Source organism: Micromonospora sp. NPDC049366 (assembly GCF_044466625.1).
Taxonomy (GTDB): domain Bacteria; phylum Actinomycetota; class Actinomycetes; order Mycobacteriales; family Micromonosporaceae; genus Micromonospora.
The window spans coordinates 25,296-81,954 of record NZ_JBITMV010000008.1; the positions used below are offsets into that span (position 1 = coordinate 25,296).

At 73.7% G+C, this 56,659-nt stretch carries 48 protein-coding genes and 2 pseudogenes (1 of these 50 running past the window's edge); 26 read left to right on the forward strand and 24 right to left on the reverse strand.

Annotated elements, in window-relative coordinates; all coding sequences use genetic code 11:
* Positions 1-149: 149 nt before the first annotated feature.
* Positions 150-278: a hypothetical protein gene (locus ACIBTV_RS13370; protein ID WP_269456570.1), complete on the reverse strand. Its 129-nt coding sequence runs from the start codon at positions 276-278 to the stop codon at positions 150-152.
* Between the two features lie 187 nt (positions 279-465).
* On the opposite strand from ACIBTV_RS13370, the gene ACIBTV_RS13375 reads away from it, so the two are divergent.
* A complete protein-coding gene (locus ACIBTV_RS13375) occupies positions 466-2,001 on the forward strand; it encodes a phospholipase D family protein (protein ID WP_396704494.1) in 1,536 nt (511 codons plus the stop codon).
* Here the strand turns inward: ACIBTV_RS13375 and ACIBTV_RS13380 are convergent.
* Positions 1,972-2,706 (reverse strand): hypothetical protein, encoded by a 735-nt coding sequence (locus ACIBTV_RS13380; protein WP_396704496.1) that lies wholly within the window; start codon positions 2,704-2,706, stop codon positions 1,972-1,974. The two genes, ACIBTV_RS13375 and ACIBTV_RS13380, sit on opposite strands and share 30 nt — an antisense overlap.
* Before the next feature lie 390 nt (positions 2,707-3,096).
* Between ACIBTV_RS13380 and ACIBTV_RS13385 the strand changes: the two genes are divergently transcribed.
* Positions 3,097-3,918 carry a SigB/SigF/SigG family RNA polymerase sigma factor gene (locus tag ACIBTV_RS13385; RefSeq protein ID WP_396704498.1) on the forward strand — a complete coding sequence of 274 codons (822 nt, stop codon included), beginning with the start codon at positions 3,097-3,099 and terminating at the stop codon, positions 3,916-3,918.
* 216 nt (positions 3,919-4,134) lie between these two features.
* The gene (gene hrpB / locus ACIBTV_RS13390; RefSeq protein WP_396704500.1) at positions 4,135-6,699 is read left to right on the forward strand and encodes an ATP-dependent helicase HrpB; all 2,565 of its coding nucleotides are present in this window, start codon (positions 4,135-4,137) and stop codon (positions 6,697-6,699) included.
* 4 nt (positions 6,700-6,703) lie between these two features.
* On the opposite strand, the gene ACIBTV_RS13395 is transcribed toward hrpB, so the two are convergent.
* The gene (locus tag ACIBTV_RS13395; protein ID WP_396704502.1) at positions 6,704-7,429 is read right to left on the reverse strand and encodes a PP2C family protein-serine/threonine phosphatase; all 726 of its coding nucleotides are present in this window, start codon (positions 7,427-7,429) and stop codon (positions 6,704-6,706) included.
* A gap of 251 nt (positions 7,430-7,680) precedes the next feature.
* Between ACIBTV_RS13395 and ACIBTV_RS13400 the strand changes: the two genes are divergently transcribed.
* Together ACIBTV_RS13400 and ACIBTV_RS13405 are read left to right on the forward strand one after the other, a co-directional pair.
* Positions 7,681-10,293, forward strand: a complete 2,613-nt coding sequence (locus ACIBTV_RS13400; protein ID WP_396704504.1) for a glycoside hydrolase family 9 protein — start codon at positions 7,681-7,683, stop codon at positions 10,291-10,293.
* A gap of 150 nt (positions 10,294-10,443) precedes the next feature.
* Complete coding sequence (locus ACIBTV_RS13405; protein ID WP_396704506.1) at positions 10,444-10,977, forward strand: GNAT family N-acetyltransferase; 534 nt, start codon at positions 10,444-10,446, stop codon at positions 10,975-10,977.
* Positions 10,978-11,020: 43 nt separating this feature from the next.
* Here the strand turns inward: ACIBTV_RS13405 and ACIBTV_RS13410 are convergent, their stop codons facing one another.
* The 6 genes from ACIBTV_RS13410 to ACIBTV_RS13435 form a co-directional block, all read right to left on the reverse strand.
* Positions 11,021-11,278 (reverse strand): UBP-type zinc finger domain-containing protein, encoded by a 258-nt coding sequence (locus tag ACIBTV_RS13410; protein ID WP_396704508.1) that lies wholly within the window; start codon positions 11,276-11,278, stop codon positions 11,021-11,023.
* Positions 11,275-12,843, reverse strand: a complete 1,569-nt coding sequence (locus ACIBTV_RS13415) for a Na+/H+ antiporter (RefSeq protein ID WP_396704510.1) — start codon at positions 12,841-12,843, stop codon at positions 11,275-11,277. Before ACIBTV_RS13415 ends, ACIBTV_RS13410 begins: the two co-directional genes overlap by 4 nt.
* A 37-nt stretch (positions 12,844-12,880) precedes the next feature.
* Complete coding sequence (locus ACIBTV_RS13420) at positions 12,881-13,846, reverse strand: TIGR03885 family FMN-dependent LLM class oxidoreductase (protein WP_396704512.1); 966 nt, start codon at positions 13,844-13,846, stop codon at positions 12,881-12,883.
* A gap of 42 nt (positions 13,847-13,888) precedes the next feature.
* A complete protein-coding gene (locus ACIBTV_RS13425; RefSeq protein ID WP_396704514.1) occupies positions 13,889-15,307 on the reverse strand; it encodes an NADP-dependent succinic semialdehyde dehydrogenase in 1,419 nt (472 codons plus the stop codon).
* 12 nt (positions 15,308-15,319) lie between these two features.
* Positions 15,320-15,583 (reverse strand): DUF6343 family protein, encoded by a 264-nt coding sequence (locus ACIBTV_RS13430; protein ID WP_396704516.1) that lies wholly within the window; start codon positions 15,581-15,583, stop codon positions 15,320-15,322.
* Between the two features lie 193 nt (positions 15,584-15,776).
* On the reverse strand, positions 15,777-16,646 hold the full coding sequence (locus ACIBTV_RS13435) for an LLM class F420-dependent oxidoreductase (protein WP_396704518.1): 870 nt from the start codon (positions 16,644-16,646) through the stop codon (positions 15,777-15,779).
* Positions 16,647-16,873: 227 nt separating this feature from the next.
* Between ACIBTV_RS13435 and ACIBTV_RS13440 the strand changes: the two genes are divergently transcribed.
* The gene (locus tag ACIBTV_RS13440; protein ID WP_396704520.1) at positions 16,874-17,725 is read left to right on the forward strand and encodes a GDSL-type esterase/lipase family protein; all 852 of its coding nucleotides are present in this window, start codon (positions 16,874-16,876) and stop codon (positions 17,723-17,725) included.
* Positions 17,726-17,867: 142 nt separating this feature from the next.
* On the opposite strand, the gene ACIBTV_RS13445 is transcribed toward ACIBTV_RS13440, so the two are convergent.
* The 3 genes from ACIBTV_RS13445 to ACIBTV_RS13455 all read right to left on the reverse strand — a co-directional run bounded on the left by ACIBTV_RS13445 (position 17,868) and on the right by ACIBTV_RS13455 (position 19,789).
* On the reverse strand, positions 17,868-18,629 hold the full coding sequence (locus ACIBTV_RS13445) for an EcsC family protein (protein WP_396704522.1): 762 nt from the start codon (positions 18,627-18,629) through the stop codon (positions 17,868-17,870).
* A gap of 48 nt (positions 18,630-18,677) precedes the next feature.
* Positions 18,678-18,821, reverse strand: coding sequence for a hypothetical protein (locus ACIBTV_RS13450; RefSeq protein WP_172836416.1), 144 nt, complete (start codon positions 18,819-18,821; stop codon positions 18,678-18,680).
* 101 nt (positions 18,822-18,922) lie between these two features.
* Positions 18,923-19,789: a peptidase M23 gene (locus tag ACIBTV_RS13455; RefSeq protein WP_396704524.1), complete on the reverse strand. Its 867-nt coding sequence runs from the start codon at positions 19,787-19,789 to the stop codon at positions 18,923-18,925.
* A gap of 423 nt (positions 19,790-20,212) precedes the next feature.
* On the opposite strand from ACIBTV_RS13455, the gene ACIBTV_RS13460 reads away from it, so the two are divergent.
* The 3 genes from ACIBTV_RS13460 (at position 20,213) to ACIBTV_RS13470 (ending at position 22,343) form a co-directional block, all read left to right on the forward strand.
* On the forward strand, positions 20,213-21,133 hold the full coding sequence (locus tag ACIBTV_RS13460) for a proteasome assembly chaperone family protein (RefSeq protein WP_396704526.1): 921 nt from the start codon (positions 20,213-20,215) through the stop codon (positions 21,131-21,133).
* An 84-nt stretch (positions 21,134-21,217) separates the two neighbouring features.
* Entirely contained in the window at positions 21,218-22,015 is a 798-nt protein-coding gene (locus ACIBTV_RS13465; RefSeq protein WP_396704528.1) for an exodeoxyribonuclease III, read from the forward strand.
* A gap of 28 nt (positions 22,016-22,043) precedes the next feature.
* On the forward strand, positions 22,044-22,343 hold the full coding sequence (locus ACIBTV_RS13470; RefSeq protein WP_396704530.1) for an antibiotic biosynthesis monooxygenase family protein: 300 nt from the start codon (positions 22,044-22,046) through the stop codon (positions 22,341-22,343).
* A 148-nt stretch (positions 22,344-22,491) separates the two neighbouring features.
* Here the strand turns inward: ACIBTV_RS13470 and ACIBTV_RS13475 are convergent, their stop codons facing one another.
* Positions 22,492-23,193, reverse strand: coding sequence for a class F sortase (locus ACIBTV_RS13475; protein WP_396704907.1), 702 nt, complete (start codon positions 23,191-23,193; stop codon positions 22,492-22,494).
* A gap of 98 nt (positions 23,194-23,291) precedes the next feature.
* Positions 23,292-24,032, reverse strand: coding sequence for a hypothetical protein (locus tag ACIBTV_RS13480; RefSeq protein ID WP_396704532.1), 741 nt, complete (start codon positions 24,030-24,032; stop codon positions 23,292-23,294).
* A gap of 134 nt (positions 24,033-24,166) precedes the next feature.
* On the opposite strand from ACIBTV_RS13480, the gene trmB reads away from it, so the two are divergent.
* Both trmB and ACIBTV_RS13490 read left to right on the forward strand, forming a co-directional pair.
* The gene (gene trmB / locus ACIBTV_RS13485) at positions 24,167-24,883 is read left to right on the forward strand and encodes a tRNA (guanosine(46)-N7)-methyltransferase TrmB (RefSeq protein ID WP_396704534.1); all 717 of its coding nucleotides are present in this window, start codon (positions 24,167-24,169) and stop codon (positions 24,881-24,883) included.
* A 126-nt stretch (positions 24,884-25,009) separates the two neighbouring features.
* Positions 25,010-27,514 (forward strand): DEAD/DEAH box helicase, encoded by a 2,505-nt coding sequence (locus tag ACIBTV_RS13490; RefSeq protein WP_396704536.1) that lies wholly within the window; start codon positions 25,010-25,012, stop codon positions 27,512-27,514.
* 61 nt (positions 27,515-27,575) lie between these two features.
* On the opposite strand, the gene ACIBTV_RS13495 is transcribed toward ACIBTV_RS13490, so the two are convergent.
* From ACIBTV_RS13495 to ACIBTV_RS13505, 3 genes are all read right to left on the reverse strand, one after another.
* Positions 27,576-28,214: a hypothetical protein gene (locus tag ACIBTV_RS13495; protein ID WP_396704538.1), complete on the reverse strand. Its 639-nt coding sequence runs from the start codon at positions 28,212-28,214 to the stop codon at positions 27,576-27,578.
* The gene (locus ACIBTV_RS13500) at positions 28,211-28,756 is read right to left on the reverse strand and encodes a SigE family RNA polymerase sigma factor (protein ID WP_396704540.1); all 546 of its coding nucleotides are present in this window, start codon (positions 28,754-28,756) and stop codon (positions 28,211-28,213) included. The genes ACIBTV_RS13495 and ACIBTV_RS13500 overlap by 4 nt, the downstream gene beginning before the upstream one ends.
* 97 nt (positions 28,757-28,853) lie before the next feature.
* Complete coding sequence (locus tag ACIBTV_RS13505; protein ID WP_396704543.1) at positions 28,854-29,162, reverse strand: hypothetical protein; 309 nt, start codon at positions 29,160-29,162, stop codon at positions 28,854-28,856.
* Positions 29,163-29,548: 386 nt separating this feature from the next.
* Between ACIBTV_RS13505 and ACIBTV_RS13510 the strand changes: the two genes are divergently transcribed.
* On the forward strand, positions 29,549-30,193 hold the full coding sequence (locus ACIBTV_RS13510; RefSeq protein ID WP_396704545.1) for a hypothetical protein: 645 nt from the start codon (positions 29,549-29,551) through the stop codon (positions 30,191-30,193).
* A 509-nt stretch (positions 30,194-30,702) separates the two neighbouring features.
* Positions 30,703-31,668: a hypothetical protein gene (locus ACIBTV_RS13515; RefSeq protein WP_396704547.1), complete on the forward strand. Its 966-nt coding sequence runs from the start codon at positions 30,703-30,705 to the stop codon at positions 31,666-31,668.
* 130 nt (positions 31,669-31,798) lie between these two features.
* Here ACIBTV_RS13515 and ACIBTV_RS13520 read toward each other — a convergent pair whose 3' ends face one another.
* From ACIBTV_RS13520 to ACIBTV_RS13535, 4 genes and pseudogenes are all read right to left on the reverse strand, one after another.
* Positions 31,799-32,743 carry an ABC transporter substrate-binding protein gene (locus ACIBTV_RS13520; RefSeq protein ID WP_396704549.1) on the reverse strand — a complete coding sequence of 315 codons (945 nt, stop codon included), beginning with the start codon at positions 32,741-32,743 and terminating at the stop codon, positions 31,799-31,801.
* A 206-nt stretch (positions 32,744-32,949) separates the two neighbouring features.
* A pseudogene (locus ACIBTV_RS13525) lies at positions 32,950-33,714 on the reverse strand (ABC transporter ATP-binding protein); the annotation flags it as partial.
* A gap of 43 nt (positions 33,715-33,757) precedes the next feature.
* A complete protein-coding gene (locus ACIBTV_RS13530) occupies positions 33,758-34,885 on the reverse strand; it encodes a FecCD family ABC transporter permease (RefSeq protein ID WP_396704551.1) in 1,128 nt (375 codons plus the stop codon).
* A 76-nt stretch (positions 34,886-34,961) separates the two neighbouring features.
* Positions 34,962-36,011, reverse strand: a complete 1,050-nt coding sequence (locus ACIBTV_RS13535) for a FecCD family ABC transporter permease (RefSeq protein ID WP_396704553.1) — start codon at positions 36,009-36,011, stop codon at positions 34,962-34,964.
* 155 nt (positions 36,012-36,166) lie between these two features.
* Here ACIBTV_RS13535 and ACIBTV_RS13540 point away from each other — a divergent pair, with 155 nt between their 5' ends.
* Positions 36,167-36,526: a YciI family protein gene (locus ACIBTV_RS13540; RefSeq protein ID WP_396704555.1), complete on the forward strand. Its 360-nt coding sequence runs from the start codon at positions 36,167-36,169 to the stop codon at positions 36,524-36,526.
* 19 nt (positions 36,527-36,545) lie between these two features.
* On the opposite strand, the gene ACIBTV_RS13545 is transcribed toward ACIBTV_RS13540, so the two are convergent.
* Entirely contained in the window at positions 36,546-36,986 is a 441-nt protein-coding gene (locus ACIBTV_RS13545; protein WP_396704557.1) for a cytidine deaminase family protein, read from the reverse strand.
* Between the two features lie 191 nt (positions 36,987-37,177).
* Here ACIBTV_RS13545 and hrpA point away from each other — a divergent pair, with 191 nt between their 5' ends.
* Both hrpA and ACIBTV_RS13555 read left to right on the forward strand, forming a co-directional pair.
* Positions 37,178-41,233 (forward strand): ATP-dependent RNA helicase HrpA, encoded by a 4,056-nt coding sequence (gene hrpA / locus ACIBTV_RS13550; RefSeq protein WP_396704559.1) that lies wholly within the window; start codon positions 37,178-37,180, stop codon positions 41,231-41,233.
* 232 nt (positions 41,234-41,465) lie between these two features.
* Positions 41,466-42,005: pseudogene (locus ACIBTV_RS13555) on the forward strand (DUF998 domain-containing protein); the annotation flags it as partial.
* Positions 42,006-42,046: 41 nt separating this feature from the next.
* Here ACIBTV_RS13555 and ACIBTV_RS13560 read toward each other — a convergent pair.
* Positions 42,047-42,976 carry a LysR family transcriptional regulator gene (locus ACIBTV_RS13560; RefSeq protein ID WP_396704561.1) on the reverse strand — a complete coding sequence of 310 codons (930 nt, stop codon included), beginning with the start codon at positions 42,974-42,976 and terminating at the stop codon, positions 42,047-42,049.
* Between the two features lie 35 nt (positions 42,977-43,011).
* On the opposite strand from ACIBTV_RS13560, the gene ACIBTV_RS13565 reads away from it, so the two are divergent.
* The 7 genes from ACIBTV_RS13565 to ACIBTV_RS13595 all read left to right on the forward strand — a co-directional run bounded on the left by ACIBTV_RS13565 (position 43,012) and on the right by ACIBTV_RS13595 (position 51,084).
* Positions 43,012-43,743, forward strand: a complete 732-nt coding sequence (locus tag ACIBTV_RS13565) for a succinate dehydrogenase cytochrome b subunit (protein WP_396704563.1) — start codon at positions 43,012-43,014, stop codon at positions 43,741-43,743.
* A 2-nt stretch (positions 43,744-43,745) separates the two neighbouring features.
* A complete protein-coding gene (locus tag ACIBTV_RS13570) occupies positions 43,746-45,683 on the forward strand; it encodes a fumarate reductase/succinate dehydrogenase flavoprotein subunit (protein WP_396704565.1) in 1,938 nt (645 codons plus the stop codon).
* Positions 45,680-46,447 (forward strand): succinate dehydrogenase/fumarate reductase iron-sulfur subunit, encoded by a 768-nt coding sequence (locus ACIBTV_RS13575; protein ID WP_091589833.1) that lies wholly within the window; start codon positions 45,680-45,682, stop codon positions 46,445-46,447. Before ACIBTV_RS13570 ends, ACIBTV_RS13575 begins: the two co-directional genes overlap by 4 nt.
* A 159-nt stretch (positions 46,448-46,606) precedes the next feature.
* Positions 46,607-47,791, forward strand: a complete 1,185-nt coding sequence (locus ACIBTV_RS13580; protein WP_396704567.1) for a zinc-dependent alcohol dehydrogenase — start codon at positions 46,607-46,609, stop codon at positions 47,789-47,791.
* Complete coding sequence (locus ACIBTV_RS13585) at positions 47,788-48,729, forward strand: SDR family NAD(P)-dependent oxidoreductase (protein WP_396704569.1); 942 nt, start codon at positions 47,788-47,790, stop codon at positions 48,727-48,729. The genes ACIBTV_RS13580 and ACIBTV_RS13585 overlap by 4 nt, the downstream gene beginning before the upstream one ends.
* A gap of 98 nt (positions 48,730-48,827) precedes the next feature.
* Positions 48,828-49,823: a serine hydrolase gene (locus tag ACIBTV_RS13590; RefSeq protein WP_396704571.1), complete on the forward strand. Its 996-nt coding sequence runs from the start codon at positions 48,828-48,830 to the stop codon at positions 49,821-49,823.
* Between the two features lie 112 nt (positions 49,824-49,935).
* Positions 49,936-51,084 carry an MBL fold metallo-hydrolase gene (locus ACIBTV_RS13595; RefSeq protein WP_396704573.1) on the forward strand — a complete coding sequence of 383 codons (1,149 nt, stop codon included), beginning with the start codon at positions 49,936-49,938 and terminating at the stop codon, positions 51,082-51,084.
* A gap of 40 nt (positions 51,085-51,124) precedes the next feature.
* Here the strand turns inward: ACIBTV_RS13595 and ACIBTV_RS13600 are convergent, their stop codons facing one another.
* Complete coding sequence (locus ACIBTV_RS13600) at positions 51,125-52,636, reverse strand: deoxyguanosinetriphosphate triphosphohydrolase family protein (RefSeq protein WP_396704575.1); 1,512 nt, start codon at positions 52,634-52,636, stop codon at positions 51,125-51,127.
* 62 nt (positions 52,637-52,698) lie between these two features.
* On the opposite strand from ACIBTV_RS13600, the gene ACIBTV_RS13605 reads away from it, so the two are divergent.
* From ACIBTV_RS13605 to ACIBTV_RS13615, 3 genes are all read left to right on the forward strand, one after another.
* A complete protein-coding gene (locus tag ACIBTV_RS13605) occupies positions 52,699-55,173 on the forward strand; it encodes a Tex family protein (protein WP_396704577.1) in 2,475 nt (824 codons plus the stop codon).
* 483 nt (positions 55,174-55,656) lie between these two features.
* Positions 55,657-56,088, forward strand: a complete 432-nt coding sequence (locus tag ACIBTV_RS13610; RefSeq protein ID WP_396704579.1) for a hypothetical protein — start codon at positions 55,657-55,659, stop codon at positions 56,086-56,088.
* 195 nt (positions 56,089-56,283) lie between these two features.
* Positions 56,284-56,659: the beginning of a sugar transferase gene (locus ACIBTV_RS13615; RefSeq protein ID WP_396704581.1), read on the forward strand. 425 nt of this gene lie beyond the right edge of the window; only the first 376 of its 801 coding nucleotides appear in the window; the start codon lies at positions 56,284-56,286; its stop codon lies beyond the right edge, outside the window.

Below are 56,659 nucleotides of genomic sequence, written 5' to 3' on the forward strand. Positions count from 1 at the left end.
GTGCGCGGGGGTTTCGTGTACTCCAGGGCGGCGGGGGGGGGGGCCCCCCGGGGGGGGGGGCGCCCCCCCCCGGGGGGGGGGGGGGGGCGCCCCGCCCCCGGGGGGGGGGGGGGGGGGGCCCCCCCCCGCCCCCCGCGACGCGGCACCGCTCAGGACACGGCGAAGATCCCGGCCACGCCCAGCAGCACCATGACCAACAGGGCCACCAGGGCACCCCGTTCGCCCTCGACCGCCGGCTCGCGGTGCTCGGTCACGGGGTTCGTCGTCTCGCCGGGCATGGGGTGGCCTCCTGGTACGTCGCGTCGGGTTTCGGGCGGGGTGCCGGTCACGTCACCGGTGTGCCTCCGGCGTGCGGACCCACGGCGGGGGTCCTACCGTGAGGACGTGTCGACCTCGGGGAGGGCAGGGGCCCAGTCGCAGCGGGAGTGGTTTCTCACCGCGGCCGAACGCGCCAACCCGCTATCGGTGTTACCCGTCTGGGCCGACGGAAACCTGGTCGAGCCGCTAATTCACGGCGCGACCTACTTCGACCGCCTGGTCACCGAGGTGGAATCGCTGACCGAGGGCGACCACCTGTTCTTCACCGACTGGCGGGGCGATCCCGACCAGCTGCTGCGGCCCGACGGCCCCACCGTGGCGCAGTTGTTCGCCCGGGCGGCGCAGCGCGGCGTCGTGGTCAAGGGGCTGATCTGGCGGTCACACCTCGACGCGCTGTCCTACAGCGAGGAGGAGAACCGCGACCTGAGCGAGACGATCTCCGCCGCGGGCGGTGAGGTGCTGCTCGACCAACGGGTCCGCCGCGGCGGCTCGCACCATCAGAAACTGGTGGTGCTGCGGCGTCCGGCGGCCCCGGAGCGGGACGTCGCCTTCGCCGGCGGCATCGACCTGTGCCACAGCCGGCGGGACGACGACGCCCACCGGGGCGACCCGCAGGCCGTACGCATGTCGTCCCGTTACGGCCCCCGTCCGCCCTGGCACGACGTGCAGCTCGCGCTGCGCGGCCCGGTCGTCGGGGCCCTGGACACGCTCTTCCGGGAGCGGTGGACCGACCCGATGCCGCTGGACTCGGAGAATCCGCTGGCCTACCTGCGGGACCGGCTACGCGGCGCCGACCTGCGGCCGGATCCGCTGCCGGAGCAGCCTGCCGACCCGCCACCGTGCGGGCCGCACCGGGTCCAGGTGCTGCGCACCTACCCGGCCGTCCGCCCCCGCTACTCGTTCGCCCCGGACGGCGAGCGGACGGTGGCCCGGGGTTACACCAAGGCCGTACGCCGGGCCCGGCGCCTGATCTACCTGGAGGACCAGTACCTGTGGTCCACCGAGGTGGCCGACCTGTTCGCGCGCGCCCTGCGGGACAACCCGCGGCTGCACCTGGTCGCCGTGGTCCCGCGCCATCCGGACGTGGACGGTCGATTGGCGCTGCCGCCGAACATGGTCGGCCGGGAGCAGGCGCTCTCGCTCTGCCAGCAGGCGGCGCCCGAGCGGGTGCACGTGTTCGACCTGGAGAACCACGAGGGCGGCCCGGTCTACGTCCACGCCAAGGTCTGCGTGATCGACGACGTCTGGGCCAGCGTGGGCAGCGACAACTTCAACCGCCGCTCGTGGACCCACGACAGCGAGCTGTCCTGCGCGGTGCTGGACGACACCCGCGACGAGCGGGCGCCGACCGACCCGGCCGGCCAGGGCGATGGCGCCCGGGTCTTCGCGCGGGAGCTGCGGTTGCGGCTATGGCGAGAGCACCTCGACCGCGACCCGGACGGCGGACAGGACGCCGACCTGCTCGACCCGGCCGAGGCGGTCGCCGCCGTGACCGCCGCCGCCGACACGCTCCAACGGTGGCACGACGGCGGGCGGGTCGGCCCCCGGCCGCCGGGCCGGTTGCGCCCGCACCGGCCGGAGCGGCTGGCCTGGCACACCCGGGCGTGGGCGCTGCCGGTGTACCGGCTCGTCTACGACCCGGACGGTCGCCCGCTACGCGCCCGTCGCTCCGGTACGTGGTGAGACGCCCACCAGTTCCCCGGGGAGCCCGGCTTCACCGTGGTGGGTCGTCAGGCCGCCGGGGTAGGCGAACGAGGCACGCGGGGAGTAGAAGCCCCAGGAGACGACGAGCGGGTTGGCCGGGCGGAGCGCGTAAACGGGGTGCTCCGGTTCCAGGAACTCCACCGACTCGATTTCGAACGGCGTCACCGGCTCGGCGAGGTAGGGGTAGGTCGAGCTGACCAGCTTGCCGTGGCGGCGGGTGAAGTAGCGGTGGTGCCCGCTGCTGACGACGTGGCCGGTCTCCCCCACCCGGCAGCGCGCCCGGATCACCGGCACGCCGTCGAGCTCGGTCTCGGCGACCAGCGTGCCGCGGTGGACGTCGATGAGGGTCCGGCCGAGGCTGGCGGGGGCGCCACGCGCCTCGGCGTAGGCGAGCACGTTGGGGCTGGACGTGACGTAGTGCGTCCACCAGCCGCCCGCGTTGATGCCGCCGGGCGCGTCGACACCGCTCAGCGACACCCCGAGGTAGGTCAGGCTGTAGGCGCCGAAGCCCGACGTCTGGGTCTCGTCGTCGACGACGTACTGGTTGAGGAAGACCTGCCGGTCCGGGCGGGGCCGCAGCCCGACCGGCACCAGCGCGGCGACCGCACCCGGATCCGCCGGCAGCCAGCTGAAGTAGAGGGAACGGCTGTTCACGACGAGCTGGGGAGCGACAGGGTCGAGCACGGCGCCTCCATCCCGAATTGGGGTCAAGCCGAACCTACGGCTAGTCCGTCGACGGGACAACGACGGAATGTCGACACTCGGGCTCTCATGTCGGGTTTGGTGTTGACCGTTCGGCGCCGGCGCGTTGACCGTCCGTTCAGCGCGCGAACCCGCACGGCTCGCGACGGATGGCCCGGGCGAACCGGTAACCACCCTCACAGTTGCATGCCACCCGACAACGATTGCGCCCGTTTAATCCGTAAATGTTGCGCGACATCACTTAAGTACATCGTCCGTTCGGCTAGATTTCTGGAAGACGATCGGGTTAAGGTGACTCCCGAACGGCCCATACGAAGTTAAACCACAGCGTCACGTCTTTCATCCGCGGACGAGGTGCAGGGAGGACCACCCATGACCGCGCCAGCGATCAACGACCAGATGACGAGCACGACCACCACGGAGAAACTCGATCCCCGGGCGCTCTCCGACAGCGCCGCCGACCTGCTCAACGCGATGGCCGCGCTGCCCGCCAACCACCCGTCCCGCGCCGCCCTGCGCGACCGGGCGATCGAGGCCTGGCTCCCGCTCGCCAACCACCTCGCCCACCGCTACAGCGGCCGGGGCGAGCCGACCGACGACCTGGCGCAGACCGCCGCCGTCGGCCTGATCAAGGCGATCGACAAGTTCGACCCCTCCCGGGGCGTCGACTTCGCCGGCTACGCGATCCCCACCATCATCGGTGAGCTCAAGCGGCACTTCCGTGACCGCACCTGGGACATCCGGGTGCCTCGCCGCCTCCAGGAGCTGCGGCTCGCGATCTCCGACGCCAACAGCTCCCTGCTGCAGACCCTGGGTCGCTCGCCGACGGTCGCCGACATCGCCGCCCACCTCAACCTCACGGAGGAAGAGGTCCTGGAGGGCCTGGAAGGTGCCCGCGCGTACAACGCGGTCTCGCTGTCCACCCCCACCGGCGACGGCGACCGCGCCACCGAGCTGGGCGACATGCTCGGCGGGGAGGACGCCGAGTTCGAGCTGGCCGAGCTGCGCGTGGCGCTCGGCCCGGCGCTGGCCACGCTCGACGAGCGTGAGCAGAAGATCCTCAGCCTGCGGTTCTACGGCAACCTGACGCAGTCGCAGATCGCCGAGCAGATCGGCGTCTCGCAGATGCACGTCTCCCGGCTGCTGGCCCGGGCGCTGACCAAGCTGCGGGGGCAGCTCGACGGCACGTACTAGGACTGGGGCGTCCAGCGCCCTGGGGGGTGAGCCGGTGGCCGGGTCGTTGACCCGGCCACCGGCCTGTCCGGGTCACCCGCAGGCGTCTCACGTCACGCGCGCGTGACAATCGGTCCCACGCCGGTCGGCCGGTCGCACCCGGATCGCGCCGGTCGTACGGGGCCACCGGCTCGTACGTCCCGACCGACCGCACCCGGGCCGGTGCGACACTGGGCCGTGCTCTCCGACGTCCACCTGGACCTGCCCGTCCGGTCCGTGCTGCCGGCGCTGGTCACGGCCCTGCGGACGGCCGGCACCGCGGTCCTGGTGGCCCCGCCGGGCACCGGCAAGACGACCCTCGCGCCGCTCGCCGTCGCCGACCAGGTCGACGGGCGGGTGCTGGTCGCCCAGCCGCGACGGGTGGCCGCGCGGGCCGCGGCCCGGCGGATGGCCGACCTGCTCGGCGAGCGGGTGGGCGACCGGATCGGGTACGCCGTACGCGGCGAGCGGCGGGTCGGCCCGGCCACCCGGGTCGAGGTGGTGACGACCGGGCTGCTGGTACGCCGGCTCCAGGCCGACCCGGACCTCCCCGGCACCGGTGCGGTGCTGCTCGACGAGTGTCACGAGCGGCACCTCGACGCCGACCTCGGGCTCGCGTTCGCGGTCGAGGCCCGTGCCGCCCTCCGCCCCGACCTGTGGCTGCTGGCCATGTCGGCGACCCCGCGCACGGACCGGTTCGCCGCGCTCCTCGGCGCGGCGGACGGGCCGGCACCGGTCGTCCGGGCGGAGTCGGCGCTGCATCCGGTGACCCGGATCTGGGCTCCGCCGACCCGACCGGTCACCCCACCGGGCGCCGGGCCGGTGGACCGTGCACTGCTCGACCACGTGGCGGCCACCGTGCGCCGGGCGCTGAACGAGCGCGATGGTGACCTGCTCGTCTTCCTGCCCGGCGCGGGCGAGATCGCCGCCGTGGCGGGGCGGCTGGCCGACCTGCGGGACGGCGTGGAGATCCTGACGCTGCACGGCCGCCAGCGCAGCGCCGAGCAGGACGCCGCGCTGCGCCCTCGACCGCCCCGCTCGGGCCGAGCCCCCGGGGCGGCTGCGGACGACCGGCGTCGGGTGGTGCTGGCGACCGCCGTCGCCGAGACCAGCTTGACGGTGCCGGGAGTCCGGGTGGTGGTGGACGCCGGGTTGAGCCGGGTGGCCCGGATGGACCTGGCACGCGGCCTCGGCGCCCTGGTCACGGTGCCGGTGTCCCGCGCGACCGCCACCCAGCGGGCCGGCCGCGCGGGCCGCGAGGCACCCGGATACGTCTACCGCTGCTGGTCGGCCGCGACCCATGAGCGGCTGCCGGCGCAGCCGGAGCCGGAGATCGCCAGCGCCGACCTGACCGGGTTCGCGCTGGACCTGGCCGCCTGGGGGCAGCCGGACGGCGCCGGGCTCGCGCTGCCCGATCCGCCCCCGCCCGCGGCGATGGCGGTCGCCCGGGAGACGCTCGGCGCCCTGGGCGCGGTCGACCCGGACGGCCGGATCACCGCGCGGGGCCGGGCGATCGCCGCGGCGGGCGCCCATCCCCGCCTGGCCCGGGCGCTGCTCGACGGCGCGGACCGGGTCGGCGCGGACCGGGCCGCCGAGGTGGTCGCCCTGCTGGCCGAGGAGACCGTCACCGGGCCCGGTGACGACCTGACCGCCGCGTGGCGTCGGCTGCGGACCGGCGGTGACGCGGCGGCCACCGCCCGCTGGCGCGCCGAGGTACGCCGGCTGCGCGCCGCCCTGCCGCCGGACACCGCCGCGGGCACCGGCACGGGACGCGAGCGGCTCCCCGACGACCTCGCCGCCGGGCTGTTGGTGGGCCTGGCCTACCCGGAGCGGCTGGCCCGGGCGCGCCGCCCGGGCGGTTCGTCGTACCTGATGACGGGTGGCACCGCGGCGGACCTCGCACCCGGGTCGGGGCTGGCCGGGTCGGCCTGGCTGGCGGTGGCCGTCGCCGACCGCTCCCCCGGCGCGCCCACCGCCCGGGTCCGGCTCGCCACGCCGGTGGACGAGGCGACGGCGCGGGAGGCGGGCGGGGCGCTGCTGCGCACCGACCGCGAGGTCGGCTGGTCCGGCGCGGACGTGGTGGCGCGCGAGGTGGTGCGGCTCGGCGCGGTCGAGTTGGTCGAGCGCCCGCTGTCCCGGCCCGACCCGGCGGAGCTCGGCGCCGCGCTGCTGACCGGGCTGCGCCGCACCGGCCTGGGCCTGCTCGACTGGACGCCGGGCGCCCGGGCGCTGCGCGAGCGGCTGGCGTTCTGCCGGCACGTGCTGGGCGACGACTGGCCGGACGTCGGTGACGAGGCGCTGCTCGACGCCGCGCCGGTCTGGTTGGGGCCGGAGCTGGCGTCCGCGCGACGTCGCGCGGACCTGGCCCGGGTGGACGTCGCGGCGGCGCTACGCCGGCTGCTGCCGTGGGACCGGGCGGCGCGGCTCGACGAGCTCGCCCCGGAGCGGCTCGCCGTGCCGAGCGGCTCCCGGGTCCGGGTGGACTACACCGATCCGAGCGCGCCGGTGCTGGCCGTGAAGCTGCAGGAGACCTTCGGCTGGCAGCAGGCGCCGCGGATCGGTGGCGGTCGGGTCCCGGTGCTGCTGCACCTGCTCTCCCCGGCCGGCCGCCCGGTCGCGGTCACCGCCGACCTGGCGTCCTTCTGGCGGGTCGGCTATCCGCAGGTCCGCGCGGAGCTGCGGGGTCGCTACCCCCGGCATCCCTGGCCGGAGGACCCGACCACCGCCGAGCCGACCCGCCGCGCCGCTCCCCGGCGCCGCTAGCCGCTCATTCCGCCACGATGTCGGCGACGACCACCGTCACGTTGTCCGGGCCGCCGGCGCGCAGCGCCAGGTCGATGAGCCGGCGGGCGCACGCGGTCTGGTCGGGGTATTCGGCCAGCACCTCGGCGAGGGTGTCGGGGCGGACCACGTTGGAGAGGCCGTCGCTGCACAGCAGCCAGCGGTCGCCGGCCCAGGGCACCATCGTCGCGTACGTCGGGGAGACCTCGTCGCCCTGCAGCGCCTGGGTGACGACGGCGCGGCGGGGGTGGCTGCTGGCCTGGTCGGCGGTGATGACGCCCTGGTCGACGAGCATCTGCACGAAGGTGTCGTCCCGGGTGATCTGTTTGAGCACGCCCTCCCGGTAGAGGTAGGCGCGAGAGTCACCGACGTGGGCCAGGGCCAGGCAGCTGCCGGTCCGGGCGAAGAGCAGGGCGGTCAGCGTGGTGCCCATGCCCTGCCGCTCGGGGTCCTCGCTGACCGCCTGCCGGATCCGCACGGTGGCCTCCTGGATGCCGCTCTGCAACGCGGCGACCAGGGCGTCCTCCGGCGTCTCCCGGTCCAGCGGCGCCACCGCCTCGATCGCGATGGCGCTGGCCAGGTCGCCGGCGGCCATGCCGCCCATGCCGTCGGCGACGGCGACCAGCCAGGTGCCGGCGTGCAGGGCGTCCTGGTTTCCACTGCGGATCAGCCCACGGTCGCTCGTTCCCACGGAACGCAGCTTCAGGGTCATGGGAGGCAGCCTGCCAGGCGGAGGGCACAGTTGTCTCTAGGAGATCACGGCGAGGAAGCGTGGCGCGGCGAATCTCACTGCCGTCGCCGCCGCGGGTGACCCGTCCCGAGCGGCCCGAACCCTCCCCAGAACATCCAGCAGAGTCGATTGACAGCGCCGCAGCGTACTGGAAACATCGGGGCGACGGCTGGGAGCGCTCCCAGATCGTCCGCCACCACCACCGGTCCACCCGTCCCCGGAAGGACTCCCCCGTGACGCCATCCCGACGCCGCCGCGCGCTGCTCGCCGCCGCGGTCACCCTGGCCCTCACCGGCGTCGCCGCCGGCCCGGCCGCCGCCGACCCACCACCGGACGCACCCGAGCAGATCGAGAACGGCGACTTCGGCTCCGGCGTCGCCCCCTGGTTCTCCTACGGCACCGGGACACTCGGCGTCACCGACGGCCGGCTCTGCACCACCGTCCCCGGCGGGCTGGCCAACCCGTGGGACGCCGGCATCGGCCAGGACGGGGTTCCGCTGGTCGCCGGCGCCGAGTACACCCTCGGGTTCGACGTCGCCGCCACGCCCGGCACCCCGGTCACCGCCGTCCTGCAGCTCGGCGGCCCGCCCTACACCAGCTACGCCACCGTCACGGTGACCGCCACCGGCACCGCGCAACGGGTCGAGCGGACCTTCACCGCACCGGACGACAACCCCTCCGCCCAGCTGATCTTCCAGGTCGGCGGGAGCGCAACCGAACAGACCGTCTGCCTCGACGACGTGTCGCTGCGCGGTGGCGAGCCGCCCGAGCCGTACGTGCCGGACACCGGGCCCCGGGTCCGGGTGAACCAGGTCGGCTACCTCCCCGGCGGGCCCAAGAACGCGACCGTCGTCACCGAGGCGACCGACCCGCTGCCCTGGCAGCTGCGCTCGGCCGCCGGCACGGTGCTGGCGTCGGGCACCACGACGCCGCGCGGGGTGGACACCGCGTCGGCGCAGAACGTGCAGACCCTCGACTTCTCCGCCCACCGCACGCCCGGGACCGGACTGACCCTGGTCGTCGACGGCGAGACCAGCCACCCCTTCGACATCTCCGGCACGCTCTACGACCGGCTGCGCGCCGACGCGCTCCAGTTCTTCTACGCCCAGCGCAGCGGCACCGCGATCGACGGCGCCCTGCTCGGCCCCGAGTACGCGCGCCCCGCCGGCCACCTCGGCGTCGCACCCAACCAGGGCGACACCGACGTGCCCTGCCAGGCCGGCGTCTGCGACTACCGGCTCGACGTGCGCGGCGGCTGGTACGACGCCGGCGACCACGGCAAGTACGTGGTCAACGGCGGCATCGCCACCTATCAGCTGCTCAGCACGTTCGAGCGGACCAAGACGGCGGCCACTGCCAACGGCGGCGCCGCGCTCGGCGACGGCACGCTGCGGGTGCCCGAGCGCGGCAACGGCGTACCGGACGTGCTCGACGAGGCCCGCTGGGAGCTGGAGTTCCTGCTGCGCATGCAGGTGCCGGCCGGACAGCCGCTCGCCGGCATGGCCCACCACAAGGTCCACGACCGCAACTGGACGGGCCTGCCGCTCGCGCCGCAGGACGACCCGCAGCCGCGCGAGCTGCACCCACCGTCCACCGCCGCCACCCTCAACCTGGCCGCGACGGCCGCGCAGTGCGCCCGGCTCTACGCCCCCTACGACGCGGCGTTCGCGGCGCGCTGCCGGACCGCGGCGACCACGGCGTACGCGGCGGCCGAGGCGAACCCGACCCGGTACGCGAGCCCGACCGACAGCACCGGCGGCGGGGCGTACGACGACACGGACGTGACCGACGAGTTCTACTGGGCCGCCGTCGAGCTGTGGCTCACCACCGGCACGCCCGCGTACCTGGCCGACCTGACCGCGTCGCGGCACCACACCGGGGACGTGTTCGACCCGCGCGGCTTCGGCTGGCAGGGGGTCGCCGCCCTCGGTCGGCTCGACCTGGCCACGGTGCCGAACGCGCTGCCCGCCGCCGAGCTGGCCCGGATCCGCGGCTCGGTCATCGCCGCCGCCGACGGCTACCTGGCCGAGCTGGGCCGGCAGGCGTACGGGCTGCCCCTGCCGGGTGACGCCGGCAGCTACTTCTGGGGCGGCAACAGCAACATCGTCAACAACGCGGTCGTGCTGGCCACCGCCTTCGACCTGACCCGGGACGCCCGTTACCGCGACGGCGCCGTGCAGGCGGTGGACTACCTCTTCGGGCGCAACGCGCTCAACATCTCGTACGTGACCGGGTGGGGCGAGCACGCGGCCGAGAATCAGCACAGCCGGATCTTCGGCCACCAACTCGACCCGAGCCTGCCGCGCCCGCCCGCCGGGTCGCTGGCCGGCGGGGCGAACGCCGCCCTCCAGGACCCGTTCGCCGCGCAACTGCTGGCCGGGTGCGCGCCGATGTTCTGCTACGTCGACGACATCGCCTCGTACGCGACCAACGAGGTGGCGATCAACTGGAACTCGGCGCTGGCGTGGATCGCCTCGTTCCTCGCCGACCAGGGCGACTCCGCGGCCGTGCCGACGCCCACCTGTGCGGTCACCTACACGAACTACGGCGCGTGGCACGGCGGCACCGGGTTCACCGCGCAGCTGACCATCCGCAACACCGGTACGGCGGTGGTGAACGGCTGGACCGCCCGGTTCGCGTTCACCGGTGACCAGAAGGTACGCGAGGCGTGGCTGGCGAAGGTTGCCCAGTCGGGTGCCACCGTGACCGCCCGTAACGAGTCGTACAACGGACGCATCGATCCGGGCGGCAGCGTGACCTTCGGGTTCAACGCGACCACCGGAGGCGGCGCGAACCCGCCACCCGGCCTGGTCACGGTCAACGGTCGACCCTGCACGGCGGCCTGACGCCGGAGCAGCCGTCCCGGCGCGATCCGTCGCGCCGGGACGGCTGCTCCGGGTAGCGAGTCGGTCCTACCACAGGCCCCATCGATGCCCATCTGTGGCTCAGGGTCGCCGGGCACCCATCAACCGTCGCCGGTGTAGCAGCATGTCGGGATGACCGACGCGCAGACCCTGACCGTGCGCCCCGGCGGCCCGGACGACGCCGCCGACGTCCTGCGCCTGCTCGACTCCGCGACGGCCTGGCTGGTGGCGCAGGGCCGCACCGGGCAATGGGGCACCGAGCCCGCCTCGGCCGACCCGCGCCGGGTCGCCCAGGCCCGGACGTGGGCCACCTCGGGCGGGCTGTGGCTCGCGGAGCTCGGCGGACGAGCGGTCGGCGCGCTGGTCGTCGGTGCGGCCACCGCATACGTCCCGGCCGCCACCGAACCGGAGCTGTTCGTGAACCTGCTGGTCACCGACCGGGCGTACGCCGGCCGGGCGATCGGGGGGCGGCTGCTCGCGCACGCCGCGGACCTGGCCCGCGAGCGGGGCGTCGGTCTGCTCCGGGTGGACTGTTACGCCGGCGGCGACGGCGCGCTGGTCCGGTGGTACGAGCGGCAGGACTTCACCCGCACCGATTCGTTCACCGTCGACCGTCCCGGCCGTGAGCCCTGGCCCGGGCAGGTGCTCACCCGCCGGCTGGACTGAGCGGCCGACCCGGCCCGACGGGGCCGGGTCGCGGCGCCCACGCTCAGCCGATCTCCTCGTCCACGAAGCACCAGCGCCAGGACTCCCCCGGCTCGATCGAGCGCATCACGGGGTGCCCGGTCTGCTCGAAGTGCTTCGTCGCGTGCCGGTTGGGCGAGGAGTCGCAGCAGCCGACGTGCCCGCACGTCAGGCAGGCGCGCAGGTGCACCCAGTCGGTGCTGCCGATCGCCACGCAGTCGGGGCACTCCGCGGTGGTACGCGGCTCGGCCGTCCCGGCCTCGGTCAGGTGCGCACAGCTCATTGAATCTCCCGTCGCAGCAACGATTCCTCCAGGTCCAGGTCACGATAGGCGCGCACCAGCACCTCCTCGGGAATCCGGCCGGAGTCGCGGGCGGCGCGGAACACCTCCCGCTCAGCGTCGATCATCTCCTGCCGCAGCCGACCGTACGCCTGCGAGGGGGTCTCCCGCGCGCTGCCGCCCAGCCGTTCCCAGGCCAGGTTGGTGCGGTCCTCCACGCCCCGGCGCAGCCGCTCCACCACGGGCGCGGGCGCGGTGTCGGCCAGCGCGTCGAGGCGCTCCTGGGCCGCCCGGCTGGCCTGCTGCTGCACGCCGGCCGCGGAGAGCGCGTCCTGCACCGGGTCGTCCGGGGGCAGCTTGAGCCGGCGGGCCACGGTCGGCAGGGTGGCGCCCTGGCCGACCAGCGTGAACACGATCACGGCGAAGGCCAGCCAGATGAACAGCGCCCGCGGGTAGGGCGCGTCGTCGGCCAGGGTGAGCGGGAGGGCGAGCGCGGCGGCGAGCGTCACGACGCCCCGCATGCCCGCCCAACCGATGACGAGGGGGAACTTCGCCGGCTTCCGCTCCCGCGTGCGCAGCCGGGGCACCAGCCGGGTCAGGTAGGTCGCGGGGAAGAGCCAGACGAAGCGGGTGAGGAAGACGGCGCCGAGCACCGCCGCGGTGACGCCGACGAGCCGGCCGGCCGGCTCGTCGAGGTCCTCCAGCACGTCCGGCAGCTGGAGCCCGACCAGCAGGAAGACCAGCCCTTCGAGCAGGAACCGGACCAGCCGCCAGACCGCGGCGACCTGGAGCCGGGACGCGGCCGACAGCAGCACCGGCAACCGGTGGCCCAGCGCGAGGCCGGTGACCACCACCGCGACGACACCGGAGGCGTGGATCTCCTCGGCCGCGAAGACCACGGCGAACGGGATGATCAGCGACAGCGCGTTGTCCAGCAGCGGATCGGTGATGCGCTTGTGCACGAACCCGAAGATCAGCGCGCCCAGCGCGCCGACGACGACCCCGCCGCCGGCGGACCGCAGCACCTCGACGCTCACGTCGACCACTCCGACGGCCGATCCGACGGCGGCCAGCGTGGCCACCCGGAACAGCACCAGCGCGGTGGCGTCGTTGAGCAGGCTCTCGCCCTCCAGGATGGTCACGACCCGACGGGGCAGCCCGATCCGCCGGGCCACCGCCGTCGCGGCGACCGCGTCGGGGGGCGCGAGCACCGCGCCGAGGGCGAGGCAGGCCGCGAACGGGACCGCCGGCAGGAGCAGGTGCAGGACCACGCCGACCACGACCGCCGTGAAGAGCACCAGGCCCACGGCGAGCAGCAGGATCGGCCGGAGGTTGTGCCGGAACGCCGGCACGGACGTCTCCAGCGCGGCCACGTAGAGCAGCGGCGGCAGGATCCCGACGAGCACCAGGTCGGGGTCGAGCCGGACGTGCGGGAAGCCGGGAACGAAGGAGAGCAGCAGCCCCACGACCACCAGCACGATCGGTGCCAGCAGGCCCAGCTTGCGGGCCAGCGCCGCGCCGAGCGTCGCGACCGCCAGGAAGACGACGATCTCGAAGAGTCCCTCCATGGGGTACGAGCCTAGGCGGCGGGCCGGCGACGCCCGCTCAACGGGCGGCCCGCAGCTTCGGCAGCACCTCGGCGCCGAACGTGTCGACGAACGCGCGCTGCTCCTGCCCGACGTGGTGCAGGGCGATCTGGTCGAAGCCCAGCGCGACGTACTCCTCCAGCCAGCCGACGTGCCGGCCCAGGTCGGACGAGATGTTGACCACTTGGGCGACCCGCTCCGGCGGCACGTCGGCGGAGATCACGTCGAAGTGCTCGGGGGTCTCCAGGTCCCAGCAGACCGGCGGCGCGAAGACGTTGCTGCGCCACTGGTCGTACGCGACCGCCTCGGCCTCGGCCTGGTCGGGCGCCCAGCTCAGGTGGACCTGCAGGTGCAACGGCCCGCGCCCGCCGGCGTCCCGGTAGGCGTCGACCATCCGCCGCAGGTGGTCCACCGGCGCGTTCACGGTGATCAGCCCGTCGGCCCACTCGGCGCACCAGCGGGCCGTGGCCACGCTCACCGCGGCGCCGACCAGCGCGGGCGGCTCGTCGGGCCGGCTCCACAGCCGGGCGCGGTCGACGCGGACCAGCCCGTCGTGGCTGACCTCCTCGCCGGCCAGCAACGCCCGGATCACGTCGACGCACTCGCGCAGCCGGGCGTTGCGGACGTCCTTGCGGGGCCATCCGTCGCCGGTGATGTGCTCGTTGGACGCCTCCCCGGTGCCCAGTGCGGCCCAGAAGCGGCCCGGGTACATGGCGGCGAGCGTGCCGATGGCCTGGGCGATCACGGCCGGGTGGTACCGCTGGCCGGGTGCGTTGACCACCCCGAACGGCAGCGTGGTGGCCTGGAGCGCGGCGCCCAGCCACGACCAGGCGAAGCCGGAGTGGCCCTGCCGTGCGCTCCACGGCGCGAAGTGGTCCGAGCACATGGCGGCGTCGAAGCCGGCGCGCTCGGCGTGGATCACCGCATCCAGCAGGGCGCGGGGATGGATCTGCTCGTGGGACGCGTGGAAGGCGAACACCGTCATGGGTGGGTTCCCTACCCAGGACGGTGTCCGCCTAAAGCTGCGTCACTCCGCGTGTGCGCCGGCCGTCCCGATCGCGCCGCCGCCGTCGCCTCCGACCCAGACGGTCTTGGTGTTGCAGAACTCGCGCATGCCCATCGCCGACAGTTCCCGGCCGTAGCCGGAGTTCTTCACGCCGCCGAACGGCAACTCGGGAAAGGAGGTCGTCATGCCGTTGATGAAGACGTTGCCGGCGTCCAGGTCGGTGGCGAAGCGCCGCTGCTCCTGAGGGTCGCGCGTCCAGGCGTTCGAGCCGAGGCCGTAGCTCGTGCCGTTGGCCACCTCGATCGCCTCCTCGTACGACCCCACCCGGTAGAGGCCGGCGACCGGGCCGAAGACCTCCTCGCGCCACATCCGCATCTCCGGCGTGAGGTCGGTGACGACGGTCGGCGGGTACCACCAGCCGTCCCGGCTCGGCTGCTCGCCGCCGACGAGCACCGTGGCGCCGTTGTCGATGGCGTCGCGGACCTGCTCGTTGACCTCGTCACGCCCCCGCTCGGTGGCCAGCGGTCCCACATCGCTCCCCTCGTCCATCGGGTCGCCGACGCGCAGCGCGGCCATGTTCGCGGCGAACTTCTCCGCGAAGGCGTCGAACACGTCGGCGTGCACGACGAAGCGCTTCGCGGCGATGCAGGACTGGCCGTTGTTCTGGCAGCGTGCGGTGGTCGCCACCTCGGCCGCCCGGTCGAGGTCGGCCGAGGGCATCACCACGAACGGGTCGCTGCCGCCCAACTCCAGCACCGTCTTCTTCAGTTCGCGGCCGGCGATCTGCGCGATGGAGCGGCCCGCGCCCTCGCTGCCGGTCAGGGTGGCCGCGCGGACCCGGGGGTCGCTGAGGATCTGGTCGACCGCGTCCGAGCCGACCAGCAGGGTGGTGAACGCGCCCTCGGGGAAGCCGGCCCGGCGGAACAGGTCCTCCAGCAGCAGGGCCGTCTGCGGCACGTTCGAGGCGTGCTTGAGCAGGCCGGTGTTGCCGGCCATCAGCGCCGGCGCGGCGAAGCGCAGCACCTGCCAGAGCGGGAAGTTCCACGGCATGACCGCCAGCACCGGACCGATCGGCTGGTGGCGGACGAACGCCTGGCCCGCGTTGACCGCGGCGGCGTCGGCCGGCTCGTCGGCGAGGAACTCGGCCGCGTGGGCGGCGTAGAACCGGGCCGCGCTGGCGCACTTGGTGACCTCGGCCTTCGCCGAGGCGTACGTCTTGCCCATCTCGGTGGTCATGATCCGGGCGATCTCGTCGCGCTCGGCGTCGAGCAGGTCCGCCGCCGCGTTCATCCAGCCGGCCCGCTGGTCGACCGTGGTGCCGCGCAACTGCCGGAACGCACCGTCGGCCCGGCCGATCGCGGCGTCGATCTGCTCGTCGGACATCGGGTCGTAGGTCTTGAGCACCTGTCCGGTGGCGGGGTTGGTGGTGGCGATGGACATCTCGTCCTCCTGTCACTCGAACAGTGAGTGCCGTACGCCCGGCTCCTCGCGGCGGCGGGCGGCGCGGCGACGCTGGATGATGACCAGGTCCACCGCGGCGACGATCGCGAGCACGGCGCAGACGACACCCAGCCAGGTCACCGCCGCCCAGAACGCCAGCACGGCGAAGATCACCATGATCACCAGCCCGAAACTGGCGAGCGCGAGCCGGAGGTTCAACGCGCTGTAGGCGTGGCCGACCGTGCCGCGGGCACGCCGGGGCTGCGATCTCGTCATACCTTCCGACCTACCCCGGGAACGGCGGGCCTAACCGGCGGTCGCGGCGCGTGCCGGCTGCGGCCGGTCGGCGCCGACGGTCGGCCCGGCGAGCGGCGGCGGCCGGCCCGGGGCGCGGCGGCGGCCGTGTCCGGGGCGCGGCGGCGGCCGTGTCCGGGGCGCGGCGGCGGCCGTGTCCGGGGCGCGGCGGCCGTCAGCCGATCTCGGCGAGCTTCGGCACGATCCGCTCGCTGACCCGCTCGGCGAACTCCACGGGGTGCCGGTCCGGGGTCACCTGAACCTCGGTGACGCCGAGCGCGGCGTAGTCCCGGACGGCGGTGAGGAACGCGTCCGGCTCGTCGACCGGCGACACCCGCATCACCAGCGTCTTCTCGATGCTGTCGTAGTCGCGCCCCTCGGCCGCGCAGTGGTCCCGGAGCACGTCGAGCTTGCGGCGCACCTCGTCGACGCCGGTGTCGAAGAGGTTGCACGCGTCGGCGTAGCGGGCGACCAGCAGGAGCGTCTTCTTCTCCCCGCCGCCGCCGATCATGATCGACGGGCGGGGCCGACCCAGCGGCGCGGGGACGCAGAGGGTCTCGGTCAGCCGGTAGTGCCGGCCCTCGTAGGGACCGTTGTCCTCGCTCCACATCTGCAGGCAGATCTGCAGCGTCTCCTCCAGTCGCTCGAACCGCTCACCCACCGGCACCACGGGCACCCCCAGGCCACGCTGCTCCCGCTCGTACCAGGAGGCGCCGATGCCCAGGCGGGCCCGACCGGCGGAGAGCACGTCCAGGGTCGTGACGATCTTCGCGAGCAGGCCCGGATGCCGGTACATCACGCCGGTGACCAGCACACCGAGCGTCATCCGTTCGGTCTGCCCGGCGACGAAGCCGAGCGTCGTGTACGCCTCCAGCATCGGCTCCTCGGCCGGCGCCACGGCCTCCATCTGGAAGAAGTGGTCCATGACGGTGAAGGAGGCGAACCCCCCGTCCTCGGCGGCCCGCGCCGTCCGCGTGAGGGTCGGGGCGATCAGTTCCGGCTCCGCCGGGACCGTGAAGCTCCAGTAGTGCAGACCGATCCTCACAGACAGACTCCTTCTCGCGCGTGCCGTCCCGGGTCAGGGTTCCACTGCGAGCGCGCTCGAAGTCAAGTGTCGACGCGCCGTCACCCAGACGGCCGACCTGCGGGGCTAGCACAGCGACGGTCGCGACGGCAGCGCTCTGCCGCATAGCCGACAGCAGACGCGCGCCGCCTCCGAACGAGCGCGTACAGTGACCGCGCTGTCGCTCCGAGTTGCCAAACGGGAAGATCATGCCTCGACGCTGGATCACCGCCGTCGCCTGCCTCGCGGCGCTGGTGGCGCTCGCCTGCGAGGGCGCCGGGGACGGCTCGCCCCCACCGCCGCGCGACACCCCGCCGCCCGCCGGGTCCGGTGGCATCGCCGCCCTCGGCGACTCCATCAGCACCGGCTTCGGCTCCTGCCTGGTGCTCACCTCGTGCGAGCGCAACTCCTGGTCCACCGGGGACGGGCTGCGGGTGGAGAGCCTCTACCGGCGGCTGCTCGACCAGGATCCGGCGGTCCGCGGTCGGGCGTACAACCACGCCCGCCCGGGAGCCCGGGCCGCCGCGCTGGAGGAGCAGGCCCGGGCGGCCGTACGCGACAAGGTCGACCACGTCACCGTGCTGATCGGGGCGAACGACGTGTGCCGGGGCGGCGTCGACGCGATGACGCCGGTGGCCGAGTTCCGCGCCGGCGTGGACCGTGGTCTGCGGGCGCTGCGCGCCGGTCGCCCGAAGGCGCGGGTGCTGGTGGTCAGCATCCCGGACCTGCACCGGCTCTGGGAGGTCGGGCACACCGACTCGCGCGCGGTGCGGGCGTGGCGGCGCGGGGTCTGCCCCGCCCTGCTGGCCGACCCGACCTCGACCGCGCCCGCCGACCGCGCCCGGCGGGCCGCCGTGCGGGACCGGATCGCCGCCTACAACGCACAGTTGGTCGCGGCGTGCCGGGCGTACGGGTCCCGGTGCCGGCACGACGGAGGGGCGGTGCACCGGGTGCGGTTCACGCTGGACCTGGTCAACCCGCTGGACTGGTTCCACCCGAACGCGGCCGGGCAGGACCGGCTCGCCGAGGTGACCTGGCGGGCCTCCGGCTTCGCCGCCTGACGGCGCACCCAGGTGACCTCAACGGCGTCCGGCCTCCCGGGCTGATGGCTGGCCGGGGTGATCGACTCCGGTTCCTGGAAGTCGGGCCGCCCCCGTCGAGGGGTCAGCCCGACATCCCGGAATTCGTGGGCCGGCCCTCGGTTCAGGACCGACGCGGGCCGGGGACGGCGCCGCCGTGCTGGCGGTAGAGCGCCCGGGACCGCTCGGCCAGGTCCTTGGTCGCCGAGGAGTTGGCCCAGGTGCCGAGGATGATCGCCGCGCCCGGCACGATCTTGGCGAAGACCCGTTTCGCCGCCCGCACACCGGCCATCTGGGCCAGCCGCACGCCCAGCCGCAGCATCACCTTGCCCAGCTGACCCTGCCCGCCCGAGCCGAACAGCGCACCGGCCCGCTCCCGGCCGGCGGCCACCCCGAGGGCCAGCCGGGCACTCTCCGCCACCTTGTGCACCCGCTGGAGGACGAGCAGGTCGGTGGCCCGGTCGGTGTGCGTCGCGTCGACGTCGTACGCCGCCGCGACGTGCAGCACCATCCGGGCCTGCGTCCACGCCAGAACGCCCACGTCGATCACCGCGCCGGGCAGCCCGGCTGCCCCGGACACCGCGCCGGAGAGCCGAGCGTGGTTCACGAACCTGCGGATCGCCTGCTCAGCCAAGGCGTCGGCGGCGACCCCCGGCTGCTCCGACCGGGCCCGGCGCGCCCACTGTGCCGCCTCCGGCCCGAGGCGGCGCACCGCCTCGAGGGCGAGGTGCTCCGGGGCGTACTGCGGGTCCTCCCGCATCCGGTCCCAGAGCCGGGCCGGCGGCGTGTCGGGCGCGTCCGCGGACGCGGCCGGCGGCACGGCGGGGACACGGTCGGGTGACGGCGTGGGGGCGGGGTGGCCGTCGGCCGGAACGGATTCGGTCACAGGTACTCCCGGGGGTCGGCGCAGGCGGGTACGACGGTCCGGCCGTGGTCAGCGGCGCTTCGAGAGACGGGTGGCGAGACCCCGCAGCTTCTGCTGGTTCTCGGGCTTGGCGAGTTCGCGACGGCCGCGCTCGACGAGCTGCTGCCCCTTCGGCGAGCGCAGGAACGTGCTGATCCGCTGCAACAGAGACATCTCGGTCCTCCTGTCGGTGAGCCCTCACTCATGTGTACCCGCAACCGACAACGGATGTACCCGGGATGGCTCAGCCACAACCGTCCACTGTGGCCGGAAGACTACCGCCCGGCCGACTCGAAGGCGTCGACGACCTCCGTGGCCGCCCACTCGTGCTGGGCATACAGCCACCCGAACGCCGAGACCTGCACCGCCTGGGCGGCGTCAGTCAGCGGCATCTGCTGCCAGCCGGGGACCTGCTCCAGCGCGGTGAGGAACTGCCGGGTCGCGTACTCCGGTCGCATCAGGTCACCGACGCTGCCCCAGCCACTGCTGGGACGCTGCTGGAACAGCCCGACCGAGTCGTGGTCCCAGCCGATCGCCTGGTGCGGGTAGTTCTGCGACTCGGGCAGCACGCCACTCGCGTAGTTGTAGAGGTTGCTCTCCTGCATCGCCGTGGCGACCGCGATCACCAGCGCCCGACGAGGGACCTTCATCTCCCGGCCGGTCCGCACGATCGCCTCGGCGTTCTTCATCTGCGCCCTGGTCAGCCCGGCGACCGGCGCCGGCTCCGCGGGCTTGCGCTCCGACCGCCGCTCCTGCTTCCGGGCCGGGCTGGTGTCCGGGTCGGCAGCGGTGCTGTCCGGCGCGGCGGAGGGGTCCGCGGCGTCCGGCGCACGGTCGTGGTCCCGGGAGGCCGGTTCCTGCTCGGCCCGGGCGGTCACGTCGACCCGCGTCGCCCGGGGGTCGGCGTCCGCGGTGGTCCGGTCGCCGGCCTGAGCGAAGGCGGCGAGCCCGAGGCAGCAGACCACGCCGGTGGCCAGGGCCACGCGGCCCCGGGAGGGGCCGGCGATCAGGTCCCGGGCGTACGCACGCGCGGTCCGCACCGGATTCCGCCCGGTCAGCCGTTCGGCTGATGTTGTGTCATCCGATCGCACAGAGGAGTCGTGGGGGGCGTTCGGTTCGTCGAGGGTGCCGTCGTCACGCATCAGCCGAGGCTAGGCAGACGTTCTGGCTGATTACCGTGGGTGATCAGTGGCCCTCGCCACAGAATCGGCGCCGACCGGTGGACAGCCCGGGCGGCACGGGCGCGGCCGGGGACGGACCTCGCGTACCGGCGAAACCCGGCAGCAGACCCGGAAGCGGATCTATTGATGCCTTACCTGGCCATCTCCCCCGACCTTCGCCGATGATCGATAAACTCGGCCTTCCAGACCAGCCGGGCATCGGATGATCGGCTGGGACCGGGAGCCCGAACAGCGGAATGCCACGTTATGCCCGATCCCGCGCCGTTCCTGGGAGACCGGCTGCCCGGGGAAGGAATGCGTCAGGATGGCGGGTACGTTGCCCGAACCGGGCGCCGTGACACACGACGGCGTCCCGTCAGGCACATTCCAGGGAGGTCCGCACCGGTGCTCGACCCACACGAGCTCTACGAGCTCACCGACGATCTACCCGACCTCGGTCAACCGGTCCTGATCCAGGCCCTCACCGGGTTCGTCGACGCGGGCCACGCGAGCCGGCTCGCCCGCGAGCAGCTGTTCAGCTCGCTGGAGTCCCGCCCGATCGCGACCTTCGACGTCGACCAGGTCTTCGACTACCGCTCCCGACGCCCGGTGATGACCTTCATGGAGGACCACTGGGAGTCGTACGACGCGCCGAAGCTGGAACTGCACCTGCTGCACGACGACGACGAGACCCCCTTCCTGCTGCTCACCGGCCCCGAGCCGGACCTCCAGTGGGAGCGCTTCGTGGCGGCGGTCGCCGGCCTCGCCGCGCGGCTGGACGTCCGGGTCACCGTGGGGCTCAACTCGATCCCCATGGCCGTCCCGCACACCCGGCCCACCGGGGTGACCGCGCACGCCACCCGGCGTGAGCTGATCTCCGGGTACGAGCCCTGGCTCCAGCGCGTCCAGGTGCCCGGCGGTGTCGGCCACCTGCTCGAGTACCGGCTCGGCGAGCAGGGCCGCGACGCCATCGGCTTCGCCGCCCACGTGCCGCACTACGTGGCGCAGGCGGAGTACCCGGCCGCGGCCGAGGTGCTGCTCGCCTCGATCTCCCGCAGCACCGGGCTGCTCCTCCCCCGCGACGGGCTGCGCTCGGCCGCCGAGGTGGTCCGGGTGGAGATCGACCGGCAGGTCGCCCAGACCGAGGACGCGGCCGCGCTCGTGCAGGCGCTGGAGGAGCAGTACGACGCGTTCGCCCGGGGGCAGGGTGAGAAGAGCCTGCTCGCCCCTGAGTCCGGACCGCTGCCGACCGCCGAGGAGCTCGGCGCGGAGCTGGAGCGGTTCCTCGCCGAGCAGACCCGTCCGAACGACACCCCCGGCAGCTGAATCCCCGCCCCGGGTCCGGCACCGGCGCGCGACATCCCGGCGCCGGACCCGGCGTGCGGGGCGCGGATGCGGCAGGCTGAAGGCATGCGCCTGGCGACCTGGAACGTGAACTCGGTGAAGGCCCGGCTCCCCCGGCTGCTCGACTGGCTCGCCGGCACCGCCCCGGACGTGGTGTGCCTGCAGGAGACCAAGTGTCCCGACGGGGCCTTCCCGGTCGCCGAGGTCGGCGAGCTGGGCTACACCGTGGCCAGCCACAGCGACGGCCGCTGGAACGGGGTGGCGCTGCTGTCCCGCGTCGGCCTGACCGACGTCACCGTCGGCTTCCCCGGCGAGCCGGGCTTTCCCGACCCGGAGGCGCGGGCCATCTCGGCCACCTGCGACGGGCTGCGGGTCTGGTCCGTGTACGTGCCGAACGGCCGCACCCCGGACGACCCGCACTACGCGTACAAGCTGGCGTGGCTCGCCGCCCTGCGCGACGCGCTGGAGGAGGAGCTGACCAGCGGCCTGCCACTGGCGGTCTGCGGGGACTTCAACGTCGCCCCGACCGACGCCGACGTCTGGGACCCGGCGGTCTTCGCCCACTCGACACACGTCACGCCCGCCGAGCGGGCCGCGCTGGGCGCGCTGCGCGACCTCGGGCTCAGCGACGTCGTACCCACCCCGATGAAGGGCCCGCACCCGTTCACCTACTGGGACTACCGGGCCGGGATGTTCCACCAGAACAAGGGGATGCGGATCGACCTGGTCTACGCCTCGGCGGCGATCGTCCGGGCGGTCGGCGCGGCGTACGTGGACCGCGAGGCCCGCAAGGGCAAGGGCCCCTCCGATCACGCTCCGATCGTGGTAGACGTCGCGCTGACCCCGACCGTCGAGGCGTTCTGACCCCACCGCGCCTGGTTAGGGTGGGGTCATGGCAGTCGTGAAGATCAACGCGATCGACGTCCCGCCCGGCGCGGGCGAGGAGCTGGAGAAGCGGTTCGCGGCTCGGGCCGGCGCGGTGGAGAACTCCCCCGGCTTCCTCGGGTTCGAGCTGCTCCGCCCGGTCGCCGGTGAGAGCCGCTACTTCGTCTACACCAGGTGGGAGTCGGAGGAGGCGTACCAGGCCTGGGCGGCCGGCCCGTCGCGCGCCGCGCACGCCGGCCAGCAGCAGCGCCCGGTCGCCTCCGGCGCGACCCTCCTGGAGTTCGAAGTGGTCCAACAGGTCCCCTGACCCCACGCCGCAGGGCCGCCGGCCGCCGCGCCGCCACTCGCCGTTGATCATGAAGTTGTCGCCTCCGGAAAGCGATTTGCGGGGCGACAACTCCATGATCAACACAGCCGGGTGAGGGGGCAGGGAGGCGGCGCGGAAGGCCGGGGGGTCAGGCGGGGCGAGTGGTGGTGAGGGTGGCGAAGACGATGACGTTGTCGGTGTAGCCGGTGCGGCCGCCGACGAACTCGCCACCACAGGTGATCAGCCGCAGCTGCGGCTGCCCCTCGTGGCCGTAGATGCGCTCCGCGGGGAACCGGTCCTTCGGGAAACGTTCCACGGTGTCGACCCGGAACACCACCACCGACGCGTCGGCCCGGGTCACCTCGATCGTGTCGCCCGGCTCCAGCTTGCCGAGGTCGTAGAAGACCGACGGCCCGCTCTTGGTGTCCACGTGACCGACGATGACCGCCGGGCCCGGCTCGCCGGGGATCGGCCCCCGGTCGTACCAGCCGGTCTCGTTGTGCCGCTCCAGCGGCGGTACGCCGATCGAGCCGTCCCGGGCCTGCCCGACCGGCGCGACCGGGGCGGAGACCTTGATCGTCGGCACCGACAGGCTCACCGGTCGGCTGGCCCGGACGGCAGCGGCGCCCTCGCCGCGGGGCGGCCGGTCCTCTCCCGCCGTCACCCACTCCAGCGGGCCGGCCGAATGGCCCAGCCCGACGCCGGTGGCGAAGACCCCGGCCAGCACCAGCACCACGGCCAGCGGCACCGTCCAGGGCGACCGGCCGGGCCGCCGCCCGACGGCCGCGCGGTCCGCGCCGCGCCGGCCGGGCGCCGGGCGTACGGGCGGGCGGGGCTGGGCGGTGACCATGTGGTCGATGGAGGCCCGTCGCGCGACGGCGGATCGGGCGGCCGCCGAGTTGGCGGGCGGTCGAGGGGCGGGACGCGGCGCGGCCATCGGCGGCGACCTCAGCGGTGGGCGCGCCGCGGTCGGCGGAGCGCGACGATGGCGACGACGAGCCCGGCGATCGTCAACGCGATCCCGCCCGGCACCAGCAGACCACCGGTGAAACCGCCGGCGCTGCCCCCGAAGCCGGTGGCCGGGCCGCGGGTGGGCTTCACCGCCTTGACGACCTGCAGCATCGTCGACGCGGTCTCGCCGTCGCGGCACTCCAGCTTGACCCGGTAGTTGCCGGGGCGGGTGCGCTCGCGCACCATCGGCGCGGCGGTGAGCAGGCCGCGTTGCGGCTGCACCTGCACCCGGCCGAACGCGTCCGACACGACGGTGGCGGGGATCGAGTTGTCCCGGCAACTGGCCTCGATCCCCACCAGGTAGCCGGGCTGGACCGTGCTGGGGCTGACCTTGACGAAGACGTCCACGACGGGGTTGGGCTGCGCGGGCTGACCCCCTGCCCCGGGGGCCGGCGCGCCGGCGAGGGCGGTGCCGTCCGCGGGGACGGCGGTGATGTCCGTCCCGTCGGCGGGCGCGCCGACCACCGTCGTCCCGTCCACGGGGTCGCCGGCCGACGTCGCGCCGTCCGCCGGCGTGGCGACGAAGTCGCGGTCCGTGGCGAGGGCCGGGGCTTCGACACCCGGCTGGTCGGGTTGCCAGACGGTGCCGGTCGACGCCTCCTCGAACCGGGGGGCGGAGGCCATCAGCACTCCGGCGACGATCGCGGAGAGCACGAAGCCAGCGCGGGTCATCGCCATGTCGCCCCCTCCCGACGCCGTCTCGAGGTGGCCGGGCAGCGGACCGCCCGGTCTGCCGTACGAGATGGATCCTCTCATCCCGGGGCGTACATCACACCGGTTCCGGCGGGACCGTCGCGTACCCTCGGATCGCTGTGACCTTCACCGACCACGACGCCACGCCTGCCGTGCCACCGACGCCCGCGCGGACGATCCGCACCTTCCACCCGCGCCGCGGCCGGATGACCGCCCGGCAGACCGACGCGCTGGACCGACTCTTCCCGACGTACGGTCTGGACGTTCCCGACGGGCCCGGCGACGCGGTCGACCTGGCCGCCCTGTTCGGGCGGCGCGCCCCGGTGGTGCTGGAGATCGGCTCGGGGATGGGCGACACCACCGCCGCGATGGCCGCGGCCGACCCGGACCGGGACTATCTGGCTGTCGAGGTGCACACCCCGGGGATCGCCAACCTCCTGGACCTGGTGCAGCGCCACGGCCTGGGCAACGTCCGGGTGGCGCGGGGCGACGCCCTGGAGCTGGTCCGGCGCCTGCCGGTCGGGGCCCTCGACGCGGTGCACGTCTTCTTCCCGGACCCGTGGCCGAAGGCCCGTCACCACAAGCGGCGGATCATCCAGCCGGCGCACGTCGCCCTGCTGGGCAGCCGCCTGCGGCCCGGCGGCACGCTGCACTGCGCCACCGACTGGGCGGAGTACGCCGAGGCCATGCGGGAGACCCTGAACGGCGCCCCGGACCTGGTCGACGTCCACGGCGGCTACGCGCCTCGCCCCGCGCACCGGCCGGTGACGAAGTTCGAGCGCCGGGCCCTGCTGGCCGGTCGCCCGGTCGCGGACCTGATCTACCGCCGCCGGTAGGGCCGCCCACGCCGGACCCGGCTGCCGTGAGCGGCGACCGGGCCGGCGCCGGAGCCGACCCCGCTGGTGCCGGGGCCCCGACCCGGCTGGCGTCAGAGGTCATGATCCAGGCACCATTGACGGGTTATGACGCTCACCGCCGCGCTGCCCGCAAGCGCCGACCCCGACACCCTCTACGACGCGTTCGCCGGCTGGGCGAAGGAGCGTGGACTCGACCTCTACCCCCACCAGGAGGAGGCGATCATCGAGATCGTCTCCGGCGCCAACGTGATCATGAATACGCCGACCGGCTCCGGCAAGAGTCTGGTCGCCGTCGCGGCGCACTTCGCGGCCCTGGCCGACGACCGGACGACCTTCTACACCGCACCCATCAAGGCGCTGGTGTCGGAGAAGTTCTTCGCCCTGTGTGAGATCTTCGGCGCGGAGAACGTCGGCATGCTCACCGGCGACGCCAGCGTCAACGCCGACGCCCCGATCATCTGCTGCACCGCCGAGATCCTGGCCAACCTCGCGCTACGCGAGGGCACCCGCGCCGACGTCGGCCAGGTGATCATGGATGAGTTCCACTTCTATGCCGAGCCGGACCGCGGCTGGGCGTGGCAGGCGCCGCTCATCGAACTGCCCCAGGCCCAGTTCATCCTGATGTCCGCCACCCTCGGCGACACCACCCGGTTCGTCGACGACCTGACCCGGCGCACCGGCCGGTCGACCGCCGTCGTCCGCTCGGCCGAGCGGCCGGTCCCACTCCTCTTCTCGTACGCGATGACACCGCTGCACGAGACCCTGGAGGAGCTGCTGCAGACGAAGCAGGCCCCGGTCTACGTCGTGCACTTCACCCAGGCCGCCGCCCTGGAACGCGCCCAGGCGCTGATGAGCGTCAACGTCAGCACCCGCGCCGAGAAGGACCTCATCGCGCAGGCGATCGGCAACTTCCGGTTCACCTCCGGCTTCGGCAAGACCCTGTCCCGACTGGTCCGGCACGGCATCGGCGTGCACCACGCGGGCATGCTGCCCAAGTACCGCCGCCTGGTGGAGACCCTCGCCCAGGCCGGCCTGCTCAAGGTCATCTGCGGCACGGACACCCTCGGCGTCGGCATCAACGTGCCGATCCGCACGGTGCTCTTCACCGGCCTGTCCAAGTACGACGGGGTACGCACCCGGCTGCTCAAGGCCCGCGAGTTCCACCAGATCGCCGGGCGCGCCGGCCGGGCCGGCTTCGACACCGTCGGCCGGGTCGTGGTGCAGGCCCCCGAGCACGTGATCGAGAACGAGAAGGCCCTGGCCAAGGCGGGCGACGACCCGAAGAAGCGGCGCAAGGTGGTCAAGAAGAAGCCGCCGGAGGGCTCGATCGGCTGGGGTGAGCCCACGTTCCAGCGCCTGGTGGAGGCCGAGCCGGAGCCGCTCACCTCCAGCTTCCAGGTGAGCCACTCCATGCTGCTCAACGTCATCGGCCGGCCCGGGGACGCGTTCACCGCGATGCGGCACCTGCTCACCGACAACCACGAGGACCGCGCCGCCCAGCGCCGGCACATCCGGCGGGCCATCGCCATCTACCGGGCCCTGCGCGCGGGCGGTGTGGTCGAGGAGCTGCCCGAGCCGGACGAGACCGGTCGCCGGGTCCGGCTCACCGTCGACCTCCAGCTCGACTTCGCGCTCAACCAGCCGCTGTCGCCGCTGGCCCTGGCCGCCATCGAGCTGCTCGACCGGGAGTCCCCGTCGTACGCCCTCGACGTGCTGAGCGTGATCGAGTCGATCCTCGACGACCCCCGCCAGGTGCTCTCCGCACAGCAGTTCAAGGCCCGCGGCGAGGCGGTCGCCGCGATGAAGGCCGAGGGCATCGAGTACGAGGCACGCCTCGAACTGCTCGACGAGGTGACCTGGCCCAAGCCCCTCGCGGAGCTGCTGGAGTCGGCGTACGAGATGTACCGGCAGGGGCACCCGTGGGTGGCCGACCACCAGCTCTCCCCCAAGTCCGTCGTCCGGGACATGTACGAGCGGGCGATGACCTTCACCGAGTACGTGCAGTTCTACGGGCTGTCCCGCTCCGAGGGTCTGGTGCTGCGCTACCTGGCCGACGCGTACAAGACGCTGCGGCAGACCGTCCCCGAAGACGCCAAGACCGACGAACTCGTCGACCTCATCGAGTGGCTGGGCGAACTGGTCCGGCAGGTGGACTCCAGCCTCATCGACGAGTGGGAGCGGCTGCGCAACCCGTCCGACGTCGCCGAGGTCGCCGCGACCCTGGACGACCGGCCACCGGCGGTCACCCGCAACACCCGCGCGTTCCGGGTGCTCGTCCGCAACGCCCTGTTCCGGCGGGTGGAGCTGGCCGCCCTGCGCCGCTTCGACCTGCTCGGCGAGCTGGACGCCGGGGACGGCTGGGACGCGGACGCCTGGGCCGACGCGCTGGAGCCGTACTTCGAGGCGTACGACTCGATCGGGGTCGGCCCGGACGCGCGCGGGCCGGCGCTGCTCATGATCGAGCAGGGCCGGGAGCGGTGGACGGTGCGGCAGATCCTGGACGACCCGGACGGCGACCACGACTGGGGCATCAGCGCCGAGGTCGACCTGGCCGCGTCCGACGAGGTGGGTGCGGCCGTCGTCCGGATCACCTCGGTCGGGCAGCTCTGAGTCGTACGGCCGGCTGGTGGCCGGCGTCCCCCGCGGACGCCGGCTCCAGCGCCGTCGTTCGCTAGTCGTCGTAGGTGCAGAACGGCGGCGGGTCGTCCGGGTCTTTCGGGATGCCCAGCTCGGCGCAGTCGAACGAACTGCCCGACGCGTGGACCCGCCAGCCACGCTGCTGCGTGTACCGGAACAGGTACATCCCGTCGCCCGCCTGATCCCGCTGCCACCCACTGGCCCAGTTCCGCCAGCACTCCACCGTGTCCGCACTGACCCGGTAACCGGGCGGCAGACCCGGCGCCCGGTCCAACGTCCGCGCCTCGACCGGGCAGCCCTGCGCCGGGCGCTGGGGCGACCGGGAGGTGGCCGGCGGTGACGATGGTGTCGTGGCCGGCGGCGACGACGGCGTCGAGGTCGGCGGCGCGGGGGACGCCGAGGTGGGTTCCGGCGCCGGGGCCGCACTGGACGGCGCGACGGTCGTCGGCTGGACGATCGGCGGCACGGTGGGCTCCGGGACGGTCCGGGCCGACAGGGCCGCGACGGCGGCGATGGCCACCACTCCGGCGGCCGCGGCGCTGCCGGTGGCGAGGGCGGTACGCCGACGCAACCGGCGCGAGGTGTCCAGCGCGCGCTCGTACAGGTCGGGGCTGCCGCCGTGCTCGGCGAGACCGTCCATGGCACCGCGCAGCCGATCGAACTCGTCGGTCATCGGGCCACCCCCTTCGTCTCCGCCGCTGGCAGCAACTCTGGCGCGATGGTGCGCAGTCGCGCCAGAGCCTTACTGGTCTGGCTCTTGACCGTGCCCACCGAGCACGAGAGCAACTGGGCGGTCTCCGCTTCGGTACGGTCCTCGAAGAACCGCAGCACCAGCACCGCGCGCTGACGGCGGGTGAGCTGGGCCAGCGCGCGGTGCAGCGAGATCCGCAGATCGGTACGACCCGCGTGATCACTGTCCGGGTGGGCCAGGTCGGTCAGCTCGCCGGGAAGGCTCTCGGCGAACCGGCTCCGCCGCCAGCGACGGATGTGCAGGTGGTACATGGCGGTGCGGGTGTACGCCTCGAAGTGCCCCTCGTCGGCGAGCCGGCGCAGTGCCCGGTGGGTGCGTGCCAGCGCGTCCTGCACCAGGTCCTCCGCCAGGTGCCGGTCACCGGTCAGCAGGAACGCCGTACGTTGCAGCGCCGGGGTGCGGGCCCGGACGAACACGGCGAACTCGGCCTCGGCCGGGTCGTCGGATCGCACCCGGACCCTCATCGTCGACACCGCCGGGTCCACCGCCGCTCGGCCACCATCGCTCCGAATCCCCGTCGTCGGAACAGCACCCCACGGACATCGCACCACCCCCGGTCAACTAGTTGCCGTAGGTGCAGAACGGCGGCGGGTCGTCCGGGTCTTTCGGGATGCCCAGCTCGGCGCAGTCGAACGAACTGCCCGACGCGTGGACCCGCCAGCCACGCTGCTGCGTGTACCGGAACAGGTACATCCCGTCGCCCGCCTGATCCCGCTGCCACCCACTGGCCCAGTTCCGCCAGCACTCCACCGTGTCCGCACTGACCCGGTAACCGGGCGGCAGACCCGGCGCCCGGTCCAACGTCCGCGCCTCGACCGGGCAGCCCTGCTCGGGACGCGGACGCGTCGGCAGGGTTCCGGCGGGAGCCATGGTCGTGGTGACCGTTGACGGGGCGGCCGTCGCGGCCGTGGTCGTGGTCGGTGTCGTTCCCGTGGGGGCCGCTGGCTCCCCCGAGGCGACCGGGCGAGCGCCGTCGCAGCCGGCGACGACGGTGAGCGCGAGAAGCGCGACCGGTACGAAGATCCGTGTGCCAGTGTGGTGAGTCATACCCGTGTCCAGCCTCCCCGGCGCCAAAGGGTTGCCGCCCGCGGAGACATTTCTCGTACGGTCGGCGACCGCGGCTGTCGCCGGGTCGTCGGCGTCCGCCGCGCCCGCCCGCAGACCGGCCCGAACGGCACCCCCGACGCCCTGGGCGATGTCAGTCCCGTCGATTAGAATGTATGTACTAATAGACGTCCTGACCTGGGAGGACGACCGTGACTGCGCCCGCCGCCGCACCCCTCACGCCCTACGCCACGCTCCTCGGCTTCACCCGCTACGTCGACCGCACCGGCCCGACCAAGGCGACCTTCGTCGGTGGCCTGCGCAAGCAGCGGGCCAGCCGGCACGGCTTCAACCCGCACGGCCAGTTCGTGAAGGCGCTCAAGGCCGACATCGCCTTCCACACCGGCGGCACCCACCTCGACCAGATCGCCGATCAGGTCAAGCCCCGCTGGCGCCCGCTCTACCAGGCGCTGGTGCCGGGCGCGACCGCCTGGCTGCACTCCCTCGGCGAGCCGACCTCCGTCGACCTGGCCCAGACCCGCGACGCCCTCGCCATGCTCGGCGACCTGCCCGTCAAGATCAACCCACACTTCGGCGTACGCCACTCCGACGGCCGCGTCGAAGCCGTCCGGCTGCACTTCGACGAGGCCCCGCCCAGCGAGGAGGCGGTGCTGGCCACGCTGCACCTGATGGCCCGCCACATGGACGCGGTGCTGCCGCACGCCGAGCCGGTCCTGGTGGACGTCCGGCGCGGTCAGGCGCACCGGATGCCCGAGGGCGCCAAGACCGACCAGATCGAACGTTGGCTCGCCGGCGAGGCGGCCGCCTTCCGCGCCCTCTGGACCACCGCCGCCTGACCCACCCCACCCCTCAACCCACGCCGGCCCCTCGACCCACCCGCCCGTCAACCCACCCGCCGACCGGCCCCTGCCTCACCCACCACCAGACGGCGCGGCGAAGCGCGGCGCGGCGCGACAAGGAAGATCACGCTGCAACGTGGAAGTAGTGGCCTCCCAGCCGACGGGAGGCCACTACTTCCATGTTCGAGCGTGAGCGGACACCCGGAGGGCGGCGCGCCCCCTGCGCGGGCGGCGGGAGGCCACTACATCCACGTTCGAGCGTGAGCGGACACCCGGAGGGCGGCGCGACCCGTGCGCCGCCGGTCGGGGAGGGCACCGCCGCCGGTCGGGGAGGGCACCGCCGCCGGTCGGAGGGCACCGCCGCCGGTCGGAGGGCACCGCCGCCGGTCAGGGAGGGCGCCGCCGCCGGTCGGGGAGGGCACCATTTCCGTGTTCGAGCGTGATCATGGGGCGTGGTTGTCCACAGGGGGCCGCCGGGCGTTCGGAAAACCGTCAGGGTTGACCGCATGCCCAAGGCCCCCCGTCGGCCGCCACAGTTGCGCGGTCGGATCTTCCGCGGCTCCGTTGCCATCTCGCGCGGGCTGCTCACCCGCAACGACCTGCGCAGCACCGCGTGGCGGTCACTGTTTCGAGACGTCTACGCCGACGCTCAGGTCCCCGTCACCCACCGCACCAGGTGTCTGGCGGTCGTCCGCTGGCTGACACCTCCGGGCACCGCCATCGCCGGGCGCGCCGCGGCCGCTCTCTACGGCGTGGGGCGGGTGCCGCCCGACCATCCGATCGAGGTGCTGGTGCCGCCCGGCCCCGAGGGGTCCCCGGCTCCGGCCCGTCCGCCCGGGCGCGCGGAGGCACTCCGACCACCGACGCGACTCGGCCCGACGGCAGGGCTGCGGGTGCACCACGGTGCGGTCGAGGCGGGGGACGTCGTCGACCGGGACGGGCTGCCGGTGACCGCGCCCGAACGAACCTGCTGGGATCTCGCGCGCTGGCTCGACGTCGTGGACGCGGTAATCGTCATCGACGGGCTGCTCGCGCGGCGGCACACCGACGTGGCGGCGCTCCGCGACTACGCACTTGCGCGGGCCGGTCGGCGCGGCTGGCGAGCACTGCTGCGGGCCGTCGAGCTGGCCGACGCGGGGGCCGAGTCGCCGCAGGAGTCGCGTGCCCGCGTCCGGCTGGTGCTGGCCGGGCTGCCCCGCCCGCAGACGCAGTACGTGGTCGCCGAGGCCGGTCGGTTCATCGCCCGACTCGACCTGGCGTGGCCGGAGTTCAAGGTGGCGGTCGAGTACGACGGGCTCTGGCACGACGAGCCGGAGCAGTTCCACCGGGACCGCCGCCGGCTGAACCGACTCCTCGGCGAGGACTGGATCGTCCTGCACCTGACCGGGAAACGACTGCGCGAGGACTTCGAGGGTTTCCTGTCGGAGGTCCGGGTCGCCCTGCGTACCCGTGGTGCGCGCCGGGCCGGTTGACGACGGAACGGGGCCACGCTTGCCCATGATCACACCGCAACACAGAAGTAGTGGCCTCCCCACGCGGAGGAGGCCACTACTTCACGGATCCAGCACGATCTTGAGCGCCGCTCCGGCGCGCCGGGGTGGGTCAGGCGGCCAGGTACTTCTGGATGTCATCCAGGATCTTGTTGGCGGCCCCGACGCCGATGCCGGTCATCCAGACCTCGTCCGACACCACATACGCCTTGTTGGCCTTGACCGCCGACAGGCCCTTCCAGAGGGTGCCGCCGGTGACCTTGGCCTGCTCCGCGGCGGCCTTCTCGCCGTACGCGGTCACGAAGATGACGTCACCGTCGACCTCGCTGACCCGCTCCTGGCTGACCACGTCGAAGCGCTTGTCCTCCTTGTTGGCGAGCTGCTGCCGCTCCGGCCGGCCGAGACCGGTGTCGCCGACGACGATGCCGGAGAACGAGTCCGGGCCGTAGACCCGGATCGCGCCGGGGAGGAAGCGCACGATGGAGATCTTGCGGGTGGCGGCGTCGCCGAGCTTCGTGCCGAACTCCTGGGCCCGGGTCTCGTACGTCGCCAGCAGGTCCTTCGCCTCCTGCTCCTTGCCGAGCGCCTTGCCGTCGAGGAGGAAGTTCTCCTTCCAGGTGATGCCGACCTTCTCGGTGAACACCGTGGGCGCGATGGCGGACAGCTCGTCGTAGAACTTCTCCTGGCGGAACTTGCTGCCCAGGATCAGGTCGGGCTTGAGCGCGTTGATCGCCTCGATGTCGGGCTCGGTGAGGACACCGACCTCCTTGATGCCGGCGAGCTTGTCGGCGCCGAAGTACGTCGGCCAGCTCTTGGCCTCGCCGGCGGTGGCGGCGCCGATCGGCGTCACGCCGAGGGAGAGCGCGGTGTCGATCTTGTCGGTGTCGAGCACGACGACCCGCTGCGGGTGGGCCGGCACCTTGGTGGTGCCCATGGCGTGGGTGATCTCCCGGGTCTCCCCGCCGGCGGTGCCGGCGACCGGGTCGCTCTCACCGCAGGCGGTGAGGCCGACGCCGAGGACGGCAGCCGCGGCGAGGACGGCGACGAGACGACGCATCAGTTTCCTTCCGAAGGGTACGAGCCGGCGAGAGCGTTCTCGCTGGCGGCGGTTGCGGCACCGGACGCGGCGCCGGAAGCGTTCAGCCCGGCCGAGCCGGCAGCCGCGGCACCGGCACCGGCACCGGCAGCCGAAGCAGAACCGGACGAGCCGGCAGCGCCGGCTGCGGACGAGCCGGCGGTGGACTCCCGGGCGAGGCCGCTGAGCGCGGGCACCACCAGCGGCGCACCGGTCACCGGGCAGGGCACCACGACGCATTCGAGCCCGAACACCTCACGGACCAGGTCGGCGGTGAGGATCTCGCGCGGCGGCCCGGCGGCCACCACGGCGCCGGCCCGCATCGCCACGAGGTGGTCGGCGTACCGGGCGGCCTGGTTGAGGTCGTGCAGCACGGCGACGACCGTGCGGCCCCGCTCGGCGCGCAGCCGGTGCAGCAGGTCCAGCACCTCCACCTGGTGGGCCAGGTCGAGGAACGTGGTCGGCTCGTCCAGCAGCAGCGCCTCGGTGTCCTGGGCGAGGGTCATGGCGATCCACACCCGCTGCCGCTGGCCACCGGAGAGGGTGTCCACCGGTCGGTCGGCGAGGCCGGCGACGTCGGCGAGGGCCATGGCCTGGTCCACGGCGGCGCTGTCCTGCTCGGACCACTGCCGCCACCACCGCTGGTACGGCTGCCGGCCGCGACCAACCAGGTCGGCGACGGTCACCCCCTCGGGGACGAGCGGGCTCTGCGGCAGGACGGCGAGCCGGCGCGCCACCTCCCGGGTCGGCAGGTCGCGGATGGCCGCGCCGTCGAGCAGCACGGCGCCGCGGCGCGGGTTGAGCAGCCGGGCCATGGTCCGCAACAGCGTGGACTTGCCGCAGGCGTTGGGGCCGACGATCACGGTGAACGCGTCGGCGGGCAGGTCCAGGTTCAGCCCGTCCAGCACGGTCCGCTCGTCGTAGCCGGCGACCAGGTCGCGGGTGGAGAGCATCAGGCCTCCTCGGCGGGGTGGACGCGGGGGTGCGCGGCGGTGGTCACGAGGACCTCCGACGACCGCGCAGGAGCAGGTACATCAGGTACGGCCCGCCGATGGCGGCGGTCAGCACGCCGGCCGGCAGCTGGGTGGGTGCGAAGAGCCGCCGCCCGGCGAGGTCGGCGAGGACGAGCAGCAGGGCGCCGAGCAGCGCGGCGCAGAGCAGGGGCGGCCGCTCGGCCCGGACGAGTCGCCGGGCCACCTGCGGCGCGACGAGGGCGACGAAGTCGACGGCGCCGACCTGGGCGGTGACCATCGCGGCGACGAGCACGCCGGTGCCGGCGAGCCCGATACGGCGGGCCACCGGGCGCAGTCCGATGCCCCGGGCGGTGTCGTCGTCCAGCGCGGTGCTGTTGAGCGCCCAACCGGCCCAGGCGAGCACGGGCAACAGCACCAGCAGCGTCCCGGCGATCCAGATCGTCTCCGTCCAGCCCTTGCCGGCGAGGGTGCCGATCAACCAGATCTGCGCCCGCAGCCCGTCGATCGGGTCGGCGGTGAGCATGACCACCTCGGTGAGCGCCCGCAGGGCGAAGGCGACGGCGACGCCGGCCAGCACGAACCGCTGGGCGGCCAGCCCGTGCCGCGCGCCGAGGGCGAGCAGCAGCGCCGCCGCGACCAGCCCGCCGGCCAGCGCCGCGGGCCCCACCAGCGCCGCGGCCACGCCGCTGGTCAGGGCGACCGTCGCGGCCAGACCGGCGCCCTGGGTGATGCCGATGACGTCGGGGCTGGCCAGCGGGTTGCGCGCCACGCTCTGGATCAGCGTGCCGGCGATGCCGAACGCCGCGCCGGCCACCGCGGCCAGCACGATCCGGGGCAGCCGCAGGTCGAGGACGACCAGGTCGTACGGGGTGCCGGCGCCGGAGAGCGAGCGCAGCACGTCGGGCGCCGCGACGTACGGGGTGCCGAGGGAGAGGCTGAGCACGATGGCGACCGCCAGCAGGGCGGTCAGCACTGTCGCGACGAGGACCGAGCGCCGCCGGATCTGCACGCTGGCCGGCCCGACCCGCAGCAGCGAGCGGCCGGGCAGCCGGGCGACGCCGGTGGCCGCTCCGGTCCGGTCGCCGGGGCGCGGCTCGTCGGGCCGGATCGCGTCACCGGCGACGGTCCGGGTACGGCTCGGGGCGCTCACGCCACCGCCTCGCTTCGCTCGGTGGCGGCGCGGCGCACCACGCTACTGAGCCACCCGGTTCGCTCGCTGCGCTCCCTCACGCGGTCACCACCCGGGCGCGACGGACCAGGAAGGCGAGCAGGGGCGCGCCGATCAGCGCGGTGACGATGCCGGCGGGGATCTCGCCGGGCGGGGCGACCAGGCGGCCGACGACGTCGGCGCCGAGCAGCAGGGCCGGGCCGAGGAGCGCGGAGACGGCGAGCGTCCACCGGTGGTCGGCGCCGACGAGGGCCCGGGCCAGGTGCGGCACGGCGAGGCCGACGAAGGCGATGGGGCCGGCCGCGGCGACCGCCGCCCCGGTGAGCAACACGGCGGCGACGCCGCCGCCGAGGCGGACCAGGCCGATCCGGTGGCCGAGGCCGCGGGCCACGTCGTCGCCGAGGGCGAGCGCGTCGAGGCCGCGGGCGACGAGGGCGGCGAGCGCGAGGCCGGCGAGGACGAACGGCAGGACCTGGAGCGCGACGGACAGGTCCCGCCCGGTCAGCCCGCCGACGACCCAGAACCGGTACTCCTCGAAGGTGCGGGCGTCGATGCTGAGCAAGGCGAACACCACGGAGGCCAGGCTGGCGTCGAGCGCGGCGCCGACCAGCGCGAGGGTCACCGGGCTGGCTCCCTCCCGCGCCCGGGAGGCGACGGCGAAGACCAGCAGGCCGGCGAGGAGCGCGCCGCCGATGCCGAACCAGACGTACCCGGCGAGCGTGCTCACCCCGAACACGGAGATGGCCAGCACCACGCCGAACGACGCGCCGGCGCTGATCCCGAGGATCCGCGGCTCGGCGAGCGGGTTGCGGGTGAGCGCCTGGAAGAGCACCCCGGCGACCGCGAGCGCCACGCCGACGGCCAGCCCCAGGGCCGTACGCGGGAGGCGAAGCTCACGCACGATGGTGCTGGCCTCCCCGCCGTCGGGGGCGACCAGGGCGTGCCACACCTGGTCCACCGGGAGCGGCCGACTGCCGAGCGCGAAGCTGGCCAGCACGGCCAGCAGCAGCACCGACGCGGCCACGAGGGTGACGGTGAGCCGGCGGCCGACGCGGGCGGTGCCGCGGCGACCGGTGGTGGCGGCCGGCCGGCTGACGAGGGTGGTCACGAATCTCCTGCGGTTTCGCGCTTAGGTTCGCCTTACCTTAGCCGACCCTGGTGCGGTGATCCCAGTGGGCGGGCAGCGATCGAACCTCGTTGACCTGGGCGGACTCCCGCGCGGAGCGACCGGCGGGCGGCCCGGCGCGCCCCTAGGGTGAGGGCATGCGATTCGACCAGCACACCGTCGTCCTGCTGGTCCGTCCGGCGGACGCCCCCGAGCTGCCGCAGGACGCGCTCGACCGGCTGCAGGACGCCCACCTGGCCCACCAGGCCGGACTGGTGGAGCAGGGTCTCGTCCTCGCGGCCGGGCCGTTCGTCGACACGGACGACGAGAGCCTGCGGGGCTTCGTGGTGCTCTCCGTCCACCGCGACATGGCACGCGAGCTTTATCACAACGACCCGGCGGTGCGCGCCGGCCTGCTGCGGGTGCGGGTGATGAGCTGGATGGTGCCCGAAGGCAACGTCCGGTTCGAGGACGTGGCGATGCCGCGGTCGATGCTGGAGGCGGCGGCCGGGGACTGAGCGACGCCGCCGCTTTCGGTCAGTCGCGGGGACGGGGCGCCGGCACCGGGTCGGCCGGAGCGTCGACCTGGTGGTCGGCCCAGACGTACGTGTCGGGGAGCAGGTCACCGATCGGCACGACGCGGAGCGCGTCGGCCGGCCCGACGATCACCCGGATCGACGGGAAGTAGTCGCGCAGCACCTGCCGGCAGCGCCCGCACGGCGGGATCACCCCCCGCCCGCGGTCCCCCACGGCGACGATGGTCTCCAGCTCGGTGACGCCCTGGGTGGCGGCGGCGCCCACGGCCACCACCTCGGCGCAGGGCCCACCGGTGAAGTGGTAGACGTTCACGCCGGTGAAGACCCGGCCGTCGGCAGTGCGGGCGGCGGCGGCGACGGTGTGGTTCTCGCTGCGGCAGCGCAGCTTCGCGACCGCCGTGGCGGCCTGCACCAACGCCCGGTCGGTGTCCCGCATCGTCATCCGCTCCCCCGTGATCGGCTCAGGTAGCCGGCAACTCTAGTCCGCCCCGGCCTGGGGTCGGGACAGCCGGGCAGGGTCGGGACAGCCGGGCAGAGTCGGGACAGCAGGCAGGGTCGGGACAGCCGGGCGCGAGCGGGCCCGCGATAAACCAGGAGGCGGCTCCGGAGCCGCGGACTAATCTTGGCGACGACATGCAGAATCCAGCCGCACCCGCCGCGACGGATCCCGTCCGCGAGCTGCACCGCCGCCTCAGCCCCCTGATGTTCCGCGACCAGCGCCGCCTTCAGCGGCGGTTGGACGGCGTCCGCAAGCTGCGCGACCCGCAGCGGAGGGCGGCGGCGCTGACCGAGATCACCGCCGAGGTCGACCGGGCCGAGCAGCGGCTGGCCGCGCGGCGGGCGGCGGTGCCGGTGATCACCTACCCGGCCGGCCTGCCGGTGAGCGAGCGCAAGGACGACATCGCCGCCGCGATCCGGGACCACCAGGTGGTGATCGTGGCCGGTGAGACCGGCTCCGGCAAGACCACCCAGCTGCCGAAGATCTGCCTGGAGCTGGGGCGCGGCGTGCACGGGTTGATCGGGCACACGCAGCCCCGGCGGCTGGCGGCGCGTACGGTCGCCGACCGCATCGCCGAGGAGCTCGGCACCGAGCTGGGCGACGTCGTCGGCTACAAGGTGCGCTTCGCCGACCAGGTGAGCGACCGCAGCCTGGTGAAGCTGATGACCGACGGCATCCTGCTGGCCGAGTTGCAGACCGACCGGATGCTCCGCCAGTACGACACCCTGATCATCGACGAGGCGCACGAGCGCAGCCTCAACATCGACTTCATCCTGGGCTACCTGCGGCAGCTGCTCCCCCGCCGCCCCGACCTCAAGGTGATCATCACCTCGGCGACCATCGAGACCGACAGGTTCGCCCGCCACTTCGCCGGCCCCGCCACCGAGGAGCACCCCGAGGGCGTCCCCGCGCCGGTCGTCGAGGTCTCCGGCCGGACCTACCCGGTGGAGGTGCGCTACCGGCCGCTGGTCGAGGTCACCGAGGGCGAGGACGACGGCGAGGACGAGGAGAACGTCCGCGACCAGATCCAGGCGATCGGTGACGCGGTCGAGGAGCTGGCCGCCGAGGGCCCCGGCGACATCCTGGTCTTCCTCAGCGGCGAGCGGGAGATCCGGGACACCGCCGAGGCGCTCGGCCGGCTCGTGCAGAACAAGCCGCTGCTGCGCGACACCGAGATCCTGCCGCTGTACGCCCGGCTGTCCACCGCCGAGCAGCACCGCGTCTTCGCCCCGCACCGGGGCCGGCGGGTCGTGCTCGCCACCAACGTGGCGGAGACCTCGCTGACCGTGCCCGGCATCAAGTACGTCGTCGACCCCGGCACCGCCCGCATCTCCCGCTACAGCAGCCGGCTCAAGGTGCAGCGGCTGCCCATCGAGCCGGTCTCGCAGGCGTCGGCCAACCAGCGCAAGGGCCGCTGCGGCCGCACCTCGGACGGCATCTGCATCCGCCTCTACGACGAGCAGGACTTCCTGTCCCGCCCCGAGTTCACCGACCCGGAGATCCTGCGCACCAACCTCGCGTCGGTCATCCTCCAGATGACCGCGATCGGGCTCGGCGACATCGCCGCCTTCCCGTTCGTCGACCCGCCGGACCGGCGCAACGTCACCGACGGCGTCAACCTCCTGCACGAGCTGGGCGCGCTGGACCCGACCGAGACCGACCCGGCGAAGCGGCTCACCCCGCTGGGACGCCGGCTGGCCCAGCTGCCCGTCGACCCGCGGCTGGCCCGGATGGTCGTCGAGGGTGAGCGCAACGGCTGCGCCACCGAGGTGCTGGTGATCGCCGCCGCCCTGTCGATCCAGGATCCCCGGGAACGGCCCGCCGAGAAGCAGGCCCAGGCCGACCAGGCGCACGCCCGGTTCGCCGACCGGGAGTCGGACTTCGTCGCCCTGCTCAACCTGTGGCGGCACCTGCGGGAGCAGCAGCGGGAGCTGTCGTCCAGCGCCTTCCGGCGGATGTGCAAGGCCGAGTTCCTCAACTACCTGCGCGTGCGGGAGTGGCAGGACATCGTCAGCCAGCTGCGGCAGGTGCTGCGTACGCCGGAACAGGGCGACGGGCGACGCGGCCGGCGCGACGCCACGGAGGCCGCGGCCGACGGCGGCCGGCGCGGACCGACCGCCGACCTGCCGGAGGAGATCGACACCCCGAAGGTCCACCAGTCGCTGCTGGCCGGCCTGCTCTCCCACATCGGGCTCAAGGACGCGCAGAAGAACGAGTATCTGGGAGCCCGCGGCGCCCGGTTCGCGGTCTTTCCCGGCTCGGCCCTGGCCAAGCGGCCGCCGCGCTGGGTGATGGCCGCCGAGCTGGTCGAGACGTCGCGGCTGTGGGGCCGGGTGAACGGCCGCATCGAGCCGGAGTGGGTCGAACCCCTCGCCCAGCACCTGGTGAAACGCAGCTACAGCGAGCCGCACTGGGAGAAGAAGCAGGCGGCGGTGATGGCGTACGAGCGGGTGACCCTCTACGGCGTACCGCTGGTGACGTCCCGGAAGGTGAACTTCGGGCGGATCGACCCGGCGCTGTCCCGGGAGCTGTTCATCCGGCACGCCCTCGTGGAGGGCGACTGGCAGACGCACCACCGGTTCTGGGCGGACAACCAGCGGCTGCTCGGCGAGATCGAGGAGCTGGAGCACCGCGCCCGGCGGCGGGACATCCTCGTCGACGACCAGACCATCTTCGACTTCTACGACCGGCGGATCCCCGCCGACGTGGTCTCCGGCCGGCACTTCGACGCCTGGTGGAAGACGACCCGCCGGGAGCGACCGGACCTGTTGACCTTCACCCGTGAGCTGCTCACCAACAGCGGCCGAGGCGGGGTCGACGAGGCGGACTACCCCGACGAGTGGCGCGCCGAGGGGGTCGCGCTGCCGCTGACGTACCGCTTCGAGCCGGGCACCGCGACCGACGGGGTGACCGTCGACATCCCGCTGCCGCTGCTCAACCAGGTGCCCGCGGAGACCTTCGACTGGCAGGTGCCCGGCCTGCGGGAGGAGCTGGTCGTCGCGCTGATCCGGTCGCTGCCGAAGGCGGTGCGACGCAACTTCGTCCCGGTGCCGGACTACGCCCGGGCCGCGCTCGCGGCGATGCCGGCCGGCGAGGAGCCGCTGCTGGACGCGCTCACCCGCCAACTGCGTCGGATGACCGGCGTCACCGTGCCCCGCGACGCGTGGGACGTGACGAAACTGCCGCCGCACCTGCGGGTGACGTTCCGCGTCCTCGGCGAGGACGACAAGCCGGTCGCCGAGGGCAAGGACCTGCCGGCGCTGCAACGCCGGCTCAAGCAGGAGGTACGGCAGGTGGTGGCGGCCGCCGCGCCGGACGTGGCCCGCACCGGACTGCGCGAGTGGAGCATCGGCACGCTGCCCCGCACCGTCGAGCAGGTGCGCGCCGGCTACGCGGTGACCGCGTACCCGGCGCTGGTCGACGAGGGCACGACGGCCGGCGTACGGATCTTCGACTCGGCGGCCGAGGCGGAGGCGGCGCACTGGGCGGGCACCCGTCGGCTGCTGCGGTCGACCGTGGCGTCACCGGCGAAGTTCCTTCAGGGGCGGCTGTCGAACGAGGCGAAGCTCGCCCTGTCCCGCAACCCGCACGGCGGCGTGCAGGCGCTGATCGAGGACGCGACCGGCGCGGCGATCGACAAGCTCATCACCGACGCCGGCGGTCCCGCCTGGGACGCCGACGGCTTCGCCGCGCTCCGCGAGCGGGTCCGGGCCGACCTGGTGGACACGGTCGTCGAGGTGATGGAGCGGGCGCGGCGGGTGCTCGCCGCCGCGTACGCGGTGGAGCAGCGGCTCGGGCGCACCCAGAACCTGGCCGTGGTGGCCGCCCTGGCCGACATCCGCGCCCAGCTCACCGGCCTGGTGCACGCCGGCTTCCTCACCGAGACCGGCTACGCCCGGCTGCCCGACCTGCTGCGCTACCTGACCGCCGTCGAGCGGCGACTGGACCGGCTGCCGCAGAGCCCGCAGCGGGACCGGCAGCAGCAGGACCGGATCGCCGTGGTGCAGAAGGAGTACCAGGAGCTGCTCGCCGCGCTGTCGCCGGCCCGCCGGCAGGAGGCCGCCGTCCGGCAGATCCGCTGGATGATCGAGGAGCTGCGGGTGAACGTGTTCGCCCAGGCGCTGGGCACCCCGTACCCGGTGTCGGAGCAGCGCATCTACCGGGCGATGGACGAGGCCGAGGGCCGCTGAGCCGGGTCGCCGCCCGCCGCGCCCGGCGGCCCTGATCCGGCCGGCGCGGCGGCCCCGGGTGGTGTGGCGCCGGGCGGAGGGGGAAGACGCTCGCCCTCGCACGTCGACCGGGCGTGCCGCCGGGTGAGGAGAACCGCTGGTGCCCACCGCCCCCGCGACCGTCGCGTCCATCCCTGACCACGTCGCCGCGCCCGGGCCGGCCCGCGCCGGCGTCCGCGTCGCCGGTCTCGTGGTGACCGGGCTGGCGCTGCTCCTGTTCGGCGTCCTGCACGCCCCGGGGCAGCCGGTCCACCCGGTACGCGAGACGGTCAGCGACTACGCGCTGTCCCGCCACGGCTGGCTGTTCAACGTCGCGGTGCTCGCCCTGGCCGCCGGGTCGGCCCTGCTGCTCGCGCCGGCGTTGCGACCGTCCCGGTCCGCCGGGTGGGCCCGGCTGGCGGCCACCGTGGGGCGGGCCGGGCTGGCCGCCTGGTGCGTGGGCCTGGCGGTGCTCGTCGTCTTCCCGCGCGACCCGATCGGCGTGCCCATGACGACCACCGGCGACATCCACCGCTGGGCGGCCGTCGCGGCCCTGACCGGCCTGCCGGTCGGCGCGCTGTTGACCGCCGTACGACACCCGGGGCGGCTCGCCCGGGCGGCGGTGGCGGGCGCCGCCGCCTGCGCGGTCGCGATGGTCCCGTTCGTGGCCGCCTACCTGGTGGGCTCGCCCCTGCGCCCGTACGTGGGGCTGCTCGAACGGCTCGTCTGCCTCGGCGAGATCGGCGTGCTGCTGGTCGTCGCCCGGCTCGGGCGGAGCGCCCGGGGCAGCGGCGCCTACAGCGGCTCGACGCCGGGCGGGAGCTCACCGTCGGTGCTCGCGTCCCGGACGTACTGCAGGAGGATGCGGCGCAGCTCGCGGCCGGCGTGGGTGGGCACCACGTCCCGGCGCCGCGCGACCGCGATCGTGCGGGTGACGCCCGGTGGGGCGAGCCGGGTGATCCGCACGCCCGGCCGGCGGGCGACGACGATGCCGGGCACCAGCGCGATGCCCAGCCCCGCCTCGACGAAGCTGAGCACGGCGTCCATCTCGCCGCCGTCGACGGCGATGGTCGGTTCGAAGCCGGCCTCCCGACAGGCTTGAAGGGTCGCGTCGCGCAGGTCGTAGCCCTCCCGGAACATCACCATCGGCTGGTCGCGCAGGTCGGTGATGCGCAGCTGCCCGGTGACCGTGGCGGCCGGCAGCTCGGCGACGGAGGCCACCACCAGGCTCTCCCGCAGGATCGGGTCGGCGCGCAGGCCGGGGTCGGTGCCCTGGGCCGGCATGATGATCAGCGCCAGGTCCAGGTCGCCGCGGAGCAGGTCGCGGACGAGGTCCTGCGAGCCGCCCTCCTCGACCCGCAGGTCGACGGTGGGGTGCGCGTCCCGGAAGCGACGCAGCACCGGCGGGGCGAGCGAGGTGGCGAGGCTGGGGGTGGCGCCGAGCCGGACGCGGCCCCGCCGCAGCCCCACCAGCTCCTGCACCTCCCGGGTGGCGGTGTCGACGTCGGCGAGGATCCGCTTGGCCAACGGCAGGAGGACCTCACCGGCGGTGGTGAGGGCGATGTTGCCCCTTACCCGTTCGAAGAGCGGGGCCCCGAGGTCGGCCTCCAGGGCGTGAATTTGCTTACTCAACGAGGGCTGGGTTATGCCGACGATGTCGGCCGCCTGGGTGAAATGTCGTACTTCGGCCACCGCCACGAAGTACCTCAGCTGATGGAGCTGCATCTACATAGCTTACGGCTATCAAGACTGCGAGGTCGATGCATTGGACGACTGATCAAACTGCTCCTAGCGTCGGCTCTGTGGTAGTCACGAGAGCGCGGTCGCCCATCCGTTCCAATGTCGGTCTCAAGGCCGTCATGGCGGTGACGGGCATCATCCTGGTGCTGTTCCTCATCGCACACATGCTCGGCAACCTGAAGGTGTTCACGGGGGAGACCTCGTTCGACCACTACGCGCACTGGCTGCGCGACATCGGCAAGCCCCTGCTGCCGGGCGTCTGGTTCCTCTGGATCCTGCGGGCCGTCCTCGTCGTCGCCGTGGTGGGGCACATCGCCGCCGCCACCGCGCTGGCGCTGCGCGCCCGAGCCGCCCGCCCGGTCCGGTACGCGCACCGCGCGAAGGTCCAGGGCAGCTACGCGGCCCGCACCATGCGGTGGGGCGGGGTGATCATCCTGCTCTTCGTGATCTACCACCTGCTGGACCTGACCACCGGTCACCTGAACCCGGTCGGCGACCCGAGCAACCCGTACTCCAACGTGGTCGCCGACTTCGCGCCGGAGCGCTGGTACGTCACGCTCTTCTACACCCTGGCGATCGTCTCGCTCGGCTTCCACCTGCGTCACGGCGCCTTCAGCGCGTTCCGGAGCCTCGGTCAGCAGACCCCGAAGGGTGAGCGTCGCGCCCGTACCGCCGCGCTGATCTTCGCCGTCGCCCTCTGCGCCGGCTACCTGGTGGTCCCGTTCGCCGTACTCACCGGATTGGTGGCCTGATCATGGATCTCTACACCGAGGGCGACCCGATCGCCGACGCCAAGGCTCCCGACGGCCCGATCGAGACCCGCTGGGACCGTCGCCGCTTCGACGCGAAGCTGGTCAACCCGGCGAACCGCCGGAAGATGACGGTGATCGTCGTCGGCACCGGCCTGGCCGGCGGCTCCGCCGCCGCCACGCTCGCCGAGCAGGGCTACCGGGTCAAGTCCTACTGCTACCAGGACAGCCCGCGCCGGGCGCACTCGATCGCCGCCCAGGGCGGCATCAACGCCGCCAAGAACTACCGCAACGACGGCGACTCGGTGCACCGCCTCTTCTACGACACCGTCAAGGGCGGCGACTTCCGCTCCCGGGAGTCGAACGTGCACCGGCTGGCCGAGGTCTCGGTCAACATCATCGACCAGTGCGTGGCGCAGGGCGTGCCGTTCGCCCGCGAGTACGGCGGCCTGCTCGACACCCGCTCCTTCGGCGGCGCCCAGGTACAGCGCACCTTCTACGCCCGGGGCCAGACGGGCCAGCAGCTGCTGCTCGGCGCGTACCAGGCCCTGGAGCGGCAGATCGGCCTCGGCAACGTCGAGATGAACTCCCGGCACGAGATGCTGGAGCTGATCATCGTCGACGGCAAGGCCCGCGGCATCGTCGTCCGGGACCTGGTCACCGGTGAGATCACCACCGAGTTCGCGGACGCGGTGGTGCTCGCCTCCGGCGGCTACGGCAACGTCTTCTACCTCTCCACCAACGCCAAGGGCTGCAACGTCACGGCCACCTGGCGGGCGCACCGCAAGGGCGCGTACTTCGCCAACCCGTGCTACACGCAGATCCACCCGACCTGCATCCCGGTCTCCGGCGACCACCAGTCGAAGCTGACCCTGATGAGCGAGTCGCTGCGCAACGACGGCCGGGTCTGGGTGCCGAAGGCCAAGGGCGACGACCGCAACCCGAAGGACATCCCCGAGGACGAGCGGGACTACTACCTGGAGCGGATCTACCCCTCCTTCGGCAACCTGGTGCCCCGCGACATCGCCTCCCGCGCCGCGAAGGCCGTCTGCGACCAGGGGCGGGGCGTGGGCCCGGGCGGGCTCGGCGTCTACCTCGACTTCGCCGACGCGATCGGCCGGCTCGGCCGCAAGGCCGTCGAGGCCAAGTACGGCAACCTCTTCGAGATGTACGAGCGCATCACCGGCGAGGACCCGTACGAGGTGCCGATGCGGATCTACCCGGCCGTGCACTACACGATGGGCGGGCTGTGGGTCGACTACGACCTCCAGTCGACCATCCCCGGCCTGTTCGTGATCGGCGAGGCCAACTTCTCCGACCACGGCGCCAACCGGCTCGGCGCGTCCGCGCTGATGCAGGGTCTCGCCGACGGCTACTTCGTGCTCCCGAACACCATCGCCAACTACCTGGCGGCCGGCCCGTTCGAGAAGGTCGACGCCAGCCACCCGGCGGCCGTCGAGGCGCGTCGCGACGTGGAGGACCGGATCCAGCGGCTGCTGGCCGTCAACGGCGACCGGACGGTCGACTCGTTCCACCGCGAGCTGGGCCAGATCATGTGGGAACACTGTGGCATGGAGCGCAGCGACGCCGGCCTGCGCAAGGCGATCGACGAGATCCGCGCGCTGCGCGAGCAGTTCTGGCAGCGCGTCCGGGTGCTGGGCGACGGCGACGGGCTCAACCAGTCGCTGGAGAAGGCCGGCCGGGTGGCCGACTTCTTCGAGCTGGCCGAGCTGATGTGCATCGACGCCCTGCACCGCGAGGAGTCCTGCGGCGGCCACTTCCGCGCCGAGCACCAGACGGAGGACGGCGAGGCCCAGCGCGACGACGAGAACTTCTCGTACGTGGCGGCGTGGGAGTACACCGCGACCGGCCAGCCGTCGGTGCTGCACAAGGAAGACCTGAAGTTCGAATACGTCCACCCCACGCAGCGGAGCTACAAGTGAACCTGACCCTGCGCATCTGGCGCCAGACCGGCCCCGAGGACAAGGGTCGGATGGTGACCTACCAGGTCGACGACGTGTCGCCCGACATGTCGTTCCTGGAGATGCTCGACGTGCTCAACGAGCGCCTGATCCTCGCCGGCGAGGACCCGGTGGCCTTCGACCACGACTGCCGCGAGGGCATCTGCGGCATGTGCGGCATGATGATCAACGGCCAGGCGCACGGGCCGCAGCGCGGCACCACCGCCTGCCAGCTGCACATGCGGCAGTTCTCCGACGGCGACACGATCGACATCGAGCCGTGGCGTGCCCGGGCCTTCCCGGTCATCAAGGACCTGGTCGTCAACCGGGGCGCCTTCGACAAGATCATCGCGGCGGGCGGGTACATCACCGCGCCGACCGGCAGCGCCCCGGAGGCCCACTCGGTGCCGGTGGCCAAGGCCAACGCGGACGCGGCGTTCGAGTCGGCGGCCTGCATCGGCTGCGGCGCCTGCGTGGCGGCCTGCCCGAACGGCTCCGGCATGCTGTTCACCGCCGCCAAGGTCACCCAGCTCTCGCTGCTGCCGCAGGGCCAGCCGGAGCGCTACACCCGGGTGATCGGCATGGTCGACGCGCACGACGAGGCCGGCTTCGGCGGCTGCACCAACGCCGGCGAGTGCACGGTGGCCTGCCCGAAGGGCATCCCGCTGAACACCATCGGCCGCCTCAACCGCGACTTCCTCGCGGCCACCACCACGAAGCGCAGCGACAACACCCCCGGTTCCTGACCGCCCAGGCCGGACGACGGGCCGCCGCACCCCACGAGGGGGCGGCGGCCCGTCGGCATCCGGGCCCCCGCCGCCGCGCAGCGTCTGCGGCCCCGCCCGGTTCAACTCCCCCCACGCGGGTAGCAGCCGGGAGGAGAACTCCAGCGGAGGGAACCGGACATGAAGGCTTTGACGTGGCAGGGCAGGCGGGACGTACGGGTGGAGGAGGTGCCCGACCCGAGGATCGAGGAGCCGACCGACGCGATCGTCCGCATCACCTCCACCGCCATCTGCGGCTCGGACCTGCACCTGTACGAGGTGCTCGGGCCGTACCTGAAGCCGGGTGACATCCTCGGCCACGAGCCGATGGGGGTCGTCGAGGAGGTCGGCTCCGCGGTGACCCGCCTCAAGCCCGGCGACCGGGTGGTGGTGCCGTTCAACATCGCCTGCGGCAGCTGCTGGATGTGCCGACGGCAGCTCTACGCGCAGTGCGAGACCACCCAGGTACGCGGCCAGGGCAAGGGCGCCGCCCTGTTCGGCTACACCTCGCTCTACGGCTCCGTCCCCGGCGGGCAGGCCGAGTACCTGCGCGTGCCGCACGCCGACTTCGGCCCGATCGTGGTCCCCGCGACCGGCCCCGACGAACGCTGGCTCTACCTCTCCGACATCCTCCCCACCGCCTGGCAGGCGGTGAAGTACGCGGACACCCCACCCGGTGGCACCCTGGCCGTCTTCGGTCTCGGCCCGGTCGGCCAGTTCTGCGCCCGCGTCGCCCGGCACCTCGGCGTCGACCGGGTCATCGGCCTCGACCTCGTCCCGGAACGCCTGGAGCTGGCCCGTCGGCACGGCGTGGAGGTCCTCGACGTCCGGGAGCTCGACGACGTCCCGGGCGCGCTCGTCGACCTCGTCGACGGCCGCGGCCCGGACGCGGTGATCGACGCCGTCGGCATGGAGGCGCACGGCTCCCCCACCGGAAAACTCGCCCAGGCCGCCGTCGGCCTGCTGCCCGACCGGGTCGCCCAGAACATGATCGACCGGGCCGGCGTGGACCGGCTCAGCGTGCTGCACGCCGCCCTCAAGGCCGTCCGCCGGGGCGGCACCGTCTCGCTCTCCGGCGTGTACGGCGGCGAGCAGGACCCGATGCCGATGATGGAGATGTTCGACCGGGGCATCCAGCTGCGGATGGGCCAGTGCCACGTCCGCCGCTGGGTCGACGAGATCCTGCCGCTGCTCGACCGCGACGACGACCCCTTGTGCGTGGAGGACCTGCGCACCCACCGGATGCCGCTGACGCAGGCGCCCGAGGCGTACGAGATGTTCCAGCAGAAGCGGGACGGCTGCGTCAAGGTGGTGCTCGCGCCGTGAGTCGGGTGGTGGTGCTCGTCGGCGCGACCAGCGGAATCGGGCGCGCCGCGGCCCGGGCGTTCGCCGAGCGCGGCGACCGTCTGGTCCTCGCCGCCCGCGCCCCGCGCACCCTCGCCGACGTACGCGACGAGTGTGCGCGAGTCGGCGCGGAGGTGCTCACCGTGCCCACCGACGTCACCACCCCCGGGGCCCTGGAGGCGCTGGCCGACGCGGCCGTCGACCGGTTCGGCCGGATCGACGTCTGGGTGCACACCGCGGCGGTCACCGCGTACGGGCGGTTCGAACAGCTGCCCGCCCGGGTCTTCGACCAGGTGGTCCGCACCGACCTGCTGGCCGTCGCCGAGGCGACCCGGGTGGCCCTGCGCCACTTCCGGGCCACCTCGGCGGGCACGCTGATCATCACCGGGTCGGTGCTCGGGCACATCACCGCGCCCTACCTGAGCAGCTACGCGACCGCCAAGTGGGGACTGGCCGGGCTGGTCCGGACCCTCCAGCAGGAGCTGCGCGACGACGCCGACATCCACGTCTGCCTGGTCAGCCCCGGCAGCGTCGACACCCCCATCTACCAGCGGGCGGCCAACCACGCCGGCCAGGTCGGCCGCCCGCCGCCGCCGATCGCCTCCGCGAAGCGGGTGGCCCGGGCCATCCTGGACTGCGCCGACCACCCCCGCCGCGAGGTGTCCGTGGGCCCGCTCAACGGGCTGATGCGGGCCGGTTTCACGCTGCTGCCCGGGGTCTACGACGTCCTGGTGGGCCCACTCATGCGACGCCTGGGGCTGGACGCGGCCGTCGACCCGCACGACGGCGTCGTCTTCGCCCCGGACCCGACCAGCGAGGCCGTACACGGCGGCTGGCTGCCCGACCTCGGGCGGGTGCTGCGGGCCGCCGGCAACCTGCCCGGCCAGGTCGGCGCGCTGGTCCGGCGCCCCGTCCGGTGACCCGTCGACGGGATCACCGACGTCGATCGGTTCGCCTAGGGTGGTGGGCCGGAGAACTCTCCGGCGCACCACGACGGGAGAGACGATTGACTATCAGGGTGAACCGCAGGACCGCGCTCGGGTTGGGCACGGTGGCCACCGCCGGCACCGTCCTCGGCACCGCCGCCCCGGCGTCCGCCGAGGCCGAGGTGCCCGCCGCCACCCCGGAGCAGGTGGCCCGCCGGGTGGCCCGGGTCTACGAGCGGGAGACCACGCGGGCCGGCGGCAACTGGCAGGCGTACGTCAGTGTGGCCGGCAGCGCCGGCGGCGACCCCGTGGTGGCCGTGGCGGACGATCCCGACCTGCGGATCGAGGCGTACAGCGTCAACAAGATCGCGGTCGCCACCGCCGTGCTCGACAAGGTCGACCGGGGCCTGCTCACGCTGGACCAGCGGGTCGACGTGACCGCCGCGATCGTGGTGCCCGGTGGCGACGGCATCTTCAGCCTCGACAACGCCTACCCCAGCTCGGTCACGCTCGGGCACGCGCTCGCGGCGTTGCTGACCGTCTCCGACGACACCGCCGTACGCCTCTGCGGCCTGGTCTGCCCGGCCGCCGAGCTGAACGCCATTCTGGTCGCCAAGGACTTCCCGAACACGCAGGTGGAGCCGGTGGCCAACCCCAACCGGTTCTTCCTCGGCACCAGCACCCCCCGGGAGACCCACGAGCTGCTGCGCGCCCTGGTGGCCGGCACGCTGCTCTCCCCCGCCTCCACCGCGTTCCTGCTCGACCTGCTGCGCTCCCCGATCGCGTTCACCGACGGGATCCGGCGGGAGATGTCGTCCGCCGAGCGCGCCCGGGTCGCCACGAAGGCGGGCTGGTTCGGCACCGCCCGGCACGAGGCCGGCATCGTCTTCGACCCGGCGGGCGCGCCGCTGCTCACGTACGCGCTCTTCGCCGACGGCCAGGCCGACCCGGACAACTTCGGCGCCACCCATCCGGCGGTGCAGGCCCGGGCCCGCCTCGGCCGGGTCTTCCTGGACGCCACGTCCCGCCTGGCCGGCGCGGGTGCCCGCCACCGGCTGACCCGGCAGCGGCCCAGCAACGGGGGCTGACCCGGGCCGGCCCCGCCGATCGGGCCTCTCACCGCCGCCGCGCGCCGGGTTCCCCGGAGCGCGGCGGCGCCCGGTGACTACGGTGTATGCGGGACGAGCCGGAGGGACCACGATGCGCGGATCAGCGGAACGACCGGATCAGGACCGGCGCCTCGGCCGGCGTCTCGGTGGGTTGGCCGGCGTGGCCGCGCTCGCCGGGCTGGCCTGGGTGGCCCGCGACATACCGCTGGCGCTGGGCGGCCGGCTGGTCGGGCGTCGCGCCGAGCGGGCGGCCCGGTCGCCGCAGTTCCGCGACGGCACCTTCCACAACGTCGCCGGCGTCCGGTCCACCCTCGCCGAGCCGGGGCGCAACCTGGCCTGGGAGCTGCTCTTCGGCAAGCAGAAGCGCCGCCCGGGCAGCCCGGTGCCGCTGCTGCGGCCGACCGGGACGCCCCCCGAGGTCGACCCGGCCCGGGAACTCAACATCGTCTGGTACGGCCACGCCTCGGCGCTGGTCGAGATCGAGGGTCGCCGGGTGCTGCTCGACCCGGTGTGGAGTGAGCGCTGCTCGCCGTCCGCGCTGGTCGGCCCCCGCCGGCTGCACGAGCCGCCGGTGCGCCTCGACGAACTGCCGCCGCTGGACGCGATCCTGATCTCCCACGACCACTACGACCACCTCGACCTGCCCACCGTGCGGGCCCTGCTGGACGGCCAGTCCGCCCCGTTCGTGGTGCCGCTGGGTGTCGGCGCGCACCTCGACCGCTGGGGTGTGCCCGAGGAGCGGATCGTCGAGCTGGACTGGTCGGAGAGCCACCGGGTGGCCGGGCTGGAGCTGATCGCGACCGCCGCGCAGCACTTCTCCGGTCGCGGGCTGCGCCGCGACGGCACACTGTGGAGCTCCTGGGTCATCGCCGGTGCCCACCGCAAGGTCTTCTACACCGGCGACTCCGGCTACTTCGCCGGCTACTCGGCCATCGGCGCCGAGCACGGGCCCTTCGACGTGACGTTGATGCAGATCGGAGCGTACGACCGGGCCTGGCCGAGCATCCACATGTACCCGGAGGAGGCGGTCACCGCCCACCTCGACCTGCGTGGCGCTCTGCTCGTCCCGGTGCACTGGGCGACGTTCAACCTGGCCCTGCACGACTGGGCGGAGCCGGTGGACCGGCTCTGGGCCGAGGCGAAGGCCCGGGACGTGCGGATCGCCGTACCCCGGCCGGGCGAACGGGTCGTCGTGGACGACCCGCCGGCGGTCGACGGCTGGTGGCAGTCGGTGGCCTGAGACCGGCGCGGGGCCCGCGGACGAGGGCGTCGGCGGGCTGTCAGAGGACGAACGCGTCCGTCCAGAGCGCGCCGGACCGACCGGAGAGCGCGTCCAGCAGGGCCACCGCCTGGCCGTCGGTGAGCTGCGCGACGAAGTCGATGATCGCCCGCCCGCGGGCCCGACCGATCCGGTCCGGCGTGCGGGGATGCAGTTCCGCCTCGGCCAGCTCGACCAGGTCGTGCAGCCGCCGCGGCAGCCGGGACTCCTCCTCCGGGTCGAGCAGCCACTCCCAGAGCGCCTCCACCAGGGTGCCCAGCAGACGGGCCTGCCCACGCTGGTGCAGGGCGAGGTCGGGGCGGGCCAGCACGAACCGGTGGTGCACGAACTTGAGCACCTGCACCTCGTGCCACTGCGCCGGCGCGAGCAGCACGTAGCCGGAGCGCACCGACGGGTGCGCGGTCACGGTGACCGCCTCGACGAACCGGGTGGACCAGCGCGCGGAGAACCGGGCCACGTACTGCTCGGCCTCGATCGAGCCGTCGAACGGCACGGCGAGCAGCCCCTCGGCCAGCTCGGCCCGGACGTGCTCGACGGCGGCGGCGAAGGCGTCGTCGTCGGCGACCCAGGCGTCCTTGCGGTGCAGCTGCCGGCGCAGCCGTTCGATCGCGGCGCCGGGCCGGCGGGCCGCGGTGTCCAACGCGCGGTCGGTGACCGCCCGGAACTGGCCGGCCTCCCGCTGCCACGCGGTCAGCTCGGCGGAGACCGCGCCCTGCTGGAGCACCCCCACCCGGTAGAAGTCCTCCACGTCGTGGATCGCGTACGCGATGTCGTCGGCGGTGTCCATCACCGACGCCTCGACGGTCTGCTGCCAGTCGGGGATGCGGCCGGCGAACGGCTCCCGGGCCTGCCGCAGGTCGTCGATCTCCGTGCGGTACGCCCCGAACTTCGACGAGCCGCTCTCCGGGTCGTCGGGCGGCACGCTCGCCCCGCGCGGCGGCGGGTCCAGCAGCCGTGGGTGCGGGTCCGGATGGTCGAGCCGCGTCCACGGATACTTGAGCATCGCCGCCCGTACCGCCGCGGTGAGGTCCAGGCCGGTGGTGGCCGCACCGCGGATCTCGGTGCTGGTGACGATCCGGTACGACTGCGCGTTGCCCTCGAACCCGTCGGGCAGGCCGAGCCGCTGCCGGGCCAGCCGGTCCAGCACCCGCTCACCCAGGTGCCCGAAGGGCGGGTGGCCGAGGTCGTGGGCGAGCGCGGCGGCCTCCACCACGTCCGGGTCGCAGCCGCCGAGGGAGTCCAGCAGCGCGCGCCGGTCCTCGTCGGCGATGAGCCGCTCGGCGATCGCCCGGGCCACCTGGGCGACCTTCAGGCTGTGGGTGAGCCGGTTGTGCACCAGCAGGCCGGACCCGACCGGGCTGATCACCTGGGTGACCCCGCCGAGCCGGGCGAAGAACGGCGAGCCCACGATCCGGTCCCGGTCGGAGCGGAACGGGTCGGCCGCGAGGTCGCCGAGCGTGCGGGCGCTGCCGCCGAAGAGCCGCCGGACACGCGGCTCCACAGGTGGTTCCATGATCGCCACGCTAACCCGGCACAATGCTCGGCGGAAACCACTCCCGAAGGCGGATCGAGATCGTGACCCTCTCTGTTCATCAGCGCATCGCCGAGGAGCTCGGCGTGGCCGAGCGGCAGGTGCGGGCTGCCGTAGAGCTGCTCGACGGCGGCGCCACCGTGCCGTTCATCGCCCGCTACCGCAAGGAGGCCACCGGCCTGCTCGACGACACCCAGCTGCGCACCCTGGAGGAGCGGCTGCGCTACCTGCGCGAGCTGGACGAGCGCCGGGCCGCGGTGCTGGAGTCGATCCGGAGCCAGGGCAAGCTGGACGAGGCCCTCGAAGCCCAGATCATGGCGGCCGACTCGAAGTCGCGGCTGGAGGACATCTACCTGCCGTACAAGCCGAAGCGGCGCACCCGCGCGCAGATCGCCCGGGAGGCCGGGCTGGAGCCGCTCGCCGACACGCTGCTCGCCGACCCGGGGCAGGACCCGCGTACGGTCGCCGCGGGCTACGTGGACGCGGAGAAGGGCGTCGCCGACGCCGCGGCCGCGCTCGACGGCGCCCGGGCGATCCTCATCGAACGCTTCGGCGAGGACGCCGACCTGATCGGCACGCTGCGCGAGCAGATGTGGTCGCGCGGCCGGCTGGTGTCGCGGGTACGCGACGGGCAGGAGTCGGCCGGCGCCAAGTTCGCCGACTACTTCGACTTCGCCGAGCCGTACACGAAGCTGCCCTCGCACCGCATCCTCGCGATGTTCCGGGGCGAGAAGGAGGGCGTGCTCGACCTGACCATGGAGCCGGACGAGGCCGGCGAGGCCGACGCCGTCCCGACCGGTCCGAGCCGCTACGAGGCGGCGATCGCCGGGCGGTTCGGCATCAGCGACCAGGGGCGGCCGGGCGACCGGTGGCTGACCGACACGGTCCGCTGGGCGTGGCGCACCCGCATCCTCATCCACCTCGGCGCGGACCTGCGGATGCGGCTCTGGCAGGCCGCCGAGGAGGAGGCGGTACGCGTCTTCGCCACGAACCTGCGCGACCTGCTGCTCGCCGCACCCGCCGGCGCCCGACCCACCATGGGCCTCGACCCGGGTCTGCGTACCGGGGTGAAGGTGGCCGTGGTGGACGCCACCGGCAAGGTCGTCGCCACCGACACCATCTACCCGCACGAGCCACGCCGGCAGTGGGACGCCTCCATCGAGACCCTCGCGCGACTCGCCGGGGCGCACGCCGTGGAGCTGGTGGCGATCGGCAACGGCACCGCCTCCCGGGAGACGGACAAGCTCGCCGGTGACCTGATCAAGCGGTTCCCGCAGCTCAACCTCACCAAGGTCGTGGTCTCCGAGGCCGGCGCGTCGGTCTACTCGGCCTCCGCGTACGCCGCCCAGGAGCTGCCCGGCCTGGACGTCTCGCTGCGCGGCGCGGTCTCCATCGCCCGACGCCTGCAGGACCCGCTCGCCGAGCTCGTCAAGATCGACCCGCGGTCGATCGGGGTCGGCCAGTACCAGCACGACCTGTCGGAGGTGAAGCTCTCGCGGTCGCTGGACGCGGTGGTCGAGGACTGCGTCAACGGCGTCGGGGTCGACGTGAACACCGCGTCCGCTCCCCTGCTCACCCGGGTCTCCGGCATCGGTGCCGGGCTGGCCGAGAACATCGTGCTGCACCGGGACGCCAACGGGCCGTTCCGCTCCCGGGCGGAGCTGAAGAAGGTCGCTCGGCTCGGCCCGAAGGCGTTCGAACAGTGCGCCGGCTTCCTGCGCATCCCCGACGGCGACGACCCGCTGGACTCGTCCAGCGTGCACCCCGAGGCGTACCCCGTGGTCCGCCGGATCCTGGCCACCACCGGGCAGGACCTGCGGTCGCTCATCGGCAAGTCGACGATCCTGCGCGGGCTGAAGGCCACCGACTTCGTGGACGAGACGTTCGGGCTGCCGACGGTCACCGACATCCTCGCCGAACTGGAGAAGCCGGGCCGCGACCCGCGACCCGAGTTCCGCACCGCCACCTTCGTCGAGGGCGTCGAGAAGATCTCCGACCTGACGCCGGGCATGGTGCTGGAGGGCGTGGTCACCAACGTCGCCGCCTTCGGCGCGTTCGTCGACGTGGGCGTCCACCAGGACGGCCTGGTGCACGTGTCGGCGATGTCCCGGACCTTCGTCAAGGACCCGCGGGAGGTCGTCAAGTCGGGCGACGTGGTGAAGGTCAAGGTGCTCGACGTCGACGTGCCCCGCAAGCGCATCTCGCTGACCCTGCGGCTGGAGGACGAGCCCGGCGCCGAGACCACCGGTCGCGGTGGCCCGGCTCGCGGCGGCCGAGGCGACACCGGCGGGCGCGGCGACGCCGCCGGTCAGGCCGGTCGTGGCCAGAGCGGTGGGGGTCAGGGCGGCGGTCCGCGCGGCAGCGGTCGTGGCGGTCAGGGCGGCGGCGGCCAGGGCGGCAGCGGTCGTGGCGGCCAGGGCGGCGGTGATCGGGGCGGATCCCGGCAGGGCCGTGGCGCGGCGGCGGCGCCGGCCAACAGCGCCATGGCGGACGCCCTGCGTCGCGCCGGTCTGGCCTGACCGAAGCCGGCTTGGGCCGAGCTGGGCTGGCTGGGCCGGCGGCCTGGGCTGGGCTGGCCTGGCTGGGCTGGCCTGGCTGGCCTGGCCCGCGGGCCTGAGCTGGGCCCGCGGGCCTGGCCGGACCAGGCGGATAGAGGTGCGCTCCCTGTCGAGCTGCCCCAGATATGGGGCAGCTCGACAGGGAGCCGACTACTGACGACGCGCACCGCAGCAACTTCATGATCTTCGCCGCGACAGGCAGAGCCGCCTTCCCCGCGGCCGCCGGATCGCGGGGCCTCGCGGGATCGCGGAGGTGGCCGCAGTACCACCACGTGCGTCTCCACAGCTCAACGTCGTGGCTCGGCCGCACCGCCCGGCGGCACCGGGAGCGTCATCAGCGCCGAGCACTCTGCCCTGGCGGCCAAGCAGCCAACAGCCAGGCAGCCAGGCGACCCGGCGGGCGGCGGGCGGCGGGCGGCGGGCGGCGGGGCGTACCGTCGGGGCGTGCGTGCGGACGACGGCCTGGACTGGCGCGAACGGCAGCGGCGGGCGGTGCTCGCCCACGCGGAGGCCGACGCCCGGCGACGAGCGGCCGAGCACGCGCAGGCCGCCGAGATCGTGGCCTGGTTCGTGGCCGAGGCCGACCGCCGAGGGCTGCGCCCGACCCGGCTGACCGCACGGTCCTACGACGGGCGAGGTCGGTACCGGACGCGGCTCAGCGGATGGTACGTGGACCAGGCCCGAAGCCGAGCCGTCGACGTCGATGGCCGGTGGTACCTGCTGACCGCCTCCGGCGGTCTACGTGCCCGCTTGCTCGGTGCGGAGCTCGAGCCGAGCGCGGCACCGCTGATCGTGGGCGAAGGCGGCCGGGACGGGGAGTCGATCCCGCTGCGGGTCCTGCTCACCCGGCGACTCGACGCCGGCAACGACGTCTAGGGCCAACCCAACCCCACCGTGCCGCCGACCTGACGCCGCCCGAGCCACGACGCTCGGGACGCGCGCTGTCCATCGCCCGACCGGCGGGCAGTGACCTCGGCCGTCCGGCCTTCGCGGCTCTACCGCTCGGTCCGCAGATCATCCGACCGCACACGAGGCGGCGGCGAAGCCGTGTCCAGCTGAGGAGTTTGCTGGTTGATCGGGGCGAAGCAGCCCGAGTGTCACCATTCGGCGCTGGTGCGACGTCTGTTCCTGATAAGAACTAATTTGCCCTGTTTGTCGCATTCCCCGGAGGTCGAAGCGGTGCCGGTACCTGGTGGTCTTGTGAACGCCTCCGATCGACCCGTTCCGCCGGCCCGCTCCGATCGGGGCAAGCGGATCATCGACGCGACGCTGGCCGGAATCCTGCTGGTGCTCCTCGCCCCGATAGTCGCGGCGGTGGCGGTGCTGGTCGCCGTGGGGCTCGGTCGCCCGGTGCTGTTCCGTCAGTGCCGAAGCGGCCTGCACGGCGTGCCGTTCGAGGTGGTGAAGTTCCGGACCATGCGCCCGCCGGACCCGAGCCGCGGCCTGG

Excerpts from the sequence above, each read along its gene's own strand:
- ACIBTV_RS13370 (WP_269456570.1), bottom strand. The coding sequence starts at position 278 with ATGCCCGGCGAGACGACGAACCCCGTGACCGAGCACCGCGAGCCGGCG.
- ACIBTV_RS13385 (WP_396704498.1), top strand. The coding sequence starts at position 3,097 with ATGACCGCGCCAGCGATCAACGACCAGATGACGAGCACGACCACCACG.
- ACIBTV_RS13395 (WP_396704502.1), bottom strand. The coding sequence starts at position 7,429 with ATGACCCTGAAGCTGCGTTCCGTGGGAACGAGCGACCGTGGGCTGATC.
- ACIBTV_RS13405 (WP_396704506.1), top strand. The coding sequence starts at position 10,444 with ATGACCGACGCGCAGACCCTGACCGTGCGCCCCGGCGGCCCGGACGAC.
- ACIBTV_RS13410 (WP_396704508.1), bottom strand. The coding sequence starts at position 11,278 with ATGAGCTGTGCGCACCTGACCGAGGCCGGGACGGCCGAGCCGCGTACC.
- ACIBTV_RS13415 (WP_396704510.1), bottom strand. The coding sequence starts at position 12,843 with ATGGAGGGACTCTTCGAGATCGTCGTCTTCCTGGCGGTCGCGACGCTC.
- ACIBTV_RS13420 (WP_396704512.1), bottom strand. The coding sequence starts at position 13,846 with ATGACGGTGTTCGCCTTCCACGCGTCCCACGAGCAGATCCATCCCCGC.
- ACIBTV_RS13425 (WP_396704514.1), bottom strand. The coding sequence starts at position 15,307 with ATGTCCATCGCCACCACCAACCCCGCCACCGGACAGGTGCTCAAGACC.
- ACIBTV_RS13430 (WP_396704516.1), bottom strand. The coding sequence starts at position 15,583 with ATGACGAGATCGCAGCCCCGGCGTGCCCGCGGCACGGTCGGCCACGCC.
- ACIBTV_RS13440 (WP_396704520.1), top strand. The coding sequence starts at position 16,874 with ATGCCTCGACGCTGGATCACCGCCGTCGCCTGCCTCGCGGCGCTGGTG.
- ACIBTV_RS13450 (WP_172836416.1), bottom strand. The coding sequence starts at position 18,821 with ATGTCTCTGTTGCAGCGGATCAGCACGTTCCTGCGCTCGCCGAAGGGG.
- ACIBTV_RS13455 (WP_396704524.1), bottom strand. The coding sequence starts at position 19,789 with ATGCGTGACGACGGCACCCTCGACGAACCGAACGCCCCCCACGACTCC.
- ACIBTV_RS13465 (WP_396704528.1), top strand. The coding sequence starts at position 21,218 with ATGCGCCTGGCGACCTGGAACGTGAACTCGGTGAAGGCCCGGCTCCCC.
- ACIBTV_RS13470 (WP_396704530.1), top strand. The coding sequence starts at position 22,044 with ATGGCAGTCGTGAAGATCAACGCGATCGACGTCCCGCCCGGCGCGGGC.
- ACIBTV_RS13475 (WP_396704907.1), bottom strand. The coding sequence starts at position 23,193 with ATGGTCACCGCCCAGCCCCGCCCGCCCGTACGCCCGGCGCCCGGCCGG.
- ACIBTV_RS13480 (WP_396704532.1), bottom strand. The coding sequence starts at position 24,032 with ATGGCGATGACCCGCGCTGGCTTCGTGCTCTCCGCGATCGTCGCCGGA.
- ACIBTV_RS13490 (WP_396704536.1), top strand. The coding sequence starts at position 25,010 with ATGACGCTCACCGCCGCGCTGCCCGCAAGCGCCGACCCCGACACCCTC.
- ACIBTV_RS13495 (WP_396704538.1), bottom strand. The coding sequence starts at position 28,214 with ATGACCGACGAGTTCGATCGGCTGCGCGGTGCCATGGACGGTCTCGCC.
- ACIBTV_RS13500 (WP_396704540.1), bottom strand. The coding sequence starts at position 28,756 with ATGAGGGTCCGGGTGCGATCCGACGACCCGGCCGAGGCCGAGTTCGCC.
- ACIBTV_RS13505 (WP_396704543.1), bottom strand. The coding sequence starts at position 29,162 with ATGGCTCCCGCCGGAACCCTGCCGACGCGTCCGCGTCCCGAGCAGGGC.
- ACIBTV_RS13515 (WP_396704547.1), top strand. The coding sequence starts at position 30,703 with ATGCCCAAGGCCCCCCGTCGGCCGCCACAGTTGCGCGGTCGGATCTTC.
- ACIBTV_RS13520 (WP_396704549.1), bottom strand. The coding sequence starts at position 32,743 with ATGCGTCGTCTCGTCGCCGTCCTCGCCGCGGCTGCCGTCCTCGGCGTC.
- ACIBTV_RS13540 (WP_396704555.1), top strand. The coding sequence starts at position 36,167 with ATGCGATTCGACCAGCACACCGTCGTCCTGCTGGTCCGTCCGGCGGAC.
- ACIBTV_RS13545 (WP_396704557.1), bottom strand. The coding sequence starts at position 36,986 with ATGACGATGCGGGACACCGACCGGGCGTTGGTGCAGGCCGCCACGGCG.
- hrpA (WP_396704559.1), top strand. The coding sequence starts at position 37,178 with ATGCAGAATCCAGCCGCACCCGCCGCGACGGATCCCGTCCGCGAGCTG.
- ACIBTV_RS13560 (WP_396704561.1), bottom strand. The coding sequence starts at position 42,976 with ATGCAGCTCCATCAGCTGAGGTACTTCGTGGCGGTGGCCGAAGTACGA.
- ACIBTV_RS13565 (WP_396704563.1), top strand. The coding sequence starts at position 43,012 with ATGCATTGGACGACTGATCAAACTGCTCCTAGCGTCGGCTCTGTGGTA.
- ACIBTV_RS13570 (WP_396704565.1), top strand. The coding sequence starts at position 43,746 with ATGGATCTCTACACCGAGGGCGACCCGATCGCCGACGCCAAGGCTCCC.
- ACIBTV_RS13580 (WP_396704567.1), top strand. The coding sequence starts at position 46,607 with ATGAAGGCTTTGACGTGGCAGGGCAGGCGGGACGTACGGGTGGAGGAG.
- ACIBTV_RS13595 (WP_396704573.1), top strand. The coding sequence starts at position 49,936 with ATGCGCGGATCAGCGGAACGACCGGATCAGGACCGGCGCCTCGGCCGG.
- ACIBTV_RS13600 (WP_396704575.1), bottom strand. The coding sequence starts at position 52,636 with ATGGAACCACCTGTGGAGCCGCGTGTCCGGCGGCTCTTCGGCGGCAGC.